Here is a 57,671-nt window from a genome sequence, read left to right as displayed (position 1 = left end):
AATCTATCTTCTGTGCAGAAATATCAAACGATGATTTCTCCGCCTGAAAATTGTAAAAAGGGTCGCTAAGAATCGTTATATTTTTGTAAGTGAACAAAAAACAGTTTTGTCCTAAAAATTTTATTTTCATTGTTTTTAATTAAAGATATTCGTTGTCAAAATAATCAGAATCAAACTTTTTTAACTCACCATTAGAAATCACTTTCAAAAGCGGCAACATTAAAGTTTGAAAGTCTGGAATCATAACTGTTAAAATTATAAAAAATAATGGAAAGATAATCGGATTAGAATATGTTTCTATTCAGAAATTCAAAAATAATTCAACCCTATGGCCAGCATTAGGCTCATCATGAAGGTCATCATGCCTATTTGTTTCAAAAAGGAATCGAGTTCTTCGGGATTTTTGGTCTGCAACATTCTTCTTCTGATGGCCGCCAAAGGAAAGAGGAGAATCATGACAATAAAAGCGTAATAATTTCCTGCTTCATGAAGTTTATTGATCAACAGAAAAATGAGAATCAGAATCATCGGCAACTGCAAAAGTACCATTTGATAAATCATCGCATTGCGAAATCCCAACCTTAGAGCAAGGGTTTTTTTACCGGAATCCCGGTCATTTTCTATATCCCTCATGTTGTTCATGTTCAGCACTGCCGTACTCATCATTCCGATGGCTGCAGCCGGCAACAGAATATCCCAATGGATTTCTCTTACGAAGAGAAAATAACTTCCTCCCACGGAAACCAGTCCAAAGAAAATAAATACCATAATATCACCCAAACCCAAGTATCCATATGGTTTTTTTCCTACGGTGTAGCCTATCGCTGCAAGAATACACAAAACGCCAAGGCCTATAAAAATATAAAATTCATTCATAAATCCGTGGCGGAAAAAGGCCTGATATAACAAAGCGACCGTCGCAGCCAGCGATAAAACCGACAACAAAATCACCGCGTTTTTCATTTGTCCGGCTGTAATTTTCCCCGAAGCAACCGCTCTTTCTTCAGCATGATGGCTTCTTTTCTGGTCGGTTCCTTTTATTCCGTCGCCATAATCATTGGCAAAATTAGACAGAATCTGGTACAGCAATGTTACCAAAACCGCCAAAGCAAAGACCGTCCAATCCCAGGTTTGGCCTTCTTTATCCAGCCTCCATCTTGCAATGAAAGACCCTGTAATAATTCCACTTAACGAAAGCGGAAGTGTTCTTAATCGTGCTGCATTTATCCAGTTTGTCATTTTATTTTTTATGTATTCCAGTTTCTAATTTCCGTTTGGTATACGATGTAATTTACCCACTTTTTGAGCGTTTTCATTTTGCTGCTTCCCTGCGATATGCTGCCTCCTGCTGTATAAACATTCACGCTGCCAATTCCGCGTTTGCGTTGCCAAAAATATTGTGAAACTTCGATCATCTGCGTATCCTGAATTCTGGAAACTTTCTCATCCACATCCCAAATTCCTGAACGTTCTTTCATGAATTTTTCGCCAAAATAAAGCCTGGAATTTATAAATTTAAGTGCCACAAGAATGCTAACAAAGATAGTGTAGAATAGCAGAAAATACACAGGAATTTCAAAAAAATACAAGACAAAACCTACAATACCCGATCCTGCAACTGCCCACACCAACAAGCGCGACACCAATCGGAATTTCACCATGCGAACGGTTTCTTGAAAGGTAACTTCTGTTCCGAAAAAGAAACTTTGAAGTTTTTCTCTTTCCTCATTATTGCAGGCCGGAATGATGGTGCTTGTGTTCTGGTCAAATTCATCTTCGCCAATCTGAGTGATCTTCAACCCCCCAATATTGATTTTTTTCTGAAGAATATTTTGAGTTGAAATGAATTGCTGCACTTTATCAGGATTGATCACCGCTTCACGGGAGTTGAAAAGCCCGTATGAAACTCTTACTCTTTTATTTTCCCACTGAACACGGGTATCCCAATAGGTGATAATTTTTCTTAATGCATTGATAAATACTGCTGTACAGAAAAATAAAATAACTGCCGCTACAATCAGAACATTGGAAAAAAGAAGATATTCCTGCCACATTTCCTCGTCGAAAGCAGTTTCTATCTGATCCATGAAAAAATCATTGAGTTTATCAAACAAATAAAAAACAATTCCGATGAGTGCGAAAATACTGTAAATATAATCTGAAGTAAATCCCCATTTCATCAATGATAACGGAGAAATTTTAAATTCTGAAACTGGTTTTGATATGGTTTCCGCAGCATCAAAAGAATCACTTACGAATTCCGGATCGGCTTTTGCAACCACCAGCATTTCCCTCAGTTCCTGCGCTGTTTCATAAGATACTGCCTCTATTTTCAGATCTTTTTTATCCGTTCCCGGAGAATCAATTTCTACCTGATAAATTCCCAAAACTTTATGAAAAAAAGGCTGGCTAATAATCACTTCCTGAATTTTCCTCTTTTCAATATTGGTCTGGGAAGTATTAATTATTCCTTTTGTAAGGATAAATTCGTTCGTGTCGCTATTAATAAAAAAAGTGAATTTACGGTAACGCAAATACGCTATTCCTATTGCGAAAAGAAGTGCAAGAAGCAGAATACCACTCAGCATCAACTGCTTGTAACCCGTATTTTCGCGAAAGAAAATAATCACCAGAACAACTCCAAAATTTCTTAAAAGATTTCCCAGAACTGACAAAAAAAGAATAGCAATCCCCAACGGAGACTGGCGTTGCGGCTCAGAAAATCCCGGATTAATCATGTTCAGGCTCTGTTATATTTTTCAGATTTTCTCTTTCTTCTTCATCAATTTTCTTCAGTATCAATTGATTTATTTTATCGGCGGTTTCTTTTGGCAATCCTGCAATTTTCATCATCGCCCATGTTCCGCCTGCAGTATAAACCGCCACCGATTTCAAGCCTAATTTTCGGGAATACCAACCTTCAAAAACCGTGACATGCTGAATTCTGTTAAAAGGAACAATGGAAGTGGTGTGGCGAAGGAGCCCTCTTTTATAAATCAAATCCTTTTCGCGAAGTGCAAATTTTCGGTTTATAAATTCAAAGACTGTCCAGATAATGTTCAGAATGATCAAAGAAAGAATAATGATTCCAATATAAATCATCACATTTCCGAGTAATTCGTAAAAGAAAAATAACGAAACAAAATATGAAACGATGAGCACCATTGAAAAAATAAAAGCATTGAAAATCAATACTTTCAGATATTTTTTAGAGACAGGCTCCAGATTTACTTCCTCGAAATCGGGAAGTTGCGACAAAGCTATCGGCTCATTTTGAAAATCAGACATTTATTTTTTTTAGAAACAGTGGTTGAAAAATTAAGAAATCCAGTTGTTCTCTCCAAAATCCGGTTTTCTTTTTTCTAAAAATGCATTTCTGCCTTCTTTTGCTTCCTCAGTCATATAGGCTAAACGCGTCGCTTCGCCGGCAAAAACTTGCTGCCCAACCATTCCGTCATCCGTCAAATTCATGGCAAACTTCAGCATTCTAATAGAAGTTGGTGATTTTGCCAAAATTTCCTGTGCCCATTGATAGGCGGTTTTTTCCAGTTCTGCATGCGGAACTACTTCGTTCACCATTCCCATTTCGAAAGCTTCCTTTGCGGAATAATTTCTCCCCAAAAAGAAAATTTCTCGGGCTTTCTTCTGTCCCACCATTTTAGCAAGATACGCAGAACCGTAACCACCGTCAAAGCTGGTCACATCGGCATCTGTCTGTTTGAAAATCGCATGTTCTTCGCTGGCCAGAGTCAGATCGCAAACAACGTGAAGTGAATGTCCGCCGCCAACTGCCCAACCGTTGACCACCGCAATTACCACTTTTGGCATAAAACGGATCAACCGCTGAACTTCCAGAATATTCAATCGATGCCGGCCGTCTTCTCCCACATATCCCTGATGTCCACGTGCTTTCTGATCGCCTCCGCTACAAAAAGCATGTCCGCCATCCTTAGGACTTGGCCCTTCGCCGGTGAGCAATACTACACCGATAGAGGAATCTTCAGAAGCGTCGTAAAAAGCATCGTACAATTCGGAAGTTGTTTTCGGACGAAATGCGTTGCGAAGTTCCGGCCTGTTGATGGCAATCCGGGCAACACCGTTAGATTTTTTATAGGTAATATCTTCGTAATTCCCAACTGTTTTCCAGTCTGTCATAGCGTCAAATTTTCGGTAAAAATAGGAAAAAATGAGGCGGGAAACAAGGATTTTCACTCCTCATCATCCGGTTGTTGATATTCTTCAGCTTCCTGTAAAATGGATAATGCTTTTTCATAATCCAGTTCGTTTACTGCGAGGATGTAATTTTCAGCAACGGGCATTACGGCAACATTATTCACAAATTCGTTGCGGATATAAGAAGGAATTCCGCGCGATTCCAGTTTGGTTTGTGCAAGCTGAACTTCGTATAAATATAAGGTTTTGAGGAGGATCTGCATTTTGAAATTTTAAGAAAGGTACAAATAATTTAAGAAGTGGAAATAAAAAAACCACTTGCAGATGCAAATGGTTTACGTGGAGAATACGGGATTCGAACCCGTGACCTTTTGACTGCCAGTCAAACGCGCTAGCCAACTGCGCCAATCCCCCAAAAAGTTTTGCAAAAATAGAAATATTTTCTACATATCAAAGGATATCTAGGGAAATATTTTGATGTGAAGCATTCCGAACTGCAATGCCGTTTTCCACCACAATCATTTGCGGACTTTGGTGCTGCACTTCCAGCCGCTCTGCAATAGCATCAGAAATTGAGCGGTAACTCAGCAGATCAAGAAAATAATAGATGGCTTCTTTATCGCTTTTTTTTACCTGTTTTTCAAAATTTTTTAACACTCTTTTACTGATGTGACACCGTGTAGAGTGTTTGAAAATCACAACTTTATTACCGTAAGAATCTGCCAGTGCCTCTTCTACATCTGTTTCGGAAGAAATCAGTTTCCAGAAATCAGCAGGATCTTCAGCGGCGGAAGGAGTAAATAATGTTTTAAAAAAACTCATCGTTTGTTTTTGAATTAATTAATTATCGGACGATTTGACACGTTCAAACTTTTGGCGGTGTTTTTGCGTTTTGAATGTGTAAATTTACAATTCTGTTTTGATATGATCTTACAGGATTTTTAAAATAATTTTAATGAAAAAAGCACTCATCGTTGTCGACGTCCAGAATGATTTTTGTGAAGGAGGTGCCCTTGCCGTACCAGAAGCGAATCAAATTATTCCCTATATTAATCTCATCATGAAGGAAAATCATTATGATCAAATTGTCCTGACACAAAACTGGCATCCGGCAGATCATAAAGCTTTTGCCTCCAACAACGGACGGAAAGTGGGCGAAACCATCACCCGAAACGGAGCACCGCAGTTTATGTGGCCGGACCATTGTGTTCAGAATACTTTCGGCGCAGAATTTCACCCGGATCTGGAAGCAGATCGTGCCACTCATATTATTCAAAAAGGGAAAAATCCTGAATTTGACAGTTACAGTGCTTTTCAGGATAACAATCATTTTATGAAAACCGGACTTGATGATTTCTTGAAATTCCATGAAATTCAGTTGGTGGAAATTGTAGGCCTCGCGATGGAATACAGCGTGAAACACACCTGTATTGATGCGGCCCGAAACGGATATGTTACCTGCCTTCACTTTAACGGAACCAAAGCGGTGAATGCAAAACCGGAGAACGGAAGAGACGCAATTTATCAGATGATTGAGAACAGCGTCACAATTTTAGGATAAGACAAAAGCGGAAAAATTTCCGCTTTTTTTATTTGAAATGTTGTGTTTTTCTATAACATTTTAAGCGTATTCACTTCCAGATCGGTAAGGATTCTCCAGTGTCCGCGTTTGATATTTTTCTTGGTAAGCCCAGCAAACATTACTCTGTCCAATGCTTCTACTTCGTAGCCTAATTTCTGGAAAATTCGTCTTATCACACGGTTCCAGCCGATGTGAATTTCAACGCCGATTTCGTTTTTGGGTTTTCCTTCTATGTAAGAAATACTGTGAACTTCTGCGATCCCTTCATCTAATCTTATTCCTTCGGCAATGGCCTTCATATCGTCCTGACCCAATTTTCTGTCGAGGGTAACGTGATAGATTTTCTTCATCTGAAAAGAAGGATGTGTCAGCTTTTTGGTAAGATGCCCGTCGTTCGTCAACAAAATAACGCCTGTCGTGCTTCTGTCCAACCTTCCAACCGGAAAAATACGGTACGGAGATGCATTCGCTACCAAATCCATTACTGTTTTTCTGGCTTTTTCATCCTTGGTGGTAGAAATATATCCTTTTGGTTTATTCAAGAGAACATAAACAGGTTTTTCCGGTGTAATTCCTTGACCGTCAAACACTACCCTATCGGTTTTCTGTACCTGATAACCCATTTCGGTTACCACTTCTCCATTCACCTGTACCAATCCCTGACGGATCAGTTCATCTGCCTCTCTTCTACTGCAAATTCCGGCGTTGGCGACATATTTATTCAGTCGGATGGTATCCTTATGAATGTCCTTTTCTATTTTCTGAAGTCGTCTTTTCTGAACAAAACTTCGGGTTCTGTCCTCCTGAGTTTCCGGTCTTTTATAGGGTTTCTTGTTATATTTCAAATCCCCTTTTTCGTATTTATCTCTGGTGTCAAAGGATTTTCCTGACCTTTTATTATTGGAATTTCTGTCAAACTCTTTGGCTTCACCTTTGGTAAACAGCCTCGGCTCGCTATTCCGAGATCCTGCTTCACCTGAACCGGTTTTGTTAATTCTCGGTCTCTTCGGCCTTTCTGATCGATCTCTATCTCGGCTCATTTTATATCATTTAATTTCGTGCAAAGATAATTAATTTAAACGGGAACCTTACTGCATTTTCAATAACTATAATGTTTAATTTTGTACGAAAATACAATATGATTTCTGTTCTTGACCATGAATTTTCCCAACTCAATGTGTTTTTAAAACAGCAGCACATCAGCAAAATTTTTATTCTTACGGATGAAAATACGCACCATCATTGCCTGCCTGTTTTATTGGGAAATATGCAAACCGATCTTCCTTTTGAAATTATTGAAATAGATCCAGGCGAAGAAATGAAAACCATAGAAACTGCGCTTCAACTTTGGGAAATTCTCGCAGAATACGAAGCCGACAGATCATCTTTGCTTTTTAATCTCGGTGGCGGCGTTATCACAGATTTAGGTGGTTTCGTGGCTTCAACTTACAAAAGAGGAATTCGTTTTATCAATCTTCCAACCTCATTATTAGGCATGTGCGATGCTGCAGTAGGCGGAAAAACCGGGGTCGATTTACATTCTTTAAAAAATATGATCGGTACTTTTGCGATGCCAGAAAAAGTATTTCTTTATCCTGATTTTCTGAAAACGCTACCTTTCTGCGAACTCAGAAGCGGATTTGCCGAAATGCTGAAACACGGCTTAATTGCTGATGCTGAACATTGGTTACAATTAACTTCGCTTGAAAACTTGACTTCAGAAGGAATAACTCCGTTTATCAGTGCTTCCACCGCCATTAAAAACAGGATTGTAGAGCAGGATTTTCACGAAGAAAATATTCGGAAAACATTAAATTTTGGCCATACTGTCGGACATGCGATAGAAAGTTTTTTTCTACAGAAAGAGACTCCCATTGCCCACGGTGAAGCCATAGCAGCAGGGATGTTGTGCGAAATATACCTTTCTTTTGAGCAAAATCTTATTTCTGAAACACTGTTAGATTCAATAAGTTTAAAAATCAGAAAATATTTCCCTCAGCTTTCTATTGAAGAAAACCATTTCGGACACTTGTTAAGACTGATGCAACAGGACAAAAAGAACTCAGGTTCTACGTTTAATTTTAGTTTGATTAATGGAATCGGAAGTTGTATTTTTAATCAGCAATGTTCAGAAAATTCTATCCTCAAAAGCTTGAATTACTATAAAAACCTGTATTAAAACTATCAAAATCGGATTCATTTCATAATTATTTTAATGCGATTTAGCTTTCTGATTAACAGCATTTTGAATACCTAAAACAAAGCATAACATCGCTTATAATTTTGGTTTGGCAAACAATTTGAAAGTTACCAAGCGTCTTGAATAAAAGGAACCTTGAGGTTTTTACAGGACTACAGTAAAATTTAAAAATTGGATTAACTAAAATTGAAAATTATGAAAAAGTTATTTTTAGGAGCTGCCATCGCAATGAGTTCTTTAACATTTGCACAGCAGTTTGGAATTAAGGCCGGAATGAATGTATCATCACTTTCATCTGAAGAAGGTTTAGAAAATCAGAAATCAAAAATTGGATTTAATGCAGGTTTGTTTATGAATGCGCCGATAGCAGCAAATTTCAGTATACAACCAGAGCTTATTTACACCCAATACGGGGATAAGTACAACGCCAATGTTTTAGGAAACAATTATTCATTCACCAGAAATCTGGATTACATCGCATTGCCCGTAATGTTCCAATACAACGCTACTCCGTCGTTTTATTTAGAAGCCGGGCCTGAATTTGGTTTGTTGGTAAGTGCTAAAAATAAGCTTACGAATCAAGATACCAACAACGTAATTGATGAATCAAGAAATTACAAAGATGATTTGAATAGTTTCAACTTCGGATTAGGATTAGGTGCAGGATATTACTTCACCCCAAATATTGGTTTGACGGCAAGATATGTAGCAGGATTTACAGACATTGCGAAAGACCGTCCGACAGGAAGTTCTGTTAAGAACAACGCTTTTCAAGTAGGATTAGCTTATAAATTCTAAAACACAATCTCTATAAAAGAACCGGCCAGGATTTTTTCCTGGCCGGTCTGTTTTTCGCTTAATATTTTATTGGAATAATCCTTCATCTTCTCCTTTTTCCACTGGATACTTTTCGGTAAAACAACCAAAACAATGGTTTGAAGAGCCTAAAATAATTTTGAGATTTTCCATACTCAGAAACTCCAGACTGTCTACACCCAGATACTTCCTAAGTTCCTCCTTTGTCATGTTAGCGGAAATTAAATCATCCTTTGAAGGCGTATCAATTCCTAAAAAACACGGCGCGATAATGGGCGGAGAAACGCTTCTGAAATGAATTTCTTTCACTCCGGCGTCTTTCATAATTTTTACAAGACGTTTAGACGTTGTTCCGCGAACGATGGAATCATCGATAATCACTACTCTTTTGCCCCGAATTTCAGAAATGATTGGGTTCAGTTTCAGATTAACAATTCTTTCGCGCATTTCCTGTGTCGGCACAATAAATGAACGTCCGATATAGCGATTTTTCACCAAAACAGGACGAAACGGGATACCTGATGCTCTGGAAAAACCGATGGCTGCCGGAACTCCGGAGTCCGGAACACCGATGACGATATCTGCATCTACCGGAGCCTGTTCCCAAATTTTCTCGCCTGATTTTTCACGAATATCATATACGTTGATGTTTTCCAATTGTGAATCGGGCCTTGCAAAATAAATATATTCAAAGGAACAGATTCTTAGTTCGCAGTTTTCTTTTACCATAAAACTCTGAAGCCCTTTCTCATGATCGCTGGTGTAAACAATTTCGCCAGGTTTAATATCGCGTACATATTTCGCCCCGATTCCGTCCAGTGCAGCACTTTCGGATGCTACAGTAAAGGTTTTGTCATCCATCATTCCCAAAACCAACGGACGTATGCCATGAAAATCCCGGAAAGCAAAAAATTTATTTCGGGTAATTCCTACTACCGAATACGCACCCTGAATTTTTTCCATGGTTTCTTTGATGGCACCCCGCAATCCAAGATCCAGATTCTTCTGAATCAAACGAAGAATGACTTCCGAATCGGACGTAGCTTTAAAAACAACGCCTTCTTCTTCCAACTCTTTTTTCAGTTGTTTGGCATTGGTGAGATTTCCGTTGTGTGCGATGGATAGAATAATTTGGTCATATTCATTTTTCGCAAAAAAAGGTTGGAAATTGTATTTTTTCTTGTCTCCGGCCGTTGTATATCTTGTGTGTCCGATGACTGAATTTCCCATGAAATTTTCAGGATTTTCAATATCTTTAAAAACATCCAGCACCAGGCCTTCATCTTTTATATTGAATATTTTTCCATTTTTAGCCACCGAAATTCCGCAGGCTTCCTGCCCTCTGTGTTGCAAGGCAAATAAGCCAAACTGGGAAAGCGAAAATGTATCTACATCATGCTCTGAATACAATCCGAAAATTCCACATTCTTCTTCAGGCCCATCCGTATTTTCTTCTTCTTCGGTCCGAAACAGATTCCTTCCATAGGGCCGGTTTTGAAACTGTTGTAAATAATTACTTTTCTGTAATTGTTCTGAATTTTTCATTTTTTTATGCAGGCTTATTTATTCAGGCTGCAAATCTCTATTATTTATTAAGTACTTTTTTCAAACGTTCGTAGATTTCAACGTACGCTTCTGTAACATCGCCCAGATCTCTCCGAAAACGGTCTTTATCGAGCTTTTTCATTGTATCTTTATCCCAGAGCCTGCAGGTATCGGGAGAAATTTCATCGGCAAGAATTATCTTACCGTCTGATGTTTTTCCAAGTTCAATTTTAAAATCTACCAGTATGATATTCATTTTGCCGAAAAGTTCTATCAGGAGTTCGTTAATTTTTCCTGTCAGTTTGTACATTTCATCCAGCTCTTCGCGGGTTGCTGCTCCCAGAAATATCGCGTGATAATCATTGATCAACGGATCTCCGAGTTCGTCTTTCTTATAACAAATATCGAAAATGGTTACTGGTGATTTAATGCCTTCTTCCACGCCTAATCTTTGTGCCATGCTTCCGGCGGTATAGTTGCGAACCACCATTTCCAAAGGAATAATAGACACTTTTTTTACCAGTTGCTCTCTTTCATTCAGCTGTTTGATAAAATGGGTTGGTATTCCTTTTTCCGTGAGGTATTCAAAAATTAACGTGGTAATAGCATTGTTCATTTCGCCTTTCAGGTCAAACTGGCCTTTCTTTTGTGCGTTAAATGCCGTTGCGTCGTCTTTGAAACGTACGATCACTTCTTCAGGGTTTTCAGTTTCAAACACTTGTTTTGCTTTTCCTTCATAAAGCATATTCCCCTTGTTTATCATAATTTAATTTTTATCAATTTTTATATTATAATTTCACTATAATTCCTGCGATCACGGCAATTCCAAAACTCAGCAATGTTCCTACCAGTACGTATTCGGTCAGCTTTCTCTGTCGGGCTTCGGCTAGATCGCTGAACCTGAAAACGGATTTCGCCGCAATCATAAATCCCACTCCTTCCCAATGCTCAGTAACGATAAAGGTAAAAACCAGCAAACGTTCTAAGATACCGATATATTTTCCGGCATTCACCAGACTTTCGGTCTGTACTTTATTAATTTCCTGCGTTTCCGGAATCCACGAGGAGAGCAATATTTTGATGATTACCGATGCCGGAAAAGTGAGAAAAACCATCACAGTGAGGGTTTTCAGGAACTCCGGATCGTGAAGAAAATTGAAATCAATTTCTCCGATGGAAAAGGAGATCATTAAAATAACCAAAAGATGAGCACCCTGATCTAAAAAGAACGCTGCTTTCTTTGTTTTATTGGTTTGAAGATGAAGTTTGAGCGCATCAATAATGAAATGAGAAATTCCGATAATCACGGCCATCCACCACAGCTCCAGATTCCACAGAAGAATAAAACTCAGTGCTGTATGAATAAAAACATGCCAGTACAATTCCTTGCTTGCTGTTTTTTTTTCTTCTTTGCGGACAACCCATTTTCCCGGCTGTAAGATGAAATCTCCGATGATATGAGCCAGTATAAGTTGTGTAAAAATCATCCGTTAAAGCTGCGAAATTTTTTTTCTAAAATACCTATCAGTCATCGTGATTAAATCATAATTTACTCTTTTGAGACGCTGACTGACAGAAGATTGAGATATATTGAGTTGATTGGCTACCTGTTCCTGACTGAGGGTAGAATCCTGTGCAAAAATATGAATGATTTCTGCGGAAACCGCCGTCCAACTATCAAAATCCAGTGACGTCCACTGGAAGAGAATATTAAGATCTGTGTTGATGTTTTCGTTAGGCGTTTTAATGGCGAGGGTTCGTCCGTTCAGTTTTATTTCATTCAACAATCTTCCGGAATTAACATACGCTGAGCCGTTGGATTCTGTAATTTTCTCTGAACTGAAAATCTCCGTTCCTATTCCTACAGCCAGACGAACATCCAGATTTTCAAAAGTTTTGACGAGGGATTTTATCAGAATGATTTTGGTGAAAACTTCATCTATAGCACATTTGTACTGGAATTCGTCTCCCCTGTATATTTCCCATTCAGAAGGAGTTTGCGCCCAACTTCTGAACAGTGTTTTCAGTTTCTGCATCCAAAGCTCCGCTTCAGCCTGCTGAGAGTTGATAATATCTCCGGTAATTACCGCAATCATCCTGCAAATATAAGTAAAAATACTTATGAATTAAAAATATAAGGTGATTTGCTTATTGTGGGTCTTTATAAGGTAAATAACTTATAAAAACAAAGATTTAAAGCTTACCATCTGCTTTGTTTTCTTAAGCTAATCATAGAATCTATGGAATATTTTCCTGGCCCAAAAGCGAAAATCATCAGATAATTAGCAAGATACAGCAAAGCCATTTCCCTGTCGCTGAACGGATCTGCACCATGAACAATAAGTCCCGCAACAGCCATGGTAATAAGGAGGAAAAACACCGCCCATCTTGTAAACAAACCTAAAATAATGAATATAGAACAAACAAATTCTGAAAAAATAGCGAGGCCTAAAGATACCGCCGGACTAAGACCCATGAAACTAAAGAACTGGACTTCCTCGTCTCCTAAAAGCTTATCCAGTTTAGGATAACCGTGCGAAATCATTGCAAATCCAATGAAAATCCTTACCACCAACAGCACTATGTCTGTAATTTGAGGGTTAGATCTGATTGATGTAAAATAATTCATGCGTACAAAAAGTTTAAACAAATGTATAAAAATCCTTTAAAAAAGACGTGAGACGTTAAATATTACCTGTAACCGAAGTTTTTCAGATCCCGATCGTTTTTTCGCCAGTCTTTTTTTACTTTCACAAATAAATTGAGATGTATTTTTTTTTGAAAAAATTTCTCCAAGTCTTCTCTCGCCTGTATTCCCACTTTTTTGATGGCCTCACCTTTATGTCCTATAACAATACCTTTTTGGGTATCTCTTTCTACATAAATAATAGAATCTATGAAAATAATTCCTTCTTTTTCCTTGAATTGTTCTGTTACCACTTCCACAGAATAAGGAATTTCTTTCTCATAATTCAAAAGAATTTTTTCGCGGATGGCTTCATTTACGAAAAAACGTTCAGATTTGTCGGTGAATTGGTCTTTGTCATAATACGGCGGATTTTCTGGAAGCAGAGATTTCAGTTTAGGCAGTATTAAATCGGTATTGATACCCTGTAATGCGGAGATGGGCAGAATTTCAGCTTTTGGAATTTTCCCATGCCAGAATTCAATGACTTTCTCCATACTTTCCTGGTTAGATTCATCAATTTTATTAATGAGAATAAGCACCGGAACGGGAATTTTGTTCAGTTTTTCAATCAGAAATTCGGAAGGTTCACCTCGATCATTGATGTCGATAATCATCAGAAAAACATCTGCATCCTGAAGGCTGTCCTTCACGAAATCCATCATTTTTTCCTGCAGTTCATACTTAGGATCCAAAACGCCCGGAGTATCTGAAAAAACGATCTGAAGATCTTCCTCGTTATAAATTCCAAATATTCTATGACGGGTGGTTTGCGCTTTTTGAGTAACGATGGCCAATTTCTCGCCCATCAGCTGATTCAGGAGCGTAGATTTTCCTGCATTGGGTTTTCCGACTATATTGACAAATCCTGATTTATGCATATTCATTGTAAAAATACAAAGTTAATGAAACAAAACGGTTGAATGAAAAATAGTCAACAATATTGGCAAAGCGATTACTTTATTTATTAACTTTATGAAAAATTTGCTATGAAAAAAACTTTATTATTTCTCTTGTTCAGTCAGATGTTTTTCGCACAACAGCCTGACTTGGTAACGAATGACTGGTACGTTTCGCAAATAGAATGGAGCGGCCAAACCATTATAAGGCCTGTAAGTGACCACACCTTACAGCCTTCTCAATTCACTCCGAGTGGAAACGGTCAGTATCAATTTTACAGTAAGTATTTCAACACCTCAGCTGCAAATGACGTAACCTTTGTATCCACCGACACTTTTACTACAGCGAACGGTTTTTCCTGTACGCTTCAGTATTATTTTGGAAATAATTACGTGGCGGTAAATGATTTTGATGACAAACATTGCCAAATTCTAGGAGGAAGCACCACCCATCCTTACCAAATTATTAACAACGGAACCAATAAAACATTAATCATTTCAAATCCGAATAACGGGAATAAAGTGTATTACAACAATTATTACCTGAGCAACAGGGAAGCTGAAATGAAACCAGGGTTTCGGATCTTTCCCAATCCTGCACTTGAAGAGATTCATATTGAAAATGTAGAAAAAAACAAGAAAGTTCAGATCTTTGATTTATCAGGGAAACTGCTGGAATCCTCAATGAGTAAGGAAAAAATGAGCATTAACATTCAGCACTTCACGAAAGGACAATACCTGTTGAAGATTGAGTCTTACCCTTCACAGTTTTTCCTGAAAGAATAATTAATTTTTGAAAACCAAAGGCAGAATTTCATTTTTCAACAACCCGAAACGCTTTATTTCTTCTTCGGAAAATTTTCTGGAGTAGAAGTTGGCTTCTGCTTCGAAACCCACACTTTTGAGCCTGTCAAAATAATCCATTCCGTACCATCGGACATGGTCGTACTGCCCGAAATGTTTCCGCCTTTCTTTCGGATCTTTTATTGTAAAATCTTCATAAGTTTTTTTCAGGGAATTTTTCATAGGAACCTGAACAATGCCCCAACCTCCTTTTTTCATGACTCTGTACAGTTCACTCATCGCTTTTCTGTCGTCTTCGATATGCTCCAGAACATGGTTGCAAATGACAATATCAAAACTGTTATCCTGAAAAGGAAGGTTAAGAATATCGGCTTTTACATCCACAATCGGTGAATAGAGATCGGCAGAAATGTAATCAAGATTCCTCATTTTTTTAAATCTCCGAAGAAATTCCTGTTCGGGAGCGATGTGCAAAACCCTGTAGTTTTTAGTGAAAAAATCGGTTTCATTTTTCAGGTAAAGCCACATCTGGCGGTGTCTTTCCAGGCTTAAAGTTCCGGGAGAAAGGGCATTTTCCCGTTGTTTTCCATATCCATAAGATAAAAATTTTCGGTACGATTTTCCATCAATAGGATCGGTGAAATTATTTCCTTTATAAAATTGATAAATAACAGGACGCGCAATAACACTGGCGGAAATAAGCCACGGCCGCGGAATTTTGTTTAAAAGGAATTTAATGATTTTTTTCATCTAAAATTCCATTGTAAACGCATCTTCTTCATTACTTTGAATTCCGAGTGCTTCATAAATATATTTGAAAGTGGACAACAAAACCGGTTTCCCCTGAATAATGCAAACATTGTGTTCGTAATGTGCAGAATTTTTCCCATCAAGAGTCGTTACTGTCCAACCGTCATCATGAAATTTTACTTTTTCGGTTCCAAGGTTAATCATCGGTTCTATGGCGAGGGCAATGCCGTCTTTCAAGACTTTTCCGCTTCCTTTTTTTCCATAATTGGGAACTTGTGGATCTTCGTGCATTTTTTTTCCCAAACCGTGTCCAACCAACTCCCGAACAACACCATAACCCTGCGCTTCGCAATGCGACTGAATAGCAAAAGAAATATCGCCCACTCTTTTGCCCCGAACACACTGTTCAATGCCTTTATAAAGAGATTCTTTTGTTATTTTCAAAAGTTTTTTTGTTTCCGGATCTGTCTCTCCTACTTCAAAAGTATAAGCATGATCTCCGTAAAATCCATTCATATACACACCGCAGTCTACCGAAAGGATGTCTCCGTTTTCCAAAGGTTTATCATTGGGAATGCCATGGACGACTTCCGAGTTAGGTGAAATACAAAGATTCTTTGGAAACCCGTACATTCCTAAAAAGGCAGGTTCGCCACCGTGATCCCGAATATATTCGGCAGCGATGGTATCTATAAAATTGGTAGTAACTCCGGGTTTTATTTCCTTAGCTACCATTCCTAAAGTTTTGGAAACAAGCTGAGCACTTTCACGCATCAACCGAAGTTCTTCCATTGTTTTTAAAATAATCATAAATGCAAAGATAAAAAAATGCCTGCAGAAAATGCTGCAGGCAAATATCATCATATTGGTCGTTAATAATTCGTTAATAAGCTCCTATAAAATCTACATCAACGTCAATAATATCTCCGTCTAAATTTTTCATTTCCCCAAAGAAATAACCTTCTATAATACCATTACCGGACTCTGTGATGGTAATATTGATGTTGGAACTAAGATTTTTGGACGCCACATAGCTAAAGTTAGGACTCACGTATCCAAATTGAGTACCTATTCCAATCGCATTATCACTCATGGTATAGGAACCTTCACCAATGTTTTGGGGAAGCATAATTGTAAAAGCGGTACTGGTACCATCGGAGCCTGCTAACGTAATGTAGCCGGAGGAAACTGTAGCAGTACTGAAATTAACATGAGACTTAAAGTTGGCGGTCATGTGACCTGTAATTTGGGCTTCGATAAGGGATTGTCCTTTTACAAGTTCAATATGATCAAGATCATCGTCATCATCATCATCATCGGTTGGCCGGCATCCTACACTAAACACGAGTAAACAACCCAGTAAAAGCAACAGAGCTGTGCTGAATAATTTTTTTGTTTTCATTGGTATTATGTTTTAATTAGTTCATCAAATGTAAATAAAAAATTTTACCAGAACAAGCCTTTTTTCTTTTCTTTTTTTAATTTGGAATAAGCCAGAACTTCTCCGCCGTCCACACGGAACTCTATTCGCTCATTGATAATATTATAAATTTCGCCCCAACCCGGGAATCCGCCTAAGTTTCTGTCATCAATAAAGAGGTCAGCATCTATTTTTCTAGATGCGTTTTCGCTATCATATATTTCCCCTTCAAAACTGGAGTTCACAGCATAAAATTCAATTCCGTTTTTTCGGCAAAATTCTACGGCATCACGCAGGCTGTCGCCATGACGATACGTCCAAAGAATTAAACGATAACCTTCACTCTGGAGTTTCCGGAGGGTTTCAAAAACAAAGGTTTTGGGTTTTCCAATTCCCGGATATGCATCATCTACGATGGTTCCGTCAAAATCTATAGCGAGTTTCTTATTGCTTTTCAACATTTTATATTATTCAGATTTGCAAAGATAAAAAAAGAGCCGGACAATTTCCGGCTCAATATCGCTTTAACTTAATTAGCTTTTTATCCATTTAAACTGATACTCAAGATCTGGTGTAGAAATTCTGTCGGTTACCCTTTGAAGTCTTCCAGGTAATTTCATTAAATACTCTTGGGCTTTTTGTGCCTGAACATTTAAACCATCAATATGTTCTATTTTCCAATCTTCCAGCAACTCTTTCAAAATATCAATATAGTCCTGAGCAGTGTACACCATACAGCGTTGTGCAGCATCGGAAAAATGTGACCAAAGTTCACCGGCTTTTTGTCCGCTCTCCCTCATCAGATGGGCAGGCATTACGATTTTTTTCCTCATCATATCTTCAAAAGCCAGCATCATTTCTGATGGATCCAATTCGAAAATTCTTTCTACAAAATTCTTGTAAGCTTTGGCATGTCGGGCTTCATCAGCTGCAATTACAGCACACATTTTCGCTAATTTTTTATTTCCTGTTTGTTTGGCAAAAGTACCCACCCGACGGTGAGAAATATTGGTAGCAGTTTCCTGAAAACTGGTATAAACAAAATTCCGGTACGGATCCATAGAGGTTCCGAGATCGAAGCCATCCTGGATAAGATATTGTGTGGTAATTTCGACTTCACGCATATTCACACGGCCGCAGAGATATAGATATTTGTTCAGAAGATCGCCGTGGCGGTTTTCTTCAGCAGTCCAACTTCTCACCCATCTGCTCCATCCGTTTCCGTTTTCCTGATCTACACCGTCTATTCCCATAATCCAACTTTCGTAGCTTGGAAGGGCTTCTTCCGTGATACAATCGCCTATTAAAGTTACAAAAACATCGTAATCCATTTCATGAGCAAAAGTCTGAATTTCTTCCAAGTCATGTTTGAATTCCTCACTTGACGGATCAGGTAAAAAATCAGAAGGCTGCCATATTTTTTCTACCGGAGTAAGGTATTTCTTCATGAAAGAATCAACTTCTTTCCCAATGTTTTTCATCACCTCCAGCCGAACTAATTGGTTATACATCTATTATAAATTGAATTATTATTAGCTACAAAAATACATCAAAAGAAACGATTGGGCTTATAAAATTATCCTTAAATCATATATTTACCTTTAATTTTCACGATACAATGACATCTCCGGTCATGATTTCCGGGATTTCTAATCCCATCACGTGAAGTATAGAAGGCGCAACATCTCCCAGTTTGCCGGGTTTCAGGTTCCATCGTTTTTCTTTGTCCATCACAATCAGCGGAACCAAGTTGGTAGAATGTTGTGTATTGGGCGATCCGTCGGGATTGATCATGACATCGCTGTTTCCGTGGTCGGCAAGGATGAAAACCGTATATCCGTGTTCGTATGCTGTGGAAGCCACTTTTTCTATACACTCATCTACGGTTTCCGCTGCTTTCACAGCTGCTGAAAACACTCCGGTATGTCCTACCATATCTGCATTGGCAAAATTTAAACAGATAAAGTCAGCTGTTTCGCCAGTGATTTCCGGGAGAATTTGCGCTGTTATTTCATAAGCAGACATTTCCGGTTTGAAATCATACGTCGGCACATCTTTCGGACTTGGACAAAGAATTCTTTTCTCATTATCAAAAGGTTCTTCCCGACCTCCGGAAAAGAAAAAAGTAACGTGTGGATATTTTTCAGTTTCTGCAACCCGAATCTGTGATTTTTCATTTTTTTCCAGAACTTCGCCTAAAGTCCCCGTAAGAATATCTTCATTAAAAACAACCCTTACATCGGAGAAATCCTTATCATAATTGGTCATAGTGACATAATACAGAGGCAATCTGTGCATCCCGAACTCAGGAAAATCCCGTTGCGTTAAAGCTTCGGTGATTTCTCTTCCGCGGTCTGTGCGGAAATTGAAACAGAAAACAACATCCCCGTTTTCAATAGTAGCCATTGGTAAACGGCTTTCGCGAAGCTGAATAATTGGTTTCAGGAATTCATCAGTAACATCTAATTGATAAGAATTTTTAATAGACTGAAGTACATCGTGAGTCATGTGCCCGATTCCGTTCACCATCGCATCATAAGCTAATTTTACACGATCCCACCGTTTATCCCGATCCATCGCATAATATCTTCCGATGACTGAGGCCAATTTTCCGCCAGTAATTTTCATGTGATTCAGAAGATCTTCGATAAAACCTTTCCCCGAATGTGGATCACAGTCACGGCCGTCGGTAAAAGCATGAACAAAAACCCGGTCAGAAATTCCGTATTCGTGAGCCGCCGTCAACAACCCTTTCAGATGATTAATGTGAGAATGAACTCCGCCATCGGAAGCTAAACCGATAAAATGGACTTTTTTATTATGAAGCAATGCGTATTCAAACGCTTGTGTAATGGTGTTTTCTTTTCCTAAAGTAGCATTATCAACCGCCATATTCAGCCGGACAAGATTCTGATAAACCACTCTGCCCGCGCCCAGATTCATGTGTCCGACTTCAGAATTTCCCATTTGCCCAAATGGCAATCCTACCGCAAGTCCGCTGGCTTCCAGTGTAGTATGTGGAAATTCCTGATAACAACGATCCATAAAAGGAGTCTTCGCAGCGGCAATTGCTGATATTTGAGGATCTGTTCCTAAACCCCAACCATCCAATATTGCCAGTAACGCTTTCTTAGCCATTCAAATTATTTTCAGACAAATTTAAGAATATTAAAACATTTATTATTTCTTACTCATCATAATAATTCTTAATTTTACTTTTTAGTAGTGAATAAAAAATGGATTTACGCGACCAACTGAAAAACCTTTTTCCTGAGCATGAAGAGCAGGATTTTCAAATTCCTGAAGAAAAATTCGAGCAGAAAGAAGCCCTCATTTGTAAATTTGAAAAAAAAGGAAGAAATGGAAAACCCGTCACTTTGATAGAAGGATTTGAAGGCACAGATGAAGACTTGAAAAATCTTTCAAAAAAAATAAAAACGACACTCGGAATCGGCGGTTCAGAGAAAGACGGAATTATTATTATCCAGGGTGATAACCGTGATAAAATCATGAAAATACTTCAGGATTTGGGCTATAAAACGAAACGCGTAGGCGGATAAAAATCATCTTTTAAAAAAATAAAAATATAATTATGCTGAATAAACTTGCAGCTTCTGAACTCGTACTGAACGGAGACGGAAGCGTTTATCACCTGAATCTTCTTCCTGAGGATATTGCCGGGAAGATCATTCTGGTAGGAGATCCGGACAGGGTTCCGAAAGTTTCCGAATATTTTGATAAAATTGAAATCAAAAAAAATAAAAGAGAATTCTATACTCACACAGGAATTTTACGCGGAGAAAGAATCACCGTGATGTCGTCCGGAATTGGTACCGAAAATATTGACATCGTGATGAACGAGTTGGATGCTTTGGTAAATATTGATTTGAAAAACAAAGAATTCAAGTCTGAGCACACTTCACTGGAACTTTTCCGGTTGGGAACCTGCGGATCTGTAAATCCTGATGTGGAAGTGGATCAAATGCTGGTGACACAAAATGTGGTGGGACTGGACGGACTGCTTCGTTTCTATGCGGATTATGAGTTTGAAAATTCATTTTCACGAAATTTTATGGCTAAATTTCCTTATGAAAATATCAAAGGAATGCTGTATTTTTCGGATTGGGCTGAGGATATTTCCGATTACTATCAGGATGCAAAATACCACGGAAATACGGCTACATTTCCGGGTTTCTATGCACCACAGGGAAGGCAGCTGCGTCTGAAAGCTTTGGATGACCGTTTTCTGGAAACGCTCAACGATTTAGGAGTCAGTAATTTTGAAATGGAAACCTCCGCAATCTACGGTTTATCAAAACTTTTGGGACATAAAGCATTGACAGTGAATAATGTAATCGCCAACAGAAGGCGCGGTGAATTTGCTTCTGATCATCATGCTTCTGAAAAGAAAATGATAGAATGGGTGTTGGAAAGGATCATTCCTTAAAATAAAAAAGCCGTTTCAAAAACTGAAACGGCTTTCTTTTTTGGTGTATTTTTATTTTCCCTGAGCTTTCAGCAACATATCTTCTTTTTCTTTAAATTCCTTTCTCTTAGCTTCGTTACGGGTGGTTTGGTACATTCCTTTTAATAAAGTGACTACGTCAATATTATTAGGTTCCTTCGCATACCAAGCTTCAGCTACTGGAATTGCTTTTTCGAATCTTTCACGTCTTGCATCCATCACTTTATTTGCCTGATCTGTTTTTCCGGAATCCCGCAAAGCTTTGTATTCATTTATGGTTTTTTCATCATCACCCATAATCAAATAAGTGAGATTCATGTAAGCACTTGACATTTTAGGATCCAATTCTAGAGCTTTTCTAAAAGCCGTTTCAGCGTCTTTTTTCGCAGCCGGATCTTTGCTTTGCAAAACTCCTAAATTATACCAGCTCACTGCATCATTGGGATTCAATGAGAGATTTCTTTTAAGGGCTGCTGTAAACTCATCGGTTTTTCCTGCTTTATAGTACGTATTGCTTTGCAGTTCTGCCAATTTGTTATTTTTTGGAAACTTCGTAACAGCTTTATCCAATACGGCCAGAGCTTCATCAAATCTTTCTTCTTCTACCAGAAGTGCTGCATAAGTTTCAAGCAATTCCTGTTCAATACTTTTGGATGTTTCAGTTTTAAAGTCAGTAAATTCATTACTTTTTTTCAGTGCATCCCAGGTTGCTTTGTCGAATTGCTGCACTGTTCCGGTTGATTTTTCTTTTGCAGTATAAGTAGTTTCAACGCCCGTATATCCGCTGTCTGTTAATTCTTTGAAAACCTCGATGGCCTTGCTGTTGTTTTTCGCAGAAATATAGCTCAATCCGGAATTGTAAAGCAACTGTCCGCTGGTTTGACCGAACGCTTTCAGAAGATTATAGGATTCTCTGAATTTGTCGGCTGCTAATCCATAATTCTTAGCATTGTAAGAATCCATCGCTGTTTTATTAGCAGCCTGAATAACAGGATCCAGGATTGCGGCTAACTTTGCTGTATTTTTTGGAGTGTAACTTTCTTCTTTCAGGCCAGAAATTCCTGATGCATCTGCGGCAGATTTTCCTACGAAATGCACTCTGTTTTTGTCAGCATCTCTGCCGGTATATACTTTAGATTTTGCTAAATCATTGATCTTGACAAGATAAGATGCGCCTTCAGTGGTTTTCCCTGATCGGAGAAGTGAAAGTCCTTTGGCAAAATAATAATTTTCAAGAAGTTCAGGCTCCAGCAGCTCCAATTTGCCGTTTAATTGAGCTTCTGCGGCGGCCACTTGAGCTTGTGCTGTGCCTACATCACCGGATTCGATAGCTTTGAATGCGGCATTGATTTCTTTTTTCTGAGCGAAAACTAAGGTCGCAGAAATCAATGTCAGGCTTAAGATTATTCTTTTCATTGCTTTATATTTTTAAAATTTGTTTTGAGATCGTCGATTACTCTTCATCGTCGTTCTCCGGGTTTTCTTCTATTTTTTTATTTTCCTTTTCTTCTTCTTTTTCTATCTTTTTCATATAATTTTCATCGCCCATATTGGTAAATGAATTGTCACCCGATTGTGGTGCATCTTTAAACTCAGGATTGCTGCTGTCCACATTATTTACGGGAAGTTCAGGAGTTTCAAGTTCTGCTTCTTCGACTTCCTTATCCATTTCTACTTTAGCAATTGCGGCAATTTCGTCGTTGTTTTTCAGGTTGATTAATTTCACTCCCTGGGTATTTCTTCCCATTACCCGTAGTTCATCCACACTCATTCGAATCGCTACACCGGATTTGTTAATGATCATTAATCCATCGCCATCTTTTACATTCTGGATCGCAATAAGATTTCCTGTTTTTTCGGTAACATTAAGCGTGATAACACCTTTTCCGCCACGGTTGGTAATCCTGTAATCTTCCACAGCAGTTCTTTTTCCGTAACCTTTATCAGAAACTACCAGCACACTTTCGTTGGCCACATCTTCTGCGATAATCATTCCAATTACTTCATCATTATCTTCCAATGTAATTCCCCGAACTCCGATAGAACCACGGCCGACAGCACGTGCTTTTTCTTCCGGGAAGCGGATACATTTTCCATTTTTGGTTGCGATCATAATTTCTGAATTACCATCGGTCAGTCTGGCTCCCAAAAGCTGGTCATTATCCCTGATTTCAATGGCGTTAATTCCGTTGGTACGAGGCCTGGAATAGGCTTCCAGAGAGGTTTTCTTCACCGTTCCATTTTTGGTAATCATCACCACATTCATCTGATTTACATACTCTTCATCCTTCAAATCATTGGTCCGGATATAAGCTTTCACTTTATCATCCGGCTCAATATTAATGAGATTCTGAATCGCCCGTCCTTTGGCTGTACGCGAACCTTCAGGAATTTCAAAAACTCTTAGCCAGTAACATTTTCCTTTTTCGGTAAAGAAAAGCATATACTGATGATTCGTTGCGGAAACAATGTATTCCAGGAAGTCCTCTTCACGGGTTGTTGCCGCTTTATTTCCTACGCCGCCTCTGCTCTGGATACGGTATTCTGAAAGCAAAGTTCTTTTAATATAACCGGCGTGAGAAATGGTAACCACCACATTTTCATTAGGAATAAAATCCTCGATGGACATGTCTCCACCAGCGTAATCTATTTCTGTTCTTCTTTCGTCACCATATTTTTCTTTGATCTCCTGCATCTCTTCCTTAATGATTTCATATCTTCTGCTTTCGTTCGCTAGAATATCTTTCAAATCATTAATGAATGCCATAATTTCCTCATATTCAGCACGGATTTTATCGAGTTCCATTCCCGTAAGTCGGGCAAGCCTCAAGTCCAGAATCGCCTGAGCCTGAATATCAGAAAGTTCAAATTCATTAATAAGGCCTTCCTTTGCCTGCTGAGGATTGGAACTGTTACGGATGATGGCAATCGCTTTATCCAGGCTTTCCTGAGTCGCAATGACCTTCATGAAGCCTTCCAATATATGGGCACGGTCCTGTGCTTTTTTCAGTTCAAATTCTGTTCTGCGCACCACAACTTCATGTCGGTGTGCCACGAAATGTTTGATAATATCTTTCAGGTTCAGCTGCTCCGGCCTGCCATGAACCAATGCGATATTATTCACACTGAAAGACGTTTGAAGTGCTGTATATTTATACAGAAGATTGAGTACTACATTGGGGATAGCATCGTTTTTCAATTCATAAACGATTCTCATTCCTCTTCTGTCGGACTCGTCACGAATCTCGTAAATTCCGGGAATTTTTTCTTCTTTTACTAACTCAGAAGTTCTGATGATCATCTCTGCTTTGTTTACCTGATAAGGAACTTCAGTAACAATGATCGCATTTCGGTTTCCTACTTCTTCAAAATTAACTTTTGCTCGAATTACGATTCGGCCTCTTCCCGTATGTAGCGCATCACGAACGCCGTCATAACCATAAATAATGCCGCCGGTTGGAAAATCCGGGGCAATAATATGCTGCATCAGTTCATCAATGGTAATATCGCGGTTATCGATGTAAGCGCAAATCCCATCAACGGACTCAGAAAGGTTATGAGGAGCCATATTGGTCGCCATTCCTACAGCAATACCGGAGGCGCCATTCACCAGAAGGTTGGGAATTTTAGTAGGAAGGACGGTTGGTTCCGTCATGGAATCATCGAAGTTGTTCTGAAAATCCACGGTTTCTTTATCCAGATCGGCCAGAATTTCGTCAGATATTTTCTTCAGGCGGGCTTCGGTATATCGCATCGCTGCAGGCGGATCTCCGTCCATAGAACCGAAGTTACCTTGTCCGTCCACCTGAGTATATCTCAAACTCCAGGGCTGCGCCATTCTTACCATGGCATCGTATACGGATCTATCGCCGTGCGGATGGTATTTACCCAAAACATCCCCTACAATTCTTGCTGATTTCAAATGTTTTCTATTGGAAAAAACATTCAATCCGTACATTCCGTACAGTACTCTTCTGTGAACAGGTTTCAGCCCGTCGCGCACATCCGGAAGTGCTCTGGAAACAATCACCGACATCGAATAATCGATGTAAGAAGATTTCATTTCATCAACAATATTGATCGGAATTAACCTTTCTCCTTCTGTATTCATATTCTTTTTTTAAATGATTTTCAACAGATTAAAATCTATGAAAATTTTCCTTATTTTTTAAAATTATAATAACGCACGAATTTACGAAAAAATACCGATTTTTGTGCTATAATTTATCCACAAGGATCATAAAATTTTATAGAAAATGAACATCTTAAGCCTTACGTTTCACAGTACTGAAAACGCTTTTGCCCAATGGCAGGAATATACAGAAAACGAACTCGTGAATTTGGTGGAAAACCTGATGGATGTAGAACAATATATTGTTTCTGAAGTGGAAAGCGAGATGATTAGAGAAGGTAATAATACGAATTTGCTTCTGTTTTTTTCCACTGAAACGCTTCGCCGGGATTTCTTAGAAAGTGAACTGCTGAATATTGAAGAAAGAATTACAAAAAAATTTGGTACAGAAGTAATGGTTTTCAGCACGCTTCTAAATCCCAAAAGTAACACATTCAAAAAACAAAAAGCAGCGAAATAATCCGCTGCTTCGTGTACATTTTTTAATACTTCTTTTTATTTTTCTTGAATTTCTTATGCTTTTTTGTTTGTCCGGGAGCATAATCTGTTGCTTTCCCACCATAAATTTTCTTCGCTTGTCCGGGTGGTAATCTTTTAGTTTTGTGATTTCCGTGTGCTCTCGCCACAATACGCCCGTTTTGATACACACTTCCGTTTCTATCGGTGTACACATCGCCTTGTCGGTACACTGTGCCATCCGGTGCGCGATAAACTCTTCCGTTATTGTTGTAAGGATCATTGACTGTGCCACATGAAGCAACCCCAAAAAGCAATCCTGCACCTAATAATATTTTGAAAACATTTTTCATTTTACAAATTTTAAAGTTCTCATCAAGATTTCAATGTTGATGCCAAACTGACAAACGAAGTGGCAGAAAGTTACAATTCTTTTTTCAAAAATTTTCCCGTCAGCGATTTTCTGCTTTTTATTATTTCTTCCGGAGTTCCTTTTGTTACTATAGTTCCGCCGTGTTTTCCACCTTCGGGTCCGATATCAATAATGTGATCTGCCAGTTTTATCACATCCATATTATGTTCGATAATAATGAAAGAATTTCCGAGATCAATGAGTTTATTGATGGCATCCATCAGTATTTTGACGTCTTCAAAGTGAAGACCAGTCGTAGGTTCGTCAAGAATATAGAGTGTATTTCCTGTTTGTCTTTTGGAAAGTTCCGTTGCCAATTTAATACGTTGTGCTTCTCCTCCACTTAACGTTGTAGACTGCTGTCCCAAAGTGATATAACCTAAACCAACATCCTGAAGTGTTTTTACTTTACTGTGAATTTTCGGAATGGGCTGAAAGAATTGAACGGCTTCATCGATGGTCATTTCCAGCACATCAGAAATCGATTTTCCTTTGTATCGAACTTCCAGCGTTTCGCGGTTGAAACGTTTACCATTGCAGGTTTCGCAGTGGACATATACATCTGGCAGAAAATTCATTTCAATTACTTTCAGACCTCCACCCTGGCAAGTCTCGCAGCGTCCGCCTTTTACATTAAATGAAAATCTTCCCGGTTTATAGCCTCGTATTTTACTTTCGGGATGTTCTGCAAACAGGTTCCGAATCACTGAAAACATTCCGGTGTAAGTAGCTGGATTCGATCGTGGTGTTCTTCCGATTGGAGTTTGATCCACATCTACAATTTTATCAATATTGTCAATTCCTTCTATCTTTTTATAAGGTAAAGGTTCCTGAATGCTTCGGTAAAAGTGTTGATTCAAAATGGGATACAGCGTTCCGTTAATAAGCGACGATTTCCCGCTTCCCGAAATACCGGTAACAACAACGAGTTTTCCCAAAGGAATTTCGAGGTTTACATTTTTAAGATTATTGCCGCTAGCTCCTTTCAGTACGATTTTTTTATCATTTCCTTTTCTGCGCTCTGTCGGAACTTCAATTTTTTTTCTGCCGTTCAGATAATCTGCAGTGATGGTATCAGCCTTTGCCAATTCATCAGGAGATCCCTGCCAAAGGATTTCACCACCGTATTTTCCTGCTTTAGGGCCGATATCCAACACATGATCCGCTTCCAGAATCATCTCTTTGTCATGCTCTACCACGATCACCGAATTTCCAATATCCCGCAGATTTTTAAGTGATGCAATCAGCCGTTCATTATCTCTCTGATGAAGTCCGATGGAAGGTTCGTCCAAAATATAGAGCACGTTCACCAATTGTGAGCCGATTTGTGTAGCCAGCCGAATTCGCTGGGATTCTCCGCCTGAAAGTGTTCTGGAACTTCTGCTCAAACTTAGATATTCCAGACCAACATCCAATAAAAACTGAAGCCTTGTTTCAATTTCTTTTAAAATTTCATGAGCGATAATGCTGTTTTTCTTTGAAAATTTAGGCCTTACTTCCTGTAACCATTCCTTGAAATCGGCCAGAGAAAGTGCACTTACTTCGGCAATATTTTTACCGTCTATTTTAAAACTTAAACTTTCGGGATGGAGACGGGCTCCTCCACATTTGGTGCAAATTTCTTCTGTGGTGTATTGGCGCGCCAACGAAGTGCTATAATAGCTTTCTTTATCTGCAATAATGTCTTCCAGAAAAGGAACCAATCCACCAAAATTGATTTTTATTTTTTTAGTAATTCCTGCGTGTTTCAGTTCTACTCCTACTTCTCTTTTGGCTCCGTAATAAATGAGATCCAAAGCTTCTTTGGGGATATCCTGAAAAGGTGTAGAGAGATTTTTGTTAAAAATCTCAAGAATATTTTTAATCTGGCTAAGCAGAAAATTATTGCCTTTTATATCCACCAACGGCAACAGCGCACCTTGATTGATAGAATGTTTGGGATTTCCCACAAAATAATCGGTATTGATTTTTTTTATGGTTCCCAGCCCTTTGCAATTCGGGCAACTTCCTTTCGGGGAATTGAAAGAAAAAGTGTTGGGTTCCGGCAGGGCGAGAGAATGTCCTGTATCGTCATCCATTAGATTTTTCGAAAAATAATGAACTTCGTCGCTGTTCAGCTTTTGAATTCCGATAATGCCTTCGCCCATATCCATTGCTGTGCGAAGAGATTGTTCCATTCTCGTTTCGGTAGCATTTTCGCCGATAATCCAACGGTCGATCACAATATCAATATCGTGGGTTTTATACCTGTCGAGTTTCAGGTCGTATTCAATATCCTGAATTTCACCGTCAATTCTTGCTTGTCCGTAACCTTTTTTGGCCATCTGAACGAAAAGTTCATGGTAATGTCCTTTCCGGGAACGCACTACCGGAGCCAAAAGCATTATTTTATCACCTCTAAAATTTTCTTTAATCGTCTCCAGAATTTGATCTTCGGTATAGCTCACCAGTTTTTTCCCGGAGCTTAAGGAATACGCATCGGAAACTCGGGCAAACAGCAAACGGAGAAAATCATAAAGTTCAGTAACAGTACCCACTGTAGAACGTGGATTTTTGTTGGTGGTTTTTTGTTCGATAGCAATCACCGGCGACAAGCCTTCAATTTTATCCACATCAGGGCGTTCCAACCCGCCCAAAAATTGTCTGGCGTAGGCTGAAAAAGTTTCGATATACCGGCGCTGGCCTTCAGCAAAAATGGTATCGAAAGCCAAAGAAGATTTTCCACTTCCCGATAAACCGGTGATGACCACCAGCTCATTTCGTGGAATCTTTACATCAATATTTTTCAGATTGTGTTCACGGGCACCGTAAACTTCTATATATTCTTTATTTTCTGCCATTGTAAAAATGATTCCCGGTTTTTCTGAAACCAAGAATTTTGCAAAATTACGGAATAATTATCGGAATTAAATTGTAAGATCAGAACGCAAATTAAATTGAGAAAGTAGGTTGTCTCTATTTTTTCCGTTTCGCTTTGCTTCGTGATTTGGCTTGTGCACGGTTGCTTCCTGGTTTATTTTTTGGTGGATTTCTCTTGTGAGGTCCGCCAAGATTTACTTTCCTGTTTTTATCTTTTTTCTCATGAAAAGCACCGCCACCTTCAATAATTTTCACAGTGTGCGCATTTTTCATTTTGACTTCCTCTTGCTCAGAAGCGATTTTCTGGGGATTTATTTTCACTTCCTCAGGAAACGGAAGCAGCGTAATTTCCTTATCCATCAATACCTCAATTTCTAAAAGCAATGGTTCTTCTTTCTCTGTAATGAATGCGAGAGATTTTCCGTCTTTGTCTGCACGTCCAGTTCTTCCGATTCTGTGGATATACTGTTCCGGTACTTCGGAAATTTCAAAATTAATTACGTGGGTAATATTTGAAATATCCAATCCTCTGGCCATCACATCCGTAGTAATTAATCCACGGATTTCCTCGTCCTCAAATTTTTTCATGGCTTTCAGCCGGTAATTCTGGGATTTATTGGAATGAATAATGTCGAAATCTTCAGGGAAAAATTCATCAATTTTGGTAAACAGCAAATCGGCGTGTCTTTTATTATTGGTAAAAATTAAAACCTTAGACATATCGTCATTGGTTTCTAAAAGATATTTCAGCAAATTGATTTTAGTATTGAAATTAACAACACGATATCCCGTTTGTTCTATTTTCTCCAATGGAGTTCCCGATTTTGCAAGAGAAATTTCTATTGGATTAGCGAAATATTCTTCCAACATGTCATCCACTGCTTCCGTCATGGTTGCCGAAAAAAGAATGTTCTGGCGTTTTGCCTTCATCATTTCAAAAATATGAGTGAGCTGCGGCCGAAATCCGAGGTTCAGCATTTCATCAAACTCATCAATAATAAGTTTTTGAACTTCCTTTAGCGAAATAGCGTTGTCGATCGCCAGATCCATCACTCTTCCAGGTGTTCCTACGAGGATATCACAGCCATCTTTGAAGAGAAGTTTTTGGGTATTGATATTTTTACCACCATAAATTCCGATTACTCTTGCACTAAGATATTGAGTAAGATTTTCCAAAATTTCGGATACCTGAACGACCAATTCTCGCGTTGGAACCAAAACAAGCACCGTAGGATTTCCTGATTTGTTGTATTTCCACATTTTCAAAACGGGAAGCAGATAAGCTAGGGTTTTTCCAGTTCCAGTTTGGGCAATTCCCATAATATCGCGCCCAGAAAGGATGGGTTTGAAACTTTTTTCCTGAATAGGTGTAGGTTCGAAAAGTTCTAAATCTGCTAAAACGTCAAGAATTTTTTCGGGCAAATCAAAATCAGCAAAGGTGGTACTCATGAACAGTGAATTTTTAGAATTTGGTACGGAAACCCGCATCTTTCATGCGGCAAATGTACAGAAATTAATTTTTTGTAAAGAAAACGAACAGCATTCATGTCTGTGTTTTTTTGTAATTTCACTCATAATTAAAAAGTTTAAAAAAAATCAAATGAGATATTCCACTTTTTTGGCTTTGGGTATTCTCCTGAGCAGCTGCAACAAGAAAAACGAGCAGGTTTCCTCCACGGCTATCGTTCCAACCAAAACTGATACCTTGAAAAAGACTGAATCCGAAACACTTCAGCGATGGATTTCTTTTTATAAGACTACCAATCCCGACTTTTCTTTTGATAAATTCTCACTCTCTGGAACTTCGGAAATCGCTTTTACGAGAGGCTATGTACCGGGAAATTTCGAAACTCAGTTCAATCAAATCTATGAGCCATTTCTAGTGTATAATGAAAGTAAAACACAATATCTGGATTTCGACAGTTATCACTGGCAATTGGACGGAAGAGGAACTCCCAGTTTTGAAGCCGATCAACAGGTGAATCTGGTGAATATTCCCGAAAAAAAAGTGCAACAAATCGGATTTTTCGGACCGTCGTTTCGGATAGAGGAAGGATATTGGGAGGGAGATTCGGTAGCGGTAGTATTAGGAAATACGTATGAGAAAGTTCCGTTTTTTATTAAATATAATTTGATTAAAAACACCAAAGAAAATTATCAGTATCCCGATACTTTACGGTTTGAAAAATCCTATTTCTATCACCGATTGATGGAGAAAGATTTTAGGCCAAAATAAAAGAAGCTGCTCTTATCGGGCAGCTTCTTCTTGATCAGTAGTTGGATCTCCTCATTCAGCAAGGATAATTCCTTTATTATTGCTGAATTCCATGACTCCACTTTTTATTTTGAAAGAAAATACACTTTCTTTTTCATTTTCTTTCTTGAATTTTTCAGCGAACTTCTCATTAATTTTATCAGTGTAAAGTTTTATTTTACCGTTTTTTAATGAAGCAACAATGGCTGCGTGATTTTTCATCACATGAAATTCACCGCTTTTTCCAGGCAGTAAAACAGATTTTACATCGCCGTCAAAAACTACAAATTCAGGAGTTAAAATTTTTATATTCATTATAAATTGCTTTTGGCTTTTGGCTAATCGCTATTGGCAATAAGCCAGAAGCAGTTTATGCGTTTTCTGCTAACATTTTCTGTCCGGCTTCGATGGCTGCTTCAATGGTTCCTTTCAGGTTGAAAGCTGCTTCTGGAAGATGATCTAATTCTCCATCAATAATCATGTTAAATCCTTTGATGGTATCTTTAATATCTACCAAAACCCCCGGAATTCCTGTAAACTGCTCTGCAACGTGGAAAGGCTGAGAAAGGAATCTCTGTACTTTTCTTGCACGGTACACTACCAGTTTATCTTCTTCGGAAAGTTCTTCCATACCCAGAATCGCAATAATATCCTGAAGCGCTTTATATCTCTGAAGAATTTCTTTTACTCTTTGTGCTGTATTATAATGCTCTTCTCCTAAAATTTCCGGAGTAAGGATTCTTGAAGTAGAAGCCAGAGGATCTACTGCAGGATAAATTCCTAATGAGGCAATTTTTCTGTCCAATACTGTAGTAGCATCCAAATGGGCAAATGTTGTTGCCGGAGCGGGGTCAGTCAAGTCATCCGCAGGAACATAAACCGCTTGTACGGAAGTAATAGAACCGTTTTTTGTGGAAGTAATTCTTTCCTGCATCGCACCCATTTCTGACGCCAGCGTTGGCTGATATCCTACCGCAGAAGGCATACGCCCAAGAAGTGCGGATACCTCAGAACCGGCTTGTGTGAAACGGAAAATATTATCTACGAAGAAAAGCACGTCTCTTCCTTGTCCAGCACCGTCACCGTCACGGAAATTTTCCGCAATGGTAAGGCCAGAAAGTGCCACTCTTGCTCTTGCTCCTGGAGGTTCGTTCATCTGTCCGAAAACGAAAGTACATTTAGAATCTTTCATTTCTTCAAGATTAACTTTGGAAAGATCCCAACCGCCATTTTCCATAGAATGCATGAATTCCTCGCCATATTTAATAATGCCGGATTCCAGCATTTCTCTCAAAAGGTCATTTCCTTCTCTGGTTCTTTCCCCTACTCCTGCGAATACGGAAAGACCACCGTGGCCTTTTGCAATATTATTGATCAACTCCTGAATTAATACGGTTTTACCTACACCGGCACCACCGAACAAACCGATTTTTCCTCCTTTTGCATAAGGTTCAATAAGGTCGATTACTTTAATTCCTGTGAAAAGTACTTCAGCCGAAGTCGAAAGCTGGTCAAATTTTGGAGCTTCTCTGTGAATCGGCAAACCGTTGTTATTTGAAACTTCGGGAAGTCCGTCAATCGCATCACCCACTACATTGAAGAGTCTTCCGTATACAGATTCGCCGGTAGGCATCGTGATTTGTCTTCCGGATGCGATCACTTCCTGACCTCTTTGCAATCCGTCTGTAGCATCCATTGCGATACACCTTACTGCGTCTTCTCCAATATGTTGTTCTACTTCCAGAATGAGTTTTTCACCATTATTTTTTGTCACCACCAGTGCATCATAAATGCTCGGAAGTTCTTCCACTTCTGAAAAAACAACGTCGATTACCGGGCCAATAATTTGAGAAATTTTTCCTTTAATTTGGTTTGCCATTACTAAATTTTTTCTTGTGTGCAAATATAGGGATATTTACTGATCCTGCAATTGCTTCAAAAGAAGATTTTTATCATATTTGCACTCAAATTTTTCTCTCTTGATTATCCACACGAATTTCAGTAAAACAGATACAGTAAAAGCTCTGGCACTGTCCCTGGGTATGTTTGACGGAGTGCATCTCGGACACCAGTCGATTATTTCTGAACTGAATCTTATTGCTGAAAAAAAATCACTTCAGTCTGCCGTACTTACTTTCTGGCCTCATCCGAGATTGGTTTTCAATCCTGATGAAGATCTTCGTTTGCTGAATACACTGGAAGAAAAATCGGCGCTTCTGGAGCAGTTGGGTATTCAACATTTATTTCTGAAAGAATTTGATGAAGCCTTCAGAAATCTGACCGGAGAAGAGTTTGTAGAGAAAATTCTGGTCGAAAAACTCAATGTGAAATACCTGATGGTTGGCTATGATCACGTGTTCGGGAAAAACCGTTCAGGCAATTTTGAACTTCTTGAAAAAATGGCACCTGCATTCGGATTTGAGGTAAAAAAAATGGAAGCAGTGAATATTCACAATAAAAATATTTCATCAACAAAAATTAGAGCTGCGCTTGAAAAAGGTAACATTATGGAAGCCAACGAAATGCTTGGCTATCATTATCCCGTTTCCGGAACTATAATTGATGGAAAAAAAATCGGCAGAACCATCGGATATCCAACCGCAAATATTAAGGTAAACGAACTGAAACTTCTTCCAAAAAAAGGAGCTTATATTGTAGAAGCATTGGTAAATAATGAGCAATACAAGGGAATGCTGAGCATTGGAAACAACCCGACTGTGGGTGAAAATCCGCTAAGTATTGAAGTGTATATTCTGGATTTTGATCAGGATATTTATGGGCAGCAAATCACGGTTCATTTCCGGGATTTTCTTCATGAAGAAATTAAATTTGAAAGCATGGAAAAGCTGATCGAAAGACTGGATGAGGATAAAATACGAACCCGAAATTTTCAATTTTAAACAATTATTTAAAGTAAAAGAGTTCCGAAATACATTTCCTGAATTATCTGTTTCCAAAGGTTGCCTAAGGAAAATTATTCATCGAATTTTTTTGATAGCAATCCACCAGATGGTCACACACCATTCCTGTAGCTTGCATGTGAGTGTACATCACCGTAGAACCAAGAAATTTGAATCCTTTTTTCTTTAAATCTTTTGAAAGATTATCTGATACTTCCGTAGTTGCCGGAACTTCCTCTAGGGTTTTCGGGTGATTAATGATCGGTTTTCCGCCTACAAAACTCCAAATATATTTCGAAAAACTTCCGAATTCATTCTGCACTTCTATAAATTTTTGAGCATTATTAATAGTAGCCAGAATTTTCATCCGGTTGCGTATAATTCCGGAATTGTTCATCAGTTCTTCTACTTTCTTGTCATCATATTTTGTTATTTTATGAAAATCAAAACCGTCCAAAGCTTTTCTGAAATTCTCCCGCTTCTTTAATATAGTGTGCCAACTTAGCCCTGCCTGAAAACTTTCCAATACAAGAAATTCGAAGATAATTTTATCATCATACACCGGTTTTCCCCATTCATAATCATGGTAAATACGATAAAGATCGTCCTTTTCACACCAGCCACAACGAATTAAATTATTATTCATTTTAAATTTTAAATAAATCTACGAAATTTATATAATTCCCACATACCAGCTTTTTAACATCTTTTTAACAGGTGGGCGGAATAAAAATTGTGTTTAAACCAGTAACCAAATCACAAATATTAATTTTAAAATAACAATTATGGACAATCGGAATTATAACCGTGCAGAAGATGCGGTAAACAATGTAAAGTGGAAAGTAGAAGAATATGCAGACCGTGCAAAAGATTATATTCGCGATCAACGAGCAAAAAACCAGGAACCTACACAGGAAGGATGGTATGAAAGAGCGAAAGACAATGTTTCTGATGCTTGGGAAGACACTAAAGATGCTGTTTCTGATGCTTGGGAAAAAACTAAGGACTGGGCAGATGATGCTTGGGACAGCACAAAAGATGCAGCCAGTGATGTGAATAATGAAATCAATAAAGCTACCAACTAAAGAATAATTTATTCATGGAAGGAAGGTCGGAAGTTTTGAACTTTCGGCCTTCTTGTAGTTTGTAAAACACGGATTTTCCTTACATTTGTTTCTTAAATAAATTATTATGTCTTACGGATTACTTAAAGGTAAAAAAGGGATTATTTTCGGTGCACTGAACAGTCAGTCGATTGCGTGGAAAGTAGCAGAAAAATGCCATGAAGAAGGCGCGGAATTCATCCTCTCCAACGCTCCTATTGCGATGAGAATGGGCGAACTGAATGAACTTGCAGAAAAAACCGGTTCAGAAGTTATCGGTGCAGACGCCACTTCTATGGAAGATCTGGAGAAACTTTTTGATGCTGCCATAGCCAAATTTGGCAAACTGGATTTCATTCTGCATTCCATCGGCATGTCAGTAAACGTGCGAAAAGGTAAACATTATACCCAAATGAATTATGAATGGCTGAAAACAGGTTGGGATATATCGGCAGTTTCCTTTCACAAAGTGATGCGCGTAGCTTGGGATAAAGAATGCATGAACGATTGGGGTTCCATTTTGGCACTTACTTATATTGCTGCACAACGTACTTTCCCGGATTATAATGATATGTCAGATAATAAATCTTACCTCGAAAGCATTGCAAGAACCTTCGGATATTACTGGGGCGAAAAGTCAAAAGTACGGGTGAATACCATTTCGCAATCTCCTACCAATACTACGGCAGGAAGCGGCGTGAAAGGATTCGGCGGATTTTTTGGCTATGCCAATGATATGTCGCCGCTCGGAAATGCTACTGCAGATGAATGCGCTGACTATTGCGTAATGATGTTCAGCGATCTCACTCGGAAAGTTACCATGCAAAACCTTTTCCACGACGGTGGATTCAGCAGCACAGGAGTTTCCCAGAAAGTAATGGACATTTACGAAGAAATGTCAAAATAATAAACTTGAAATAAACGAAAAACCGTTCAGCGAGCTGAGCGGTTTTTTTCGTAGATTCTGAAGATGAAAGGAAAAATTAATTCTGAAAACATTCATTGAAAATAGAATTTGCAAACTCAAACTGTATCTTTTTATCCAAATCTATGTCTCTGTTTCCAACTTAAATATGTTTTTCACCGTTTATATTTCTCCAAAAATTTAAAAAGCTGTAAATTCGGACAAACTAAAATTGTATGTCATATTATCCGCTGAGCAGCATTCCCGATTATTTCGGAATGGACAGCTTACTTACTGAGGAACACTTACTTATACGCCAATCCGTCCGCGAATGGGTGGAAAGTTTCGTCATGCCAAAAATAGACGAAGCTGCACAAAATCACACCGACATTCCGGGATTGATGAAAGAATTGGGAAACATCGGTGCATTAGGCCCTTATATTCCGGAAGAATATGGCGGTGCCGGTTTGGATCAGATTTCCTACGGAATCATTATGCAGGAGCTGGAAAGAGGCGACTCGGCAGTACGTTCTGCTGCATCGGTTCAGAGTTCTTTGGTGATGTTCCCGATCAACGAATTTGGTTCAGAAGAACAAAAAAAGAAATATTTGCCACACTTGGCTTCCGGTGATTTGATTGGCGCATTCGGATTAACAGAACCTAATCACGGTTCCGATCCAAGTTCTATGGAAACATATCTTACTGATAAAGGTGATCATTATCTTCTGAATGGTGCCAAAATGTGGATTACCAATGCCCCGCTTTGCGACATTGCCGTTGTATGGGCCAAAGATGAAAACGGAAAAGTGCGCGGCCTGATTGTAGAACGCGGAATGGAAGGCTTCACCACACCGGAAACACACAATAAGTGGAGTTTGAGAGCATCCAAAACCGGAGAGTTAGTTTTTGATAATGTTAAAATTCCTAAAGAAAATATTTTACCCAACGTACAAGGTTTGAAAGGGCCGCTTTCCTGCCTGAACTCTGCTCGTTATGGAATTTCATGGGGTGTTATCGGTGCGGCTGTGGATTGCTATTGCACTGCGGTTCAGTATACCAAAGAACGGAAGCAATTTGGAAAACCTATTGCCTCTTTCCAGCTTCAGCAGAAAAAACTGGCTGAATTTTTAACGGAAATTACCAAAGCGCAGTTGCTTTGTCTGCAATTAGGAACATTGAAGAACGATCACAAAGCATCGCCGGCACAAATTTCTATGGCGAAAAGAAACAATGTGAAAATGGCCATTGATATTGCCAGAGAATCCAGACAAATGCTGGGTGGAATGGGAATTATGGGCGAGTTTCCAATGATGCGCCACGCTGCGAATCTGGAATCTGTCATCACCTATGAAGGAACTCATGACATTCACCTGTTGATAACCGGTTTGGATATTACGGGCATCAACGCGTTTTCGTAAATTTTAAAATCTAAATTCAATAAATGCCGGAGCGATTTTTCCGGCATTTATATTTTACATTAAATTCAGTTGACACAAAAACGTTACTCTTCAATCATTTTATCCTTAAATTTGTACAAAATCGTTTACTTATGCTCAACTTTGAATTTAAAAATCCAACGAAAATTATTTTCGGGAAAGGAGAAATACAGAAACTTAACAATGAAATTCCTAAAGATGTCCGTGTTTTAATTTTATACGGAGGAGGAAGTATCAAAACCAATGGGATTTACGAACAGGTACTTTCTGCATTGGAGGGTTTACAAATAGAGGAATTTGGCGGAATCCCAGCTAATCCGGAATATGAAGTATTGCTGGAAGCGCTGAAAGTTATTAAAGAAAAGAACATTAACTATCTCCTGGCAGTTGGTGGAGGTTCGGTGATTGACGGCACTAAATTTCTAGCTGCTGCGGCTATGTACGAAGGAGATCCGTGGGAAATTCTCAAAAAACCAGTGCGTATTTTTGAAGGGATGGCATTGCCTTTTTCCACCGTTCTCACTTTACCGGCAACAGGCTCTGAAATGAATTCCGGATATGTGATATCCCGAAGGGGAACCGGAGAAAAACTGTCGTCCGGAGGTCCGGGATTATTTCCACAAGTGTCTGTTCTGGATCCTGAAGTGGTTCGTTCCATTCCCAAAAAACAAATTGCCAACGGTATTGCCGATGCCTATTCTCACGTGCTGGAACAATATATGACCTACCCTACTTCTGCCACGTTGCAGGATCGTTTCTCTGAAAGCATCATGCAGACTTTACAGGAAATTGCGCCAAAAATGCTCAATGAAGATTTTGATTATGATGTTGCAGGCAATTTCATGTGGTGCTGCACGATGGCACTGAACGGACTAATTTCAAAAGGAGTTCCTACCGACTGGGCTGTACATGCGATGGGACATGAACTTACAGCACAATTTGGAATTGACCATGCCAGAACTTTGGCTATTATTGCGCCTTCACATTACCGATTTAATATAGAATCCAAAAAAGAAAAATTAGCGCAATATGCGGAAAGGATTTGGGGGATTACGGAAGGTTCAGAGGAGGAGAAAGCAGAAAAAGGAATTCAGAAAATGGAGACTTTTTTCCATAGCATCGGAATCCCAACCCGACTTTCAGAATACACAACAGCTTATGAAGGATGCGCGGAAAGAATAGAAAAAACTTTTGCTGAAAGAAACTGGATGCTGGGCGAATACCGAAAGCTCAGTCCTCAGGATGTAAAAGAAATAGTACAGATGAGTTACTGAGAACAGAATATAAATAATGAAAAAAGCCCCGATTGAAGGGGCTTTTTATTGTATTATTTTTTGATGAAAGTTCGATACTTCAGATAAGAGGCTAATGCCAATATCAGCATTCCGGCAGCTCCGAGGTAAACCCAGATAGGGACAGGAATCGGATCACCAGCAGCGTACGAATGCAGTCCGCTCAGGTAATAATTCACCCCAAAATATGTCATAATAATCGTAGAAATCGCTACCATGGCGGCTACGTGGAAAGCCCATCTTCCTCGCAATCCCGGAACCAGACGCATGTGCAAGACAAATGCATACACCATGACTGAAACAAAAGCCCAGGTTTCTTTTGGATCCCAACTCCAGTATCTTCCCCATGATTCATTTGCCCAGATTCCCCCCAGAAAAGTTCCCACCGTAAGAGCATACAATCCAATGGTAAGCGACATTTCAGAAACAATTGTGAGTTCTTTTATCGTTCTGTCGTTGTGTTGTTTGTATAGTTTTTTTGAAGCCAGAATATAAAAGATAAGACAAATTATTGCAATAACGAACGAAAGTCCGAAGAATCCATAACTGGCCGTAATAATAGCTACGTGGATAATGAGCCAATATGATTTCAGAACCGGCACCAACGGCGTTATTTGAGGATCTAGTGCTGAACCTCCGTGTGCAAAGCCCATCATAATAACTGCGACCATAAAGCCTGCTGCAGGAATCAATGCGTTGGAGTTTCTGTACAATGCAAATCCGGCGGTAATTCCGACCCATGAAATAAACACGATGGCTTCGTAACCGTTACTCCACGGAGCGTGGCCGGAAATATACCATCTTCCGATAAGACCTAATAACTGTAAAAACCAGCCTACAGCCCCAATATACATAATCGCTGTAATAACCTTCGTCAGAATTCGGCTTGGCCTGAAAAGTTCCACAAAGCCTAACACTACCAGTAAACCTCCAATAAGCGTATAGAAAATTAAAAGCCTGAAATTAATATCCACTTTATTCATGAATACTTCTACCTGCACCTGAGCATCGGATGGAACTACATTTTTTCCCCAGGTTTGCTGATAATCTGACAGTTTTTCCAGTTCCGCATCGGCTTTAGCCCAGTTGCCGCTACCTTGTGCATCGAGAACTGCAGAAAAATAAGGCCCCATTACTTTCTGGCTTTCCATATCCGGTTCAAAATTCTGATCCAGCCAGGAATGCCATGTGGAATTCGGATCATTTTTCACAGGTACAATTCTCATAAACTGGCCGCTGAAAAATTCATTAAAAATCTGAACTCTTTCGTTCACGGAAATCACTTCTTTATCATAATTGCTTTGTTCAGCCGGTTTCTTGGCAAAAGCAATGTTGTAATCCTCTTCCAAAACATAATGCAGGTTGCCGTTTTCATCGGAAGGGAAAAGATTCATGAGTGCAGTATAGCCTTCGTCGTTGGCTTTTGTTTTTTTCTTCAATTCATCGCCTCCTTTTGTCCCTACTTTAATGAGAGGAACCATCGTCCAGCTCGGTGTATCGGTATTCACAGAAAGAAACCACTGTTCTGCAGTAAGATATTTACCGTCAGTACCAGTGAATTTACTCTTTTTATAAAGTTTACGAAGAACATCCAAAGCCTGCGTACTCATCGGAACAATTCTCCCTGAATAATTCTGCACCAGGAGATAAGAAAACTTATCTGCATGTTCCCGGGAAATCCTGTTTTTTGAAATGGCTTCATCTGCAGAAATGGTTCTCATGGCAGAAAATGAACGTGCTACAGAATTTTGTTGAGGCTGTACTTCCGCCGGAGACGCCGTTGCTTCTTCATGAGCATGCGCATCATTATCATGCACGGTTCCGTCGCTGTGAACATGCGTTCCCGGTTGTGCCGCAGTCATGGTGGTATTATCCCTGCTTCCATCAGAAGTTCCGTGCGTTTCAATAATCTGAGCGTGAAGACCGAGGGTAAAAAGAAGCGCAATAACAGTTGCCGTTTTCTTTTTGTTCATATTCCTCAGCATCGAATTGAGTTTCCAGAAGTGGGTTCCTTTCCAGAAGAAGACAATAAACATCGCTGTAAACAGGAAAAAATAACCGATATAGGTCACCAAAGTACCCCAAAAATCATGATTTACAGAAAGTACAGTTCCCTGTCTGTCGGCATCAAAACTGGCCTGGAAGAAACGATACCCTTTATGATTAAGTACGTTGTTCATGTAAATTTTATAGGGCGTTTCTTTGCCTTCATCAATAATCTTCACGTGACTTTCATAAGCACTGGGAGAAGAACTTCCGGGATAGGTTTCCATCACGAAATCATCAAGTTTTAGTGCAAAAGGCGTGGTATACACTTTCGGGCCGAAGCCTACCATAATATTCATTCCGTCCAATGTAATCTGCTTGAATAAATTCGGATTTCCCCGCTCTACTACCAACTCTACATTCTGTTTTGTTTTCGGACCCTGAACCTCTACCATCATCGCATCAGGTAAGTTTTCATCCTTCTTTTTATCGCCTTCAAAAGCCTGTAATTTTCCTTTTTTGAGTCCGTCAGGAACCACGATTCTGGTTTCATTTATCGTATATAAACTTCTCAGGGAAAGTTCTTCGTAGACATTCTGTTTTACACTCCCGCTGTCTTGGGTTGCCATTACCATGTAATTGGCATCTACAGGAGTTTTGATAAACAATTTTCCGTTTTCGCTTTTAAATTCTATCGCTCCTTCAATAGGCCTGTTGTAGCTCACCAAAGTTCCACCCAAAGATTTACTTTCTCCGGGTTTGAGGTAATAATTGATTCTGCCTCTTTCACCGGCAGATACGAAATGGAGGTATTCTGTTCCGGAATTGTCAGCCACTAAACTGTCTTTTTTTCGCTGCACATAATCCAGTGTTTTTACAGAAATCTTTTTACCGTGATAATCATAACTGGCACTGAAATTTTTATGAAGCGGCGACATGAGATATGGAATTTCCTTGTAACTCAGGACATCTCCGTTTTCTTCAATCTGAATTTTAAAATAATTCTTATCGGTTATAATCTCGTTAGAAGTTTCCCCTTCGCGGATGTGCATGATACCTTCGTAGCTGATGTATCGGGTAATGGCACCGCCGATAAACAGGAGAATGAAAGAAAGGTGAAAAGCCAAAACCGGCCATTTTTCCCGTTTCCAAAGTCTATAGCGAGCGATATTTCCGATAAAATTCAAAATAAGAAGCAGCATCACAAGCTCGAACCATTTGGCTTCATAAACCAACGCTTTGGCTGTGGGCGTTCCATAATCATTTTCAATAAAAGTAGCATATCCCATTGCTGCGGCATACACCAAGAGTAGAACTGCCATTGTACGGGTTGAAATCAGGATGTTCTGAAGTTTTTTCATAAGAAGAGAACGTATTTCAGACGATGAAGTCCGAATTATTTTTTGGATGATGTGCAAAAATACATTCTATTAATTTAAAAAGCGAATTTGCAAAATGATTTTTGTCAATTTAACTTATCTGGAAATACCTACATGAGAAGGAATAGAAATAATAGTATCAAAATACGATGAACGTTAATGCTTTGAAGTTAAAAGAGCTACGTTCATATAATTTAGTGTAGTCATTACCCTCATGAGAGATTTGGGGTTTATATTCCATTGCATGTGTGCAGAAATTTTAGGATATTTGGAAGGCGACTGTCAACGTAAAAAAGAATTAAACAAAACTTCAATAATTAAATTTAAAAAAGATCAAATATGGAAATTCACCCAAAATATTAGTAGATAAGATGCTGAGCGCTTTTGCAGAAGGAAACGTTGATGCCATCGAAGAAACGGTTTCTGAAGATACGGTTTGGATTTATCATGGAACGCAGGTAATTCCTAAAAGCGAATTTCACGGTATAGAAGGTGTCAGTAAGTTTTTTACAAGAATTTTAAACAGAACAGAAAAGCTCAAGTTTGAAGCGGAGCAATTTATTTCAACAATACGGTTGTGATTCTCGGAAACAAACACCAAAGAAATGTTCCTGTTTCAACCCATTTAATATCGTATATTTTTGATTCAGAAAAAATTATCTTTGGTGCATGAATTTGTATGACCTCTTCCTGAAACCTTATGAAAGTTACGAAACGAGCCAGATTCTTCTGGAGGCTGCTGCCACTTTCTTTGGTTTGATCAGCGTACTTTTCTCCATCAGAAAAAACATTCTTGTGTACCCGACCGGAATTATTTCTACTGTTCTTTACGTGTATATTCTGTATGCTTTTGGGTTAATGGGCGATATGATGATCAACGGATATTATACCGCGATGAGCATCTACGGCTGGATATTATGGTCTAAAAACACAAATGACCATATCCATGTAAAAGTTTCCAAAACCAATAAAAAAGAATGGCTGCAGAGTGCTATTCTGTTTATATTCAGTCTGATATTGGTGACACTCATCTATTATTGGAAACCCGTTTTTGACGATCATGCAACTCCCGGACTGGCTTATCTGGATTGGGCCAATTGGCTGGATGTGCTTACAACGGCCATTTTTTTGGTAGGAATGTGGTTGATGGCGAAAAGAAAAATTGAGAACTGGATTTTCTGGATTATCGGAGATCTGGTTTCTGTGCCGCTTTATCTCTACAAAGGACTTGGAATTACGAGCGTGCAGTTCCTAATATTTACCGTATTGGCCGTTATCGGTTACCGCGAATGGAACCGGAATCAGAAAGTGTAATTTCAGGAAAACATTAAAATCAGGAAAGCGGCGGAATGAGTATCTTTGCCAACCGAAATACTCCAAAATAAAAGCCTGATTCATGAAGAGCATTACATTTTATAAATACCAGGGAACCGGAAACGATTTCATTATGATCGACAACCGGAATTTGGAATTTCCCAAAAACAGCAAACTTATCAAAGAAATGTGCGACCGGCGGTTCGGGATAGGAAGTGACGGACTGATTCTTGTGGAAAACGACCCTGAATCTGATTTCCAAATGGTGTATTACAATGCCGATGGAAATGAAAGTACGATGTGCGGAAACGGCGGAAGATGTATCGTGGCTTTTGCTTCTTTTCTGAATATTTTCGAGGAAGAATGCACCTTCAATGCGGTGGACGGACTTCATGAAGCGAAAATAAAAAATGAAACCATATTGCTGAAAATGAAAGATGTAGATCACATTTCCGAAACAGAAAACGGTTTTGTTCTCAATACAGGCTCGCCACATTTTGTACAATATGTAGAAGAGCTTGGAAATTTTGAAGTTTTCAATGAAGGAAAAGCGATACGGAATTCTGAGAAGTTTCGGGAAAATGGCATTAATGTCAATTTCGTCGAAGTTCAGGATGAAAACAAAATCTTCGTGAGAACTTACGAACGCGGCGTAGAAGACGAAACCTACAGCTGCGGAACCGGAGTTACAGCGGCAGCACTCACCTGGCTTCGGAATAAAGAAGCGGATTCCGTTCAGATCATGACTCTTGGTGGCATTCTTTCTGTATATGCAGAGCAATTTCAGGGCACTTTCATCAATATCTGGCTGGAAGGTCCGGCAAAACAGGTATTTAAAGGTGAAATCCTCATTTAATTTTTCCAAAGTTTAATTTTTAAAAAAATGAATAAAAAACATACCGTTTTATTCCTCATTGTAGGCATTCTATTGACTTTAGGATTATTTTGGGGCTACAGCGAATACAAGAAATATTACGGAAATAATGTAGAGAAGGAAGGGTATTTTCACATTCCTACCGGTGCTTCTTTTCAGCAAATTCTCGATTCTGTGGCGCCTTATGTGAAGAATAGGGAAGCTTTTGAGGAAGTGGCGAGAGATAAAAACATGAACCGCATTTTCCATCCCGGAAGATATCAGATCAAAGAAGGGAGTAACAATACCGATTTGGTGAACATGATAAAAGCAGGAAATCAGTCGGAACATGTTTTTAGGATCGGGGATTTTGGCGATGTTTACCAAATGATTGGCCGAGTTTCCAGAAAAACTGAAATAGATTCGGCAAAGTTCATCTCAGAACTCAATAAAATTGCACAGGAAAAAGGATATAAGAATGCAGAAGACCTCAAGAAATATTTTTTTATTGATACCTATCATTTTTTCTGGACGGTAAAACCTTCGGAGTTTTTCACAAGATTTGAGGATCAATATGAGAAATTCTGGACTCCGGAACGTGTTGCCAAAGAAAAAAGCAGCGGACTTTCACGCGACGAGATTTATGCGCTGGCTTCCATTGTTTACAAAGAAAGTGGCGGAAAACCCGATGAGCAAAAGACAATCGCCGGATTGTACCTGAACCGGGTACGTAAAGGAATGAAACTTCAAAGTGACCCGACGGTCATTTATGCCATCAATCAGGACAGTGGATTTAATCAGAATATTAAAAGAGTTTTGTATAAACATTTGCGTCATCCTTCACCGTATAATACGTATGCAAACGCAGGAATCCCACCAGGACCGATCTGTATTGTGGATAAAAATTCTGTGGACGCTGTTCTGAATCCGGAGCAACATTCTTATATCTTTATGGCTGCAGATCCCGACAAACCCGGTCTTCACCGCTTTACTGCCAGCGATACGGAACATGCTGCCAATGCAAAAGATTATCAGGAATGGTTGAATTCAAAAAACATTCGTTAATATTTTTAATAAACTTTTAACACTTGCAAGTTTAACAAAATGCGTTTCTCAGCGTCTAATACGATAGCGTTCTGAAGTTTTATGCTTCCTTTTTTTGAAAATTCTTAATAAATAAATGAGGCAAAAGTTTACCCTTTTGTAATTAATAAATAAAAGAAAAAATGATTCAAACTGAAATCACCCGAATTCTTACGAGAAAATCTCTCGGGCTTACTTTCGTACTTTCAGCAGCCGCCATGGCATTTGCTCAACAGAAAATCAATGTTTCCGGCAGTATTGTGGATCAGCAAAACAATCCTGTTCCCTATGCTTCTGTCAGTTTTTCCAACAAAGCCAACACTGCTTTCAATGATGCTGCGCTTACGGATGAAAGCGGGTTTTACACACTGGAACTGGTGCCGGGGAATTATGATGTTACTGTGGAAGCGATTGATTTCAAAAGAAGAACTGCGAACAAGCAGATTTCCACTGCTGGAAATATCGGCAGCATCAGTGTGGAAGCGGAAAGTTCCACCACGCTCACTCCTACTCAGAATATTGAGGGAGTTGTGATTTCTGCGCCTGCATCCCGCCCTTATCGTGTAGAATTGGATAAAAAAGTGTACGACCCTTCTCAGGATATCATCAGCAAAGGCGGAAATTTACAGGATGTTCTCAGCAATGTTCCGTCCGTATCTGTGGAAACCGACGGTACCGTATCCATGAGAGGAAATACAAATGTGCGGTTTTTAATTAATGGAAAACCTTCTTCCATGCTAGGAATTGATGATGGTGCCAATGCGATGCAATCCATTCCTGCAGATCAGATTGAAAGAATTGAAGTCATCACGAATCCATCGTCCAAATTTGAAGCTTCCGGAACGGCAGGTATTCTGAATATTATTTTGAAAAAATCAAGAAGAATGGGCTTTAACGGAAGTGTTACGGGATCAGTTGGATATCTTCCGAATACTAGTTTAAACACCAACTTGAGCTGGAGAAGAGGTAACCTGACGTGGTTTCTGAATGGTGGTGGTGGTTACAGAAGATCGAAAGGGGTCAATAATTACGATGCACGGTTTGAAGATAGAGGGATATTGAAACAAATGCTGACACAGGTTTCTGATTCGGAAAGCAAAAATGAAATGAACAATTTCAACGGAACTGCAGGGATGGTATATGATTTCAACGACAGAACTTCTGCTAATGCTTCTATATCTTTCAGAACTTATAAGAATGATTCTGATGACTCAGTAGATAACAAAATGACTTATAATGGTATTGATATCAACAATACCGATTTTGATTTTCCCCTAAGCAAATTACGAAACACTATAGGAACTAACCAGAACAAATCTTTTCAGGGAGATTTTGGATTAGATCATAAAATTGATGACAACGGACAATTGATTTCAATGTCATTAAGCCTTCAAAAGAACCTTTCAGAGGGAGAAAGTGGCATTACCGAATTACGCAATAATGCCAATTACGGATTCGATCAAACCGTTAACAATACCGAAAGTAATACAATCATAGGAAAGATAGATTATGAGCTTCCCATTGGTGAAAATTCAAAAATTGAAGCCGGCTACCGCTTTGACAGGAACCAAAATGATTACGATTATGCTGTGTGGAATAACGGAATTGTAAATCCTGATTTCACCAGCGTTACAAATTATAGTGAAATGTTCAACGCTTTTTATGTTCAGTTCAAAAGTAAAATTGGTGAAAAATTTGCGTACCAATTGGGATTGAGGGATGAAATTTCAAAAGTAGATGTAGACTTCAAAAACCTGGTAGATCAGGAACCTGCTATTGATAAAGCTTATAACAATATCTTCCCTTCTGTTTTTTTAAGTTATAATATTTCAGACAGCGGCCAAATTTTACTAAATTATTCCAAAAGAATTAACCGTCCACGGTCATGGTTTTTGGTTCCTATGCGAAGCTATAGCAATAACGATAATATCTTTAGCGGAAATCCAAATTTGAATCCTTCTTTTGTTAATTCATTTGAACTCGGATATAGTATTCAAAAAAGAAAATTCACCATTAACCCTACCGTCTATTTCAATCATGAGGAAGATGAAACTCAAATGGTTAACCTCTATAATTTCGAGAAAAGCCGATTCGAGACCAAACCTTTCAACATTGGGTCAGAGCAGCGTTATGGTTTGGATATGAACTTTACATACGATCCATTTTCTTGGTTAAAACTGATGGGAAATCTCGACTTATTTGGCTATAAATCTGAGGGCGATTATCAATATACGACACTCATCAATGGTGTGGCAGCTCCCGCCAATATATCATTTGACGGAAATGGATTTTCAACCAGATCCAGACTTACCACAACTTTCCGGATTGACCGAACATTTAATGTTCAGTTGCAAGGTTTCTATCGGGGAGGAACGGAAACGAGCAGCTCTAAAACCGAGCCGATGTATGCCCTCAATCTGGGAGCTTCCAAAACCATCTGGGATGGCAACGGAACGATTAATTTTAATATTCAGGATATTTTTGATACCCGAAGCAGGTCTTATTACACCTTTGGAGATGGCTTCGAAAGAAAATCTTTCATGCAATGGCAACCCCGAACTTTTTCAGTGAGTCTTACTTACCGTTTCAAACAGGGTGATAAAGTAGAACAGCCAAGAAGAAAACGCGACACTAACCTCGAAGGTGGCGACGATGAAATGCCGCCAATGTAACAGAAAATGTTAGCAGATAAAAAAATCATGTTGGAAATTCCCAACATGATTTTTTTATGCCTTGTCCGAAAAATAGTAAATTTATTCTTGTTATAATCTTTTTTTTAAAAGACATTGCCTAAGTTTGAAACTTTGGCAATGTTGATTGAGTAGTAATAAAACAGGTTACTGTATATTAGTTCTTCACAGAATACACCGATTTTCTTTCTTTAATCGTTTCCAAAACTACAATATCTTTCAGTGCTTCAGGATTTATTTTGAGGGGATTTTTATCCAGAATCACAAAATCAGCCAGTTTATCTTTCTTGATGGTTCCTTTTGAATTCTCTTCAAAATATTGGTATGCAGCCCATTCTGTAAGAGATTTTAGTGCATAATAAGGACTTATTCTTTCATCCGCTCCGATAACTTTACTGGATCTGCTGATTCTGTTCACCACAGAGTACAAAATCATGGTGCTGCTCGGCAATGCAACCGGAGCATCATGGTGCTGGGTAAAGATCATTCCTTTGTTCAAAGCTGATTGTGCCGGAGAAATTTTGTCTGCTCTTTCTTTTCCTAAAGTTTCATCCGTATGCCAATCTCCCCAATAATACGTGTGCATTCCGAAGAAAGAAGGAATGATTCCTAATTCTTTATAGCTGTCCAACTGATCCATTCTCGCAGTCTGGGAATGAATACCCACCGTTCTTCTGTTCTCATTTCCGTGTTTTTTTCCAGCAGCATCTGCAGCGGCAATCAGTTCATCAATGGCAGCATCACCATTGCAGTGAGCCAGAATTTGCCAATTGTTGCTGTAAGCAGCGTCTACAAGCGAAATCGCATCATCTTCTTTTGGAAATGCAGGATATCCTTTATAGGTGTCGGGTTGTCCCGGTGGCGGAACTACATAAGGCTGAGTAAGCCAAGCTGTTTTTCCCTGAGGCGAACCGTCTAAAGAAATTTTCACTCCTGCAATCCTGAATTTATTTTTGTAATCTTTGCTCACTCCGTGCTTCTTCATATATTCCATCTGCGTTTGGATATCCGGATACACCGCAATATCTATTGGCAATTTTCCCTCATCAGCCAGTTTCGACCAGGTATTGGATGCATCAACTGTCGCTCTGCCCTCTTGCGCTGTTGTGAATCCAAAACGAACATAGGCGTTCAAACCGGCCAGTGCAATTTTTTCGTTCGCATCTGCATCCAAAACAGCCAACATTTTGAATAAAGGAATGAAGGCCGCCATTTCTTCCAATACACCGCTGGGTTTCGTAGTTCCGGGGAGTCTTCGGATAAGTCCGCCGGCAGGATCCGGAGTATTTTCATTAATATCAGACAATTCGAGTGCTTTGTGATTCATGACTGCCAAATGTCCGGACTGGTGAATAATAATGACCGGAACCGTTGTAGAAACCTTGTCCAGATCTCTTGCTGTAGGAGGAAGTTTTTCCTTTAACTGCGCATCATCATATCCAAATCCTATAATCCATCCGTATTTTCCTATCGCTTTCTTGTTTTTTCCTTTCCATTCGTTCAGCAACCTGACAATATCGTCAATGCTGTTACCGTTTCCGTCCGGAGCCGGAAGAAGATTTGCAGAAACAGCCTGAAATCCGGCATTCCAGATATGGCCGTGAGCATCTATAAATCCTGGCAACAAGGTTTTGTTTTGCAGGTCATTCATCGTAGTCTCAGAACCTTTATATTGGTTCACTTCCTGTAAACTTCCGGCGAAAAGAATTTTTCCGTCTTTCACGGCCACAGCTTCTACATACTGTGGTTCGTCGCCTTCCATGGTCAGGATGTCTCCGTTGTAATAAATGCTGTCAACAGAAACAGATTCTTTTGTTTTACAATTGCTTAAGAGTGCTAAGCTTAAAAAAAGAAACAGAGTTTTCTTCATAATTATTAATTAATAAGGTTATAATTTTATTTTTAAAAAAAGTTTTAGGGAATTGGCAAGAAGTGATGAAAAGGAAACGAAACAGTTCTTTTTAGTCACCACTGAATCGCTTTATTCCAGTATTACAAATGTAAACTTTTTGAGCAAAATAGAGGGTTGTACATTTCTTTTTTTTGAAAAAGAGCCGACAATAAGCTGAAATAAATCACTTCTACACTGATTTGTTCTTTTATTCTTTCTTATTATATCAGCTGAAATGATAATCATTCAATCTTTATAACGTCTCCACTATAGTTGGCTCAATAAGATTTTTGGAATTAATTCGGGCACTATTATTCCACAAAAAAACCAGAACTTTTTTGTTCTGGCTTTATATAAAATTCTTACGTTTGCCTATCTTGCAATATTCACGGCACGGGTTTCACGGATGACCGTTACTTTCACTTGTCCGGGATAGGTGAGTTCATTTTGTATTTTTTCCGAAATATCGTAGGAAAGCTGGTGCGATTGTTCATCAGTCACTTTTCCACTTTCTACCATCACGCGCAGTTCACGCCCGGCCTGAATGGCATAAGCACTCGAAACGCCGTCGAAACTCATGGCAGTGGATTCCAGATCCTTTAGTCTTTGAATATACGATTCCAAAACCTGACGTCTTGCTCCCGGCCTTGCTCCGGAAATACCATCCGCAACTTGAATCAGCGGTGATAATAAAGAAGTCATTTCCACTTCGTCATGGTGCGCACCAATTGCGTTGACGACTTCTGCATTTTCTCCATATTTTTCTGCCCACTGCATTCCCAAAAGTGCGTGTGGAAGTTCGGATTCCTGTTCCGGCACTTTTCCTATATCATGCAACAGCCCGGCTCTTTTGGCGAGTTTCACATTTAATCCCAGTTCTGCAGCCATCGTTGCAGCGATATTGGCTACTTCGCGGGAGTGCTGCAACAGGTTTTGTCCATAAGAGGAACGGTATTTCATTCTCCCTATAATTTTCACTAGTTCGGGATGTAACCCGTGAACTCCGAGGTCTATAATCGTTCTTTTCCCGACTTCTATAATTTCTTCTTCGATTTGTTTTCTGGTTTTTTCCACCACCTCTTCTATTCTTGCAGGGTGAATTCTTCCGTCTGTCACCAATCTGTGGAGTGAAAGCCTGGCGACTTCCCTTCTCACCGGATCGAAACAGGAAAGCAAAATAGCTTCCGGAGTATCATCCACAATAATTTCTACGCCTGTTGCGGCTTCCAAGGCACGGATATTCCGCCCTTCTCTTCCGATAATTCTTCCTTTTATTTCATCCGATTCGATATTGAAAACAGAAACAGAATTCTCAATGGCTTGCTCTGTACCGATTCTTTGGATGGTTTGAATTACTATTTTTCTGGCTTCACTTTTCGCATTCAGTTGAGCCTCTTCCATGATTTCCTGCACGTGTGCCTGCGCTCTGGTCTTGGCTTCTGCTTTCATGGCTTCTACCAATTCGGCTTTGGCTTCTTCGGCAGTGTAATGTGACAGCTTTTCGAGGATTTCCACTTTCTGCGTCGTGATGGTCTCCAATTCTTCCTGTTTTCTTTCCAGAATTTCATGCTTTTTGGCATAATCGGCAATTTGTCTATCCAGATCTTTTTCCAGCTTTCCGGTTTTGCTCAATTCATCATTCAGCTTTTGTTCTTTATCGCGGATGCGTTTTTCAATTTCCTGAATTTTCTTTTCCCGATTCTGAATTTCGGTATCATGCTGTGATTTCAGTTCCAAAAATTTCACTTTGGCTTGAGCTTCTTTTTCTTTTCTTACGGATTCTGCTTTTACGTTGGAGTTTTCTATGATATTCTCAGCGTTTTTCTTGGCATCTTCTATAATAAATTTAGCTTTTGTATTGAGGCTGCTTCTGGAAAATAACAGCCCCATGAGAATTCCTGCTGCCAAGGCTACAAAGCCGATAATAATAGTGGTAAGTGTCATATATATTAAGTTTTTATTTCTAAATATTTTGATATTAAGTTCTTAAGGATCACACGATGGTCCCTATTTTTTCATAAAAAAACCTACAACAGTTCAGGTGATAAGAGTAAACTCCTAATCAACACGATTTGAACTGATTTCCTTTGTCTGTAATCCGCAAAATGCGGCACGCCATTCAAAGGACATTTGTTCGGTAATTGTTTAGCGTTGAGTTTACCTTTAATGTGTTAGAACTATTGTAGGCAGTTTTTTGGAAAAGAAAAATCTACTTTTCCAGTGCTTCCAGGTTTTGGTTGATTTTTTTCAGCCGTTCGGAGGAAGCTTTAATATTGTTTTCATTGGCCAGCGCAGTTACTTCTGCATTGGTTCCCAGTTTCAGTGCACACATCGCAAGAGCATCCTGCTTGTCGCGCACATCAAAATTCTGTTCAAAATCTTTAATCATGAGTTCAATCTGCTTCCCGACTTTGCGCAGTGTTTCTTCTTCTGCTGCGGGAACATTCAGCGGGTATACTCTTCCTGCAATATTAATGGTAATTCGTCTTACATCCATTACAATCCGCTGTTTTGAAGTTCGGCAATGCAGAAATCTACTTCTTTGATGAGGCGGTTCAGGTGGTTTTTCATCAGCCTGTTATGTTCCGGATTTCCTGCTATTGCTGAATAAAGTTTTATATTTTTTTGTTCTTCTGCTAATACCTGATTTTTTTTTCTCTCTTCATCATATTTTTCCTTCAGTTCTTGGAGCTCTTCATTTAGAGCGATATATTCTTTGGAAAGCGACTGATAATTTTTGCTAATTGCCGCAATTCTGTTTTCCAGTTCCAAAAAATGTTGTTCTAAATCTTTGAGCATTTCAGGTTTTTAAAATTCTAACATTTAAGCAAAAATATAAAATTTAAATGATGAATCAATTACAAAACCTCTTCTTTTTTGTTTTACTACGAAAATAAAAAAGAGAAAGCGTGGGTAACTTTCTCTTTATCTTGATATTGTATTGATTTTTATTCAAATTTCAGCGTGAACATAAACGCTCTGGTTTGCAATGTAGAAACTGCTTTTGCCCAATATGGCGGCGTTGCCGGATTATCGGCTACCATTTCATTGTTCATGAAAAAGGTACCGCGAATTCCCGGAGTCAGCTTGAAACGATTGAAATAAATCTGAATTCCGATTTCGGCAGACCATGCGAAATTATGCGTGGTAGAACGAAAAACCTGTTGAAGATTATCATCATCACTGTTGGCATTTGATTGTAAATTAACTACATAATTAACTCCGGCAGCAACATAAGGGCGGGTATTGTACCATCTTTCTCCGTGCATTTCCACAAGTACTGGAATATCCAACATGGTAGATTTTACTCTTCTCACCCGATCATCTTCATCCATTGGAAAAGGGATAAAAGGAGGATTGGTAAGCGTTCCGGCCGCATATTGATCATTGGACTGGGTATTGAAAACAATTTCTCTTTCAGCAAACTGTAATCCTGGCTCCAACCTCAGATCAAAATAATCATTCAGCCTCATTTTTCCGATAAGTCCGGCACCAAAACCACCCATCGGTTTGGCCGAAACCAGATTATGATTGCCACTCATCCCGTATCTTGGGTGCAAAACCGTATGGAAATCAAACAAATTTCCGTTAAGATAAAAGCCCCAGCTGAATTTCTGATGATCAAAACTCTCCAACCTGTCCATTCTGTCTCTGGTTCGGAACTGAGCATCAGCCAGTGTCGCAAATGTAAAGGATACTAAAACCAGTGATTTTAATAAAATTTTATTCATGTGTATATTTAATTTTTCTTACCCATTTCTTTAACGCCGTACTATTTGGTGGCTTTATAAATGGTGGCAATCCCTAAACTTAGTTTTTTATATTCCACTTTTTTGAATCCTGTTTCCAGCAGGATCTGTTTCATTTTTTCTCCGAACGGAAATGCATTTACCGAATCGGGCAGATAAGTATACGCGCGGTTATCCTTGGAAACCAATCTTCCAATCATCGGAAGAATATTTTTAAAATAAAACATATACAGCGGTGCCAAAAGGCCTTCCACTTTGGAAAATTCCAAAATATAAACGCTTTTTTCTTTCTTCACCACTCTTCTCAGTTCCGCCAATCCTTTGTTCAGATTTTCAAAATTCCGGACTCCAAATGCTACGGATACCGCATCAAAACGATCGTCTTCAAACGGCAACTGTTCAGCATCACCTTTCTGTAGTAAAATTCTGCCGTCTAAATTAAGTTTTTTTATTTTAACAGCACCAACATTTAACATTTGTTGCGATAAATCCAATCCTACAACCTTCGCACCGGTTCCTTTTTGAATGGCAATGGCCAAATCGCCGGTTCCTGTTGCCACATCCAGGACTTCTTTTACATCATCTTTCTTCATCCATTTGGTCAGCGTATTGCGCCAGATGACGTCGATCTTCAAAGAAAGAACATGATTGAGCAAATCATACTTGGGAGCGATATTATCAAACATATCCTCCACTTCACTTTTTTTGCTCGCCTCGGAATTATACGGCTTCACCGGATCTGTATTGCTCATTAAAATTGATAATGTTCTTTATAATAATTTAAAAAATCCTGTTTCCGGAATATTTTCGTCCGGGTTTCTGTCTTTTGAATATTTTTGATAATGCGGTCGTAATTTTCATTAACATTATAATAGAAATCCTCCGCATACAAAGATTTGAAGTGTTTTGGCGCTCCGAAATAATTTTCATTATCAATCGTCGTCGTTCCCAATGTCATTAGTAGGGAATCTTTATCAACATCATATCCGTAATATTGGGTATGGATATAATAATCCTGATGTGCAATATTCACCATTCCGCGTTGCCTCGCGACAGTAAACGCAGAATCATATAGCAATTTCTTATGTTTATCAAAAACCTGAATGCTGTTCTGGCCTTTATTCAGATCCACTTCTACATATTGCCCACCGGAAATAATTTTCTCTGCACCTTTATTGAGTTTAAAATAATAGGTTTCTGAAGTGGGATTATCTACCAAATAAGCATCCTTTTTGGCCAGAAACAGGAAGTATATTCCGAAAGCCATCAGAACGGCAACAACAGAGATAAGGAAACCTTTTAAGGCAGGACTCATTTTCATATCCGTTATGGAGATTTTTGCAAATTTAATAATAATTTTCATTCTGCCTTATAGATTTTAATTCATACATTTGCAATTAATTTTTTTTACTTTTTTTACAAAATGCCCAATACAGTTATCATAGGCTCAGGCAGTTATTTACCGCCTAACATCATTGGCCGCAAACACTTTATGGATACCACTTTTTTCACGGACAGCGGTGAGAAAATTGATAAGCCTGCAGAAGAGATTATTGGAAAGTTTGTTGAAATTACCGAGATTGAAAACCGCCGATATATTGATGATGATCAAATGAATTCTGACATAGGCTATGAAGCTTCCAAAAAAGCCATTGCTTCTGCCGGAATAGATCCTGAAACGCTGGATTACATTATTTACGCCAGTAATTTCGGAGACGCTACCTCGGATGCCCGCCCGAATCTGATGCCGAATCTGGCTTCAAGGGTCAAGAATAAACTGGGAATCAAAAACAGAAAATGCATCACCTACGATATGGTCTTCGGATGTCCCGGCTGGGTAGAAGGAATGATTCTGGCCAATCATCTCATTAAAGCCGGAGTTGCCAAAACAATTCTCGTCATCGGAGCCGAAACACTGAGCAGAGTGACTGATCCCTACGACCGGAATAAAATGATTTTCGCCGATGGCGCAGGAGCTACCATAGTACAGGCAACCGAAGAGGAAAATGTCGGAATTATTGCCAGCAATACCGTTTGCGACAATGATGTTGAAATCACCTATCTTGAAAGTGCGCCTTCTCTCAATAAAGAAGCGGATCAGAATGAACTCTACATCCGCATGCAGGGAAGAAAAATATATGAATACGCGCTGAAAAACGTTCCCGATGCCATCAAAACCACGATAGATGATGCCGGACTGAGTATTGAAGATATCGACAAAATATTGCTGCATCAGGCGAATGCAAAAATGGATCATGCCATTATTGACAGGCTGATGAGACTTTATGGCAAAAAAAAATATGATGAAATCGTGGCACCAATGACCATTCAGGAGCTTGGAAATTCTTCCGTAGCGACTATTCCTACCATGTATGATCTTATTGTTAGCGGCCAAATGGAAGGGCAACAATTCAAAGAAAAAGGAAATATCGTTTTTGCTTCTGTAGGAGCAGGAATGAACATCAACGCGATTGTTTACCGGTTTCCGTAAATGAGTCACAAATACAGAATAGGGCACAGAATTTGAGAATTTTCTGTGCTTTTTTATTTTAATATGCAGAAAAACCTTCTCATTTTTACCGCCATTATATTCGTCCTGGAATTTTATGTGTTTCAGGCTTTCAAAATGGTTACCGAAAAACAATGGGCGAGAACAGCCTATTGGATTATTACCGTCTCCGTCTATGCCCTTCTCGTTTATCTGATCCTTAGTTTCAGCAAAGCAGAAGGCGGACATTATCGTATTCAGTTCATCGTTTCGCTTTTTTTAATATTTGTAGTTCCTAAACTTTTAGCCGTTATTTTTCTTCTGATTGATGATCTTTTCCGGCTGATGGAATTCGGAACCCACTCTTTATCAGGAAATTCAGACAAAGGATATCCCGGACGAAGAAAATTTTTGGGCCTTGCCGGACTTGGGCTTACGGGACTGTTCGCTATTTTGTTTACGGATGGCATCCTGTTTGGAAAATACCGGCACACTGCCAGAAAAGTGAAATTAAAAATTCCAGGGCTTCCGGAAAGTTTCAAAGGATACAGAATCGTTCAGATTTCAGATATTCATAGCGGAAGCTTCAAGAATCCTGAAAAACTGTACCCGGCCATAGATTTGATTAATGAACAGAATCCGGATCTCGTTCTGGCTACGGGCGACACCGTCAATAATTATGCTGAAGAATTCATTCCTTTTATTCCGCTTCTTTCCAAAATACAATCGAAAGACGGCAAATTTTCGGTGTTGGGGAATCATGATTACGGACATTATGCAGAATGGCACTCCAAGGCAACCAAAGACCGGAATGTTCCCGAGCTGATTCGTTTGAAAAGTCAAGCGGGTTTTGAAACCCTGAGAAATGAACACCGGATTATTGAAAGAAATGGTGAAAAGCTTTACCTCATTGGCGTGGAAAATTGGGGTTTGAAACCTTTCCCGCAATATGGTGACTTGGACAAAGCGACAAAGGGCATTCCACCGGAAGCCGCAAAAATTTTGATGAGCCACGATCCTTCTCACTTTGATGAAAAAGTAAAAGACCATCCGTCCAATATTCAGCTTACCGTCTCCGGGCATACCCACGGAATGCAGTTTGGCCTCGATTTAAAAAATATAAAATGGAGCCCTGTGCAATACCGTTACA

Annotated in this window: 56 protein-coding genes and 1 tRNA gene (2 of these 57 cut by a window edge); 20 read left to right on the top strand and 37 right to left on the bottom strand. The window is 39.0% G+C overall.

Annotated elements, in window-relative coordinates; translation table 11 throughout:
* The 8 genes from DQ356_RS07980 to ytxJ all read right to left on the bottom strand — a co-directional run.
* A protein-coding gene (locus tag DQ356_RS07980; RefSeq protein WP_114303955.1) for a metal-dependent hydrolase crosses the window boundary here: on the bottom strand, positions 1 to 130 show its start. The gene continues 551 nt to the left of window position 1, outside the view; only the first 130 of its 681 coding nucleotides appear in the window; its start codon is at positions 128 to 130; its stop codon lies beyond the left edge, outside the window.
* A gap of 179 nt (positions 131 to 309) precedes the next feature.
* Complete coding sequence (gene menA, locus DQ356_RS07975; protein WP_114303954.1) at positions 310 to 1,239, bottom strand: 1,4-dihydroxy-2-naphthoate octaprenyltransferase; 930 nt, start codon at positions 1,237 to 1,239, stop codon at positions 310 to 312.
* 8 nt (positions 1,240 to 1,247) lie between these two features.
* Positions 1,248 to 2,738: a PH domain-containing protein gene (locus tag DQ356_RS07970; protein WP_114303953.1), complete on the bottom strand. Its 1,491-nt coding sequence runs from the start codon at positions 2,736 to 2,738 to the stop codon at positions 1,248 to 1,250.
* On the bottom strand, positions 2,731 to 3,288 hold the full coding sequence (locus tag DQ356_RS07965) for a PH domain-containing protein (protein ID WP_114303952.1): 558 nt from the start codon (positions 3,286 to 3,288) through the stop codon (positions 2,731 to 2,733). Before DQ356_RS07965 ends, DQ356_RS07970 begins: the two co-directional genes overlap by 8 nt.
* A 30-nt stretch (positions 3,289 to 3,318) precedes the next feature.
* Positions 3,319 to 4,155, bottom strand: coding sequence for a 1,4-dihydroxy-2-naphthoyl-CoA synthase (locus DQ356_RS07960; RefSeq protein ID WP_114303951.1), 837 nt, complete (start codon positions 4,153 to 4,155; stop codon positions 3,319 to 3,321).
* Between the two features lie 53 nt (positions 4,156 to 4,208).
* Positions 4,209 to 4,436, bottom strand: coding sequence for a putative signal transducing protein (locus DQ356_RS07955; RefSeq protein WP_114303950.1), 228 nt, complete (start codon positions 4,434 to 4,436; stop codon positions 4,209 to 4,211).
* 77 nt (positions 4,437 to 4,513) lie between these two features.
* Positions 4,514 to 4,587: transfer RNA gene (locus DQ356_RS07950), tRNA-Ala, on the bottom strand.
* Positions 4,588 to 4,623: 36 nt separating this feature from the next.
* Positions 4,624 to 4,995 carry a bacillithiol system redox-active protein YtxJ gene (gene ytxJ, locus DQ356_RS07945; protein WP_114303949.1) on the bottom strand — a complete coding sequence of 124 codons (372 nt, stop codon included), beginning with the start codon at positions 4,993 to 4,995 and terminating at the stop codon, positions 4,624 to 4,626.
* A gap of 133 nt (positions 4,996 to 5,128) precedes the next feature.
* On the opposite strand from ytxJ, the gene pncA reads away from it, so the two are divergent.
* On the top strand, positions 5,129 to 5,734 hold the full coding sequence (gene pncA / locus DQ356_RS07940; RefSeq protein WP_114303948.1) for a bifunctional nicotinamidase/pyrazinamidase: 606 nt from the start codon (positions 5,129 to 5,131) through the stop codon (positions 5,732 to 5,734).
* A 50-nt stretch (positions 5,735 to 5,784) separates the two neighbouring features.
* On the opposite strand, the gene DQ356_RS07935 is transcribed toward pncA, so the two are convergent.
* Complete coding sequence (locus DQ356_RS07935) at positions 5,785 to 6,795, bottom strand: pseudouridine synthase (protein ID WP_114303947.1); 1,011 nt, start codon at positions 6,793 to 6,795, stop codon at positions 5,785 to 5,787.
* 98 nt (positions 6,796 to 6,893) lie between these two features.
* Between DQ356_RS07935 and aroB the strand changes: the two genes are divergently transcribed.
* Both aroB and DQ356_RS07925 read left to right on the top strand, forming a co-directional pair.
* A complete protein-coding gene (gene aroB / locus DQ356_RS07930; protein ID WP_114303946.1) occupies positions 6,894 to 7,934 on the top strand; it encodes a 3-dehydroquinate synthase in 1,041 nt (346 codons plus the stop codon).
* Between the two features lie 216 nt (positions 7,935 to 8,150).
* Positions 8,151 to 8,753 carry a porin family protein gene (locus tag DQ356_RS07925; protein ID WP_114303945.1) on the top strand — a complete coding sequence of 201 codons (603 nt, stop codon included), beginning with the start codon at positions 8,151 to 8,153 and terminating at the stop codon, positions 8,751 to 8,753.
* A 66-nt stretch (positions 8,754 to 8,819) separates the two neighbouring features.
* Here DQ356_RS07925 and purF read toward each other — a convergent pair whose 3' ends face one another.
* From purF to era, 6 genes are all read right to left on the bottom strand, one after another.
* Complete coding sequence (gene purF, locus DQ356_RS07920; RefSeq protein WP_114303944.1) at positions 8,820 to 10,316, bottom strand: amidophosphoribosyltransferase; 1,497 nt, start codon at positions 10,314 to 10,316, stop codon at positions 8,820 to 8,822.
* Between the two features lie 40 nt (positions 10,317 to 10,356).
* Entirely contained in the window at positions 10,357 to 11,079 is a 723-nt protein-coding gene (gene purC, locus DQ356_RS07915) for a phosphoribosylaminoimidazolesuccinocarboxamide synthase (protein ID WP_114303943.1), read from the bottom strand.
* A gap of 25 nt (positions 11,080 to 11,104) precedes the next feature.
* Positions 11,105 to 11,803, bottom strand: a complete 699-nt coding sequence (locus DQ356_RS07910; RefSeq protein ID WP_114303942.1) for a DUF3307 domain-containing protein — start codon at positions 11,801 to 11,803, stop codon at positions 11,105 to 11,107.
* Between the two features lie 3 nt (positions 11,804 to 11,806).
* Complete coding sequence (locus tag DQ356_RS07905; protein WP_114303941.1) at positions 11,807 to 12,412, bottom strand: SatD family protein; 606 nt, start codon at positions 12,410 to 12,412, stop codon at positions 11,807 to 11,809.
* Positions 12,413 to 12,516: 104 nt separating this feature from the next.
* Positions 12,517 to 12,945, bottom strand: coding sequence for a DoxX family protein (locus tag DQ356_RS07900; RefSeq protein ID WP_114303940.1), 429 nt, complete (start codon positions 12,943 to 12,945; stop codon positions 12,517 to 12,519).
* A gap of 62 nt (positions 12,946 to 13,007) precedes the next feature.
* Positions 13,008 to 13,883, bottom strand: a complete 876-nt coding sequence (era, locus tag DQ356_RS07895; RefSeq protein ID WP_114304062.1) for a GTPase Era — start codon at positions 13,881 to 13,883, stop codon at positions 13,008 to 13,010.
* Between the two features lie 108 nt (positions 13,884 to 13,991).
* On the opposite strand from era, the gene DQ356_RS07890 reads away from it, so the two are divergent.
* Positions 13,992 to 14,687: a T9SS type A sorting domain-containing protein gene (locus tag DQ356_RS07890; protein ID WP_114303939.1), complete on the top strand. Its 696-nt coding sequence runs from the start codon at positions 13,992 to 13,994 to the stop codon at positions 14,685 to 14,687.
* Here the strand turns inward: DQ356_RS07890 and DQ356_RS07885 are convergent, their stop codons facing one another.
* The 6 genes from DQ356_RS07885 to gpmI all read right to left on the bottom strand — a co-directional run bounded on the left by DQ356_RS07885 (position 14,688) and on the right by gpmI (position 20,013).
* On the bottom strand, positions 14,688 to 15,455 hold the full coding sequence (locus DQ356_RS07885; protein WP_114303938.1) for a class I SAM-dependent methyltransferase: 768 nt from the start codon (positions 15,453 to 15,455) through the stop codon (positions 14,688 to 14,690).
* Positions 15,456 to 16,265 carry a type I methionyl aminopeptidase gene (gene map, locus DQ356_RS07880; RefSeq protein ID WP_114303937.1) on the bottom strand — a complete coding sequence of 270 codons (810 nt, stop codon included), beginning with the start codon at positions 16,263 to 16,265 and terminating at the stop codon, positions 15,456 to 15,458. It lies immediately after the preceding gene.
* Between the two features lie 73 nt (positions 16,266 to 16,338).
* On the bottom strand, positions 16,339 to 16,800 hold the full coding sequence (locus DQ356_RS07875; protein ID WP_126723260.1) for a hypothetical protein: 462 nt from the start codon (positions 16,798 to 16,800) through the stop codon (positions 16,339 to 16,341).
* Positions 16,801 to 16,901: 101 nt separating this feature from the next.
* Positions 16,902 to 17,333, bottom strand: a complete 432-nt coding sequence (locus tag DQ356_RS07870; protein WP_114304061.1) for a BT0820 family HAD-type phosphatase — start codon at positions 17,331 to 17,333, stop codon at positions 16,902 to 16,904.
* A 75-nt stretch (positions 17,334 to 17,408) separates the two neighbouring features.
* Entirely contained in the window at positions 17,409 to 18,386 is a 978-nt protein-coding gene (locus DQ356_RS07865; protein ID WP_114303935.1) for an acyl-ACP desaturase, read from the bottom strand.
* 97 nt (positions 18,387 to 18,483) lie between these two features.
* Positions 18,484 to 20,013, bottom strand: coding sequence for a 2,3-bisphosphoglycerate-independent phosphoglycerate mutase (gene gpmI, locus DQ356_RS07860; RefSeq protein WP_114303934.1), 1,530 nt, complete (start codon positions 20,011 to 20,013; stop codon positions 18,484 to 18,486).
* Positions 20,014 to 20,111: 98 nt separating this feature from the next.
* Here gpmI and DQ356_RS07855 point away from each other — a divergent pair, with 98 nt between their 5' ends.
* Together DQ356_RS07855 and DQ356_RS07850 are read left to right on the top strand one after the other, a co-directional pair.
* Positions 20,112 to 20,435: a translation initiation factor gene (locus DQ356_RS07855; RefSeq protein ID WP_114303933.1), complete on the top strand. Its 324-nt coding sequence runs from the start codon at positions 20,112 to 20,114 to the stop codon at positions 20,433 to 20,435.
* A gap of 32 nt (positions 20,436 to 20,467) precedes the next feature.
* Positions 20,468 to 21,322 (top strand): nucleoside phosphorylase, encoded by an 855-nt coding sequence (locus DQ356_RS07850; protein ID WP_114303932.1) that lies wholly within the window; start codon positions 20,468 to 20,470, stop codon positions 21,320 to 21,322.
* Positions 21,323 to 21,373: 51 nt separating this feature from the next.
* Here DQ356_RS07850 and DQ356_RS07845 read toward each other — a convergent pair whose 3' ends face one another.
* The gene (locus DQ356_RS07845; protein ID WP_114303931.1) at positions 21,374 to 22,756 is read right to left on the bottom strand and encodes a tetratricopeptide repeat protein; all 1,383 of its coding nucleotides are present in this window, start codon (positions 22,754 to 22,756) and stop codon (positions 21,374 to 21,376) included.
* Between the two features lie 37 nt (positions 22,757 to 22,793).
* A complete protein-coding gene (gene gyrA / locus DQ356_RS07840; RefSeq protein ID WP_114303930.1) occupies positions 22,794 to 25,451 on the bottom strand; it encodes a DNA gyrase subunit A in 2,658 nt (885 codons plus the stop codon).
* Between the two features lie 145 nt (positions 25,452 to 25,596).
* Between gyrA and DQ356_RS07835 the strand changes: the two genes are divergently transcribed.
* Positions 25,597 to 25,932: a DUF4286 family protein gene (locus DQ356_RS07835; protein WP_114303929.1), complete on the top strand. Its 336-nt coding sequence runs from the start codon at positions 25,597 to 25,599 to the stop codon at positions 25,930 to 25,932.
* A gap of 22 nt (positions 25,933 to 25,954) precedes the next feature.
* On the opposite strand, the gene DQ356_RS07830 is transcribed toward DQ356_RS07835, so the two are convergent.
* The 3 genes from DQ356_RS07830 to DQ356_RS07820 form a co-directional block, all read right to left on the bottom strand.
* Positions 25,955 to 26,281, bottom strand: a complete 327-nt coding sequence (locus DQ356_RS07830) for a hypothetical protein (RefSeq protein WP_114303928.1) — start codon at positions 26,279 to 26,281, stop codon at positions 25,955 to 25,957.
* A gap of 70 nt (positions 26,282 to 26,351) precedes the next feature.
* The gene (uvrA, locus tag DQ356_RS07825; protein ID WP_114304060.1) at positions 26,352 to 29,180 is read right to left on the bottom strand and encodes an excinuclease ABC subunit UvrA; all 2,829 of its coding nucleotides are present in this window, start codon (positions 29,178 to 29,180) and stop codon (positions 26,352 to 26,354) included.
* A gap of 115 nt (positions 29,181 to 29,295) precedes the next feature.
* Positions 29,296 to 30,648, bottom strand: coding sequence for a DEAD/DEAH box helicase (locus tag DQ356_RS07820; RefSeq protein ID WP_114303927.1), 1,353 nt, complete (start codon positions 30,646 to 30,648; stop codon positions 29,296 to 29,298).
* A 151-nt stretch (positions 30,649 to 30,799) separates the two neighbouring features.
* On the opposite strand from DQ356_RS07820, the gene DQ356_RS07815 reads away from it, so the two are divergent.
* On the top strand, positions 30,800 to 31,435 hold the full coding sequence (locus DQ356_RS07815; RefSeq protein ID WP_126723258.1) for a hypothetical protein: 636 nt from the start codon (positions 30,800 to 30,802) through the stop codon (positions 31,433 to 31,435).
* Between the two features lie 51 nt (positions 31,436 to 31,486).
* Here the strand turns inward: DQ356_RS07815 and DQ356_RS07810 are convergent, their stop codons facing one another.
* Positions 31,487 to 31,768, bottom strand: coding sequence for a F0F1 ATP synthase subunit epsilon (locus tag DQ356_RS07810; protein WP_114303925.1), 282 nt, complete (start codon positions 31,766 to 31,768; stop codon positions 31,487 to 31,489).
* Between the two features lie 55 nt (positions 31,769 to 31,823).
* Complete coding sequence (gene atpD / locus DQ356_RS07805; RefSeq protein WP_114303924.1) at positions 31,824 to 33,332, bottom strand: F0F1 ATP synthase subunit beta; 1,509 nt, start codon at positions 33,330 to 33,332, stop codon at positions 31,824 to 31,826.
* A 100-nt stretch (positions 33,333 to 33,432) separates the two neighbouring features.
* On the opposite strand from atpD, the gene DQ356_RS07800 reads away from it, so the two are divergent.
* Positions 33,433 to 34,353, top strand: a complete 921-nt coding sequence (locus tag DQ356_RS07800; protein WP_114303923.1) for a bifunctional riboflavin kinase/FAD synthetase — start codon at positions 33,433 to 33,435, stop codon at positions 34,351 to 34,353.
* A 64-nt stretch (positions 34,354 to 34,417) separates the two neighbouring features.
* On the opposite strand, the gene DQ356_RS07795 is transcribed toward DQ356_RS07800, so the two are convergent.
* On the bottom strand, positions 34,418 to 34,999 hold the full coding sequence (locus DQ356_RS07795) for a DNA-3-methyladenine glycosylase I (RefSeq protein WP_114303922.1): 582 nt from the start codon (positions 34,997 to 34,999) through the stop codon (positions 34,418 to 34,420).
* A 139-nt stretch (positions 35,000 to 35,138) separates the two neighbouring features.
* Between DQ356_RS07795 and DQ356_RS07790 the strand changes: the two genes are divergently transcribed.
* From DQ356_RS07790 to DQ356_RS07775, 4 genes are all read left to right on the top strand, one after another.
* Positions 35,139 to 35,438, top strand: coding sequence for a hypothetical protein (locus tag DQ356_RS07790; RefSeq protein WP_114303921.1), 300 nt, complete (start codon positions 35,139 to 35,141; stop codon positions 35,436 to 35,438).
* Between the two features lie 106 nt (positions 35,439 to 35,544).
* Positions 35,545 to 36,363, top strand: a complete 819-nt coding sequence (locus DQ356_RS07785; protein WP_114303920.1) for an enoyl-ACP reductase FabI — start codon at positions 35,545 to 35,547, stop codon at positions 36,361 to 36,363.
* A 233-nt stretch (positions 36,364 to 36,596) separates the two neighbouring features.
* Positions 36,597 to 37,778, top strand: a complete 1,182-nt coding sequence (locus DQ356_RS07780; protein WP_114303919.1) for an acyl-CoA dehydrogenase family protein — start codon at positions 36,597 to 36,599, stop codon at positions 37,776 to 37,778.
* A gap of 131 nt (positions 37,779 to 37,909) precedes the next feature.
* Positions 37,910 to 39,070 (top strand): iron-containing alcohol dehydrogenase, encoded by a 1,161-nt coding sequence (locus DQ356_RS07775; RefSeq protein WP_114303918.1) that lies wholly within the window; start codon positions 37,910 to 37,912, stop codon positions 39,068 to 39,070.
* 53 nt (positions 39,071 to 39,123) lie between these two features.
* On the opposite strand, the gene ccsA is transcribed toward DQ356_RS07775, so the two are convergent.
* Positions 39,124 to 42,435 carry a cytochrome c biogenesis protein CcsA gene (gene ccsA / locus DQ356_RS07770; RefSeq protein ID WP_114303917.1) on the bottom strand — a complete coding sequence of 1,104 codons (3,312 nt, stop codon included), beginning with the start codon at positions 42,433 to 42,435 and terminating at the stop codon, positions 39,124 to 39,126.
* A gap of 389 nt (positions 42,436 to 42,824) precedes the next feature.
* Between ccsA and DQ356_RS07765 the strand changes: the two genes are divergently transcribed.
* From DQ356_RS07765 to DQ356_RS07745, 5 genes are all read left to right on the top strand, one after another.
* Positions 42,825 to 43,034, top strand: a complete 210-nt coding sequence (locus tag DQ356_RS07765; RefSeq protein ID WP_114303916.1) for a nuclear transport factor 2 family protein — start codon at positions 42,825 to 42,827, stop codon at positions 43,032 to 43,034.
* A gap of 88 nt (positions 43,035 to 43,122) precedes the next feature.
* Positions 43,123 to 43,767 (top strand): nicotinamide riboside transporter PnuC, encoded by a 645-nt coding sequence (gene pnuC / locus DQ356_RS07760; protein ID WP_114303915.1) that lies wholly within the window; start codon positions 43,123 to 43,125, stop codon positions 43,765 to 43,767.
* Between the two features lie 82 nt (positions 43,768 to 43,849).
* Positions 43,850 to 44,623: a diaminopimelate epimerase gene (gene dapF / locus DQ356_RS07755; RefSeq protein ID WP_114303914.1), complete on the top strand. Its 774-nt coding sequence runs from the start codon at positions 43,850 to 43,852 to the stop codon at positions 44,621 to 44,623.
* Between the two features lie 27 nt (positions 44,624 to 44,650).
* Positions 44,651 to 45,685, top strand: coding sequence for an endolytic transglycosylase MltG (gene mltG, locus DQ356_RS07750; RefSeq protein WP_114303913.1), 1,035 nt, complete (start codon positions 44,651 to 44,653; stop codon positions 45,683 to 45,685).
* A gap of 161 nt (positions 45,686 to 45,846) precedes the next feature.
* Positions 45,847 to 48,375 (top strand): TonB-dependent receptor domain-containing protein, encoded by a 2,529-nt coding sequence (locus DQ356_RS07745; protein WP_114303912.1) that lies wholly within the window; start codon positions 45,847 to 45,849, stop codon positions 48,373 to 48,375.
* A gap of 175 nt (positions 48,376 to 48,550) precedes the next feature.
* Here the strand turns inward: DQ356_RS07745 and DQ356_RS07740 are convergent, their stop codons facing one another.
* The 7 genes from DQ356_RS07740 to DQ356_RS07710 form a co-directional block, all read right to left on the bottom strand.
* The gene (locus tag DQ356_RS07740) at positions 48,551 to 50,263 is read right to left on the bottom strand and encodes an amidohydrolase (protein ID WP_114303911.1); all 1,713 of its coding nucleotides are present in this window, start codon (positions 50,261 to 50,263) and stop codon (positions 48,551 to 48,553) included.
* Between the two features lie 393 nt (positions 50,264 to 50,656).
* Positions 50,657 to 52,228, bottom strand: coding sequence for a ribonuclease Y (gene rny / locus DQ356_RS07735; RefSeq protein WP_114303910.1), 1,572 nt, complete (start codon positions 52,226 to 52,228; stop codon positions 50,657 to 50,659).
* Between the two features lie 265 nt (positions 52,229 to 52,493).
* Positions 52,494 to 52,781 (bottom strand): cell division protein ZapA, encoded by a 288-nt coding sequence (locus DQ356_RS07730; protein WP_114303909.1) that lies wholly within the window; start codon positions 52,779 to 52,781, stop codon positions 52,494 to 52,496.
* Entirely contained in the window at positions 52,781 to 53,083 is a 303-nt protein-coding gene (locus DQ356_RS07725; RefSeq protein WP_114303908.1) for a hypothetical protein, read from the bottom strand. The genes DQ356_RS07730 and DQ356_RS07725 overlap by 1 nt, the downstream gene beginning before the upstream one ends.
* Positions 53,084 to 53,232: 149 nt before the next feature.
* Positions 53,233 to 54,015 (bottom strand): type IX secretion/gliding motility protein PorT/SprT, encoded by a 783-nt coding sequence (gene porT, locus DQ356_RS07720; protein ID WP_114303907.1) that lies wholly within the window; start codon positions 54,013 to 54,015, stop codon positions 53,233 to 53,235.
* 41 nt (positions 54,016 to 54,056) lie between these two features.
* On the bottom strand, positions 54,057 to 54,785 hold the full coding sequence (ubiE, locus tag DQ356_RS07715; RefSeq protein WP_114303906.1) for a bifunctional demethylmenaquinone methyltransferase/2-methoxy-6-polyprenyl-1,4-benzoquinol methylase UbiE: 729 nt from the start codon (positions 54,783 to 54,785) through the stop codon (positions 54,057 to 54,059).
* Positions 54,785 to 55,354, bottom strand: a complete 570-nt coding sequence (locus DQ356_RS07710; protein WP_114304059.1) for a hypothetical protein — start codon at positions 55,352 to 55,354, stop codon at positions 54,785 to 54,787. The genes ubiE and DQ356_RS07710 overlap by 1 nt, the downstream gene beginning before the upstream one ends.
* A gap of 102 nt (positions 55,355 to 55,456) precedes the next feature.
* On the opposite strand from DQ356_RS07710, the gene DQ356_RS07705 reads away from it, so the two are divergent.
* Positions 55,457 to 56,524, top strand: a complete 1,068-nt coding sequence (locus DQ356_RS07705; protein ID WP_114303905.1) for a 3-oxoacyl-ACP synthase III family protein — start codon at positions 55,457 to 55,459, stop codon at positions 56,522 to 56,524.
* Positions 56,525 to 56,587: 63 nt separating this feature from the next.
* Positions 56,588 to 57,671 carry the 5' portion of a metallophosphoesterase gene (locus DQ356_RS07700; protein ID WP_114303904.1) on the top strand. 125 nt of this gene lie beyond the right edge of the window, so 1,084 of the gene's 1,209 nt are visible here — the first part of the coding sequence; the start codon lies at positions 56,588 to 56,590; its stop codon lies off the right edge, out of view.

This window comes from Chryseobacterium lacus (assembly GCF_003336205.1).
In the GTDB taxonomy this organism is placed as follows: Bacteria; Bacteroidota; Bacteroidia; order Flavobacteriales; family Weeksellaceae; genus Chryseobacterium_A; species Chryseobacterium_A lacus.
This window is presented reverse-complemented; position numbering and strand designations above follow the sequence as displayed.

What these genes read in the sequence shown, in the direction of transcription:
- menA (WP_114303954.1), bottom strand. Translation starts at nt 1,239, where the DNA reads ATGACAAACTGGATAAATGCAGCACGATTAAGAACACTTCCGCTTTCG.
- DQ356_RS07970 (WP_114303953.1), bottom strand. Translation starts at nt 2,738, where the DNA reads ATGATTAATCCGGGATTTTCTGAGCCGCAACGCCAGTCTCCGTTGGGG.
- DQ356_RS07965 (WP_114303952.1), bottom strand. Translation starts at nt 3,288, where the DNA reads ATGTCTGATTTTCAAAATGAGCCGATAGCTTTGTCGCAACTTCCCGAT.
- DQ356_RS07960 (WP_114303951.1), bottom strand. Translation starts at nt 4,155, where the DNA reads ATGACAGACTGGAAAACAGTTGGGAATTACGAAGATATTACCTATAAA.
- DQ356_RS07955 (WP_114303950.1), bottom strand. Translation starts at nt 4,436, where the DNA reads ATGCAGATCCTCCTCAAAACCTTATATTTATACGAAGTTCAGCTTGCA.
- ytxJ (WP_114303949.1), bottom strand. Translation starts at nt 4,995, where the DNA reads ATGAGTTTTTTTAAAACATTATTTACTCCTTCCGCCGCTGAAGATCCT.
- pncA (WP_114303948.1), top strand. Translation starts at nt 5,129, where the DNA reads ATGAAAAAAGCACTCATCGTTGTCGACGTCCAGAATGATTTTTGTGAA.
- DQ356_RS07935 (WP_114303947.1), bottom strand. Translation starts at nt 6,795, where the DNA reads ATGAGCCGAGATAGAGATCGATCAGAAAGGCCGAAGAGACCGAGAATT.
- aroB (WP_114303946.1), top strand. Translation starts at nt 6,894, where the DNA reads ATGATTTCTGTTCTTGACCATGAATTTTCCCAACTCAATGTGTTTTTA.
- DQ356_RS07925 (WP_114303945.1), top strand. Translation starts at nt 8,151, where the DNA reads ATGAAAAAGTTATTTTTAGGAGCTGCCATCGCAATGAGTTCTTTAACA.
- purF (WP_114303944.1), bottom strand. Translation starts at nt 10,316, where the DNA reads ATGAAAAATTCAGAACAATTACAGAAAAGTAATTATTTACAACAGTTT.
- purC (WP_114303943.1), bottom strand. Translation starts at nt 11,079, where the DNA reads ATGATAAACAAGGGGAATATGCTTTATGAAGGAAAAGCAAAACAAGTG.
- DQ356_RS07910 (WP_114303942.1), bottom strand. Translation starts at nt 11,803, where the DNA reads ATGATTTTTACACAACTTATACTGGCTCATATCATCGGAGATTTCATC.
- DQ356_RS07905 (WP_114303941.1), bottom strand. Translation starts at nt 12,412, where the DNA reads ATGATTGCGGTAATTACCGGAGATATTATCAACTCTCAGCAGGCTGAA.
- DQ356_RS07900 (WP_114303940.1), bottom strand. Translation starts at nt 12,945, where the DNA reads ATGAATTATTTTACATCAATCAGATCTAACCCTCAAATTACAGACATA.
- era (WP_114304062.1), bottom strand. Translation starts at nt 13,883, where the DNA reads ATGCATAAATCAGGATTTGTCAATATAGTCGGAAAACCCAATGCAGGA.
- DQ356_RS07890 (WP_114303939.1), top strand. Translation starts at nt 13,992, where the DNA reads ATGAAAAAAACTTTATTATTTCTCTTGTTCAGTCAGATGTTTTTCGCA.
- DQ356_RS07885 (WP_114303938.1), bottom strand. Translation starts at nt 15,455, where the DNA reads ATGAAAAAAATCATTAAATTCCTTTTAAACAAAATTCCGCGGCCGTGG.
- map (WP_114303937.1), bottom strand. Translation starts at nt 16,265, where the DNA reads ATGATTATTTTAAAAACAATGGAAGAACTTCGGTTGATGCGTGAAAGT.
- DQ356_RS07865 (WP_114303935.1), bottom strand. Translation starts at nt 18,386, where the DNA reads ATGTATAACCAATTAGTTCGGCTGGAGGTGATGAAAAACATTGGGAAA.
- gpmI (WP_114303934.1), bottom strand. Translation starts at nt 20,013, where the DNA reads ATGGCTAAGAAAGCGTTACTGGCAATATTGGATGGTTGGGGTTTAGGA.
- DQ356_RS07855 (WP_114303933.1), top strand. Translation starts at nt 20,112, where the DNA reads ATGGATTTACGCGACCAACTGAAAAACCTTTTTCCTGAGCATGAAGAG.
- DQ356_RS07850 (WP_114303932.1), top strand. Translation starts at nt 20,468, where the DNA reads ATGCTGAATAAACTTGCAGCTTCTGAACTCGTACTGAACGGAGACGGA.
- DQ356_RS07845 (WP_114303931.1), bottom strand. Translation starts at nt 22,756, where the DNA reads ATGAAAAGAATAATCTTAAGCCTGACATTGATTTCTGCGACCTTAGTT.
- gyrA (WP_114303930.1), bottom strand. Translation starts at nt 25,451, where the DNA reads ATGAATACAGAAGGAGAAAGGTTAATTCCGATCAATATTGTTGATGAA.
- DQ356_RS07835 (WP_114303929.1), top strand. Translation starts at nt 25,597, where the DNA reads ATGAACATCTTAAGCCTTACGTTTCACAGTACTGAAAACGCTTTTGCC.
- DQ356_RS07830 (WP_114303928.1), bottom strand. Translation starts at nt 26,281, where the DNA reads ATGAAAAATGTTTTCAAAATATTATTAGGTGCAGGATTGCTTTTTGGG.
- uvrA (WP_114304060.1), bottom strand. Translation starts at nt 29,180, where the DNA reads ATGGCAGAAAATAAAGAATATATAGAAGTTTACGGTGCCCGTGAACAC.
- DQ356_RS07820 (WP_114303927.1), bottom strand. Translation starts at nt 30,648, where the DNA reads ATGAGTACCACCTTTGCTGATTTTGATTTGCCCGAAAAAATTCTTGAC.
- DQ356_RS07815 (WP_126723258.1), top strand. Translation starts at nt 30,800, where the DNA reads ATGAGATATTCCACTTTTTTGGCTTTGGGTATTCTCCTGAGCAGCTGC.
- DQ356_RS07810 (WP_114303925.1), bottom strand. Translation starts at nt 31,768, where the DNA reads ATGAATATAAAAATTTTAACTCCTGAATTTGTAGTTTTTGACGGCGAT.
- atpD (WP_114303924.1), bottom strand. Translation starts at nt 33,332, where the DNA reads ATGGCAAACCAAATTAAAGGAAAAATTTCTCAAATTATTGGCCCGGTA.
- DQ356_RS07795 (WP_114303922.1), bottom strand. Translation starts at nt 34,999, where the DNA reads ATGAATAATAATTTAATTCGTTGTGGCTGGTGTGAAAAGGACGATCTT.
- DQ356_RS07790 (WP_114303921.1), top strand. Translation starts at nt 35,139, where the DNA reads ATGGACAATCGGAATTATAACCGTGCAGAAGATGCGGTAAACAATGTA.
- DQ356_RS07785 (WP_114303920.1), top strand. Translation starts at nt 35,545, where the DNA reads ATGTCTTACGGATTACTTAAAGGTAAAAAAGGGATTATTTTCGGTGCA.
- DQ356_RS07780 (WP_114303919.1), top strand. Translation starts at nt 36,597, where the DNA reads ATGTCATATTATCCGCTGAGCAGCATTCCCGATTATTTCGGAATGGAC.
- DQ356_RS07775 (WP_114303918.1), top strand. Translation starts at nt 37,910, where the DNA reads ATGCTCAACTTTGAATTTAAAAATCCAACGAAAATTATTTTCGGGAAA.
- ccsA (WP_114303917.1), bottom strand. Translation starts at nt 42,435, where the DNA reads ATGAAAAAACTTCAGAACATCCTGATTTCAACCCGTACAATGGCAGTT.
- DQ356_RS07765 (WP_114303916.1), top strand. Translation starts at nt 42,825, where the DNA reads ATGCTGAGCGCTTTTGCAGAAGGAAACGTTGATGCCATCGAAGAAACG.
- pnuC (WP_114303915.1), top strand. Translation starts at nt 43,123, where the DNA reads ATGAATTTGTATGACCTCTTCCTGAAACCTTATGAAAGTTACGAAACG.
- dapF (WP_114303914.1), top strand. Translation starts at nt 43,850, where the DNA reads ATGAAGAGCATTACATTTTATAAATACCAGGGAACCGGAAACGATTTC.
- mltG (WP_114303913.1), top strand. Translation starts at nt 44,651, where the DNA reads ATGAATAAAAAACATACCGTTTTATTCCTCATTGTAGGCATTCTATTG.
- DQ356_RS07745 (WP_114303912.1), top strand. Translation starts at nt 45,847, where the DNA reads ATGATTCAAACTGAAATCACCCGAATTCTTACGAGAAAATCTCTCGGG.
- DQ356_RS07740 (WP_114303911.1), bottom strand. Translation starts at nt 50,263, where the DNA reads ATGAAGAAAACTCTGTTTCTTTTTTTAAGCTTAGCACTCTTAAGCAAT.
- rny (WP_114303910.1), bottom strand. Translation starts at nt 52,228, where the DNA reads ATGACACTTACCACTATTATTATCGGCTTTGTAGCCTTGGCAGCAGGA.
- DQ356_RS07730 (WP_114303909.1), bottom strand. Translation starts at nt 52,781, where the DNA reads ATGGATGTAAGACGAATTACCATTAATATTGCAGGAAGAGTATACCCG.
- DQ356_RS07725 (WP_114303908.1), bottom strand. Translation starts at nt 53,083, where the DNA reads ATGCTCAAAGATTTAGAACAACATTTTTTGGAACTGGAAAACAGAATT.
- porT (WP_114303907.1), bottom strand. Translation starts at nt 54,015, where the DNA reads ATGAATAAAATTTTATTAAAATCACTGGTTTTAGTATCCTTTACATTT.
- ubiE (WP_114303906.1), bottom strand. Translation starts at nt 54,785, where the DNA reads ATGAGCAATACAGATCCGGTGAAGCCGTATAATTCCGAGGCGAGCAAA.
- DQ356_RS07710 (WP_114304059.1), bottom strand. Translation starts at nt 55,354, where the DNA reads ATGAAAATGAGTCCTGCCTTAAAAGGTTTCCTTATCTCTGTTGTTGCC.
- DQ356_RS07705 (WP_114303905.1), top strand. Translation starts at nt 55,457, where the DNA reads ATGCCCAATACAGTTATCATAGGCTCAGGCAGTTATTTACCGCCTAAC.